53 protein-coding genes, 1 other RNA gene and 1 pseudogene (1 of these 55 only partly in view) are annotated in these 56,466 nt (G+C 65.8%); 30 read left to right on the top strand and 25 right to left on the bottom strand.

Annotated elements, in window-relative coordinates; translation table 11 throughout:
* The 3 genes in view from ACIBK2_RS34020 to ACIBK2_RS34010 are tightly spaced (at most 4 nt apart) and all read right to left on the bottom strand, a layout consistent with a single transcriptional unit that may run on beyond the window.
* Positions 1–835 carry the 5' portion of an NAD(P)-dependent alcohol dehydrogenase gene (locus tag ACIBK2_RS34020; RefSeq protein ID WP_396973602.1) on the bottom strand. 206 nt of this gene lie to the left of the window's left edge, so 835 of the gene's 1,041 nt are visible here — the first part of the coding sequence; it begins with the start codon at positions 833–835; the stop codon falls past the left edge of the window.
* A complete protein-coding gene (locus ACIBK2_RS34015) occupies positions 835–1,980 on the bottom strand; it encodes a serine hydrolase domain-containing protein (protein WP_396973360.1) in 1,146 nt (381 codons plus the stop codon). The genes ACIBK2_RS34020 and ACIBK2_RS34015 overlap by 1 nt, the downstream gene beginning before the upstream one ends.
* A gap of 4 nt (positions 1,981–1,984) precedes the next feature.
* Positions 1,985–3,352, bottom strand: coding sequence for a flavin-containing monooxygenase (locus ACIBK2_RS34010; RefSeq protein WP_396973358.1), 1,368 nt, complete (start codon positions 3,350–3,352; stop codon positions 1,985–1,987).
* A gap of 239 nt (positions 3,353–3,591) precedes the next feature.
* Here ACIBK2_RS34010 and ACIBK2_RS34005 point away from each other — a divergent pair, with 239 nt between their 5' ends.
* The gene (locus ACIBK2_RS34005; protein WP_396973356.1) at positions 3,592–4,221 is read left to right on the top strand and encodes a TetR/AcrR family transcriptional regulator; all 630 of its coding nucleotides are present in this window, start codon (positions 3,592–3,594) and stop codon (positions 4,219–4,221) included.
* A gap of 150 nt (positions 4,222–4,371) precedes the next feature.
* Positions 4,372–5,151 (top strand): DUF6319 family protein, encoded by a 780-nt coding sequence (locus tag ACIBK2_RS34000; RefSeq protein ID WP_357380535.1) that lies wholly within the window; start codon positions 4,372–4,374, stop codon positions 5,149–5,151.
* 4 nt (positions 5,152–5,155) lie between these two features.
* On the opposite strand, the gene ACIBK2_RS33995 is transcribed toward ACIBK2_RS34000, so the two are convergent.
* Entirely contained in the window at positions 5,156–6,733 is a 1,578-nt protein-coding gene (locus ACIBK2_RS33995; protein WP_396973353.1) for a diguanylate cyclase domain-containing protein, read from the bottom strand.
* A 397-nt stretch (positions 6,734–7,130) separates the two neighbouring features.
* Here ACIBK2_RS33995 and galK point away from each other — a divergent pair, with 397 nt between their 5' ends.
* The 4 genes from galK to ACIBK2_RS33975 all read left to right on the top strand — a co-directional run bounded on the left by galK (position 7,131) and on the right by ACIBK2_RS33975 (position 11,180).
* Positions 7,131–8,264, top strand: coding sequence for a galactokinase (gene galK, locus ACIBK2_RS33990; RefSeq protein ID WP_396973351.1), 1,134 nt, complete (start codon positions 7,131–7,133; stop codon positions 8,262–8,264).
* A 218-nt stretch (positions 8,265–8,482) separates the two neighbouring features.
* On the top strand, positions 8,483–10,210 hold the full coding sequence (locus tag ACIBK2_RS33985; protein ID WP_396973600.1) for a sodium:solute symporter family protein: 1,728 nt from the start codon (positions 8,483–8,485) through the stop codon (positions 10,208–10,210).
* A gap of 9 nt (positions 10,211–10,219) precedes the next feature.
* Complete coding sequence (locus ACIBK2_RS33980; protein WP_396973349.1) at positions 10,220–10,474, top strand: hypothetical protein; 255 nt, start codon at positions 10,220–10,222, stop codon at positions 10,472–10,474.
* 214 nt (positions 10,475–10,688) lie between these two features.
* Positions 10,689–11,180 (top strand): FBP domain-containing protein, encoded by a 492-nt coding sequence (locus ACIBK2_RS33975; protein WP_379285381.1) that lies wholly within the window; start codon positions 10,689–10,691, stop codon positions 11,178–11,180.
* A gap of 217 nt (positions 11,181–11,397) precedes the next feature.
* Here the strand turns inward: ACIBK2_RS33975 and ACIBK2_RS33970 are convergent, their stop codons facing one another.
* The 6 genes from ACIBK2_RS33970 to ACIBK2_RS33945 all read right to left on the bottom strand — a co-directional run bounded on the left by ACIBK2_RS33970 (position 11,398) and on the right by ACIBK2_RS33945 (position 19,078).
* Positions 11,398–12,894 carry a PepSY-associated TM helix domain-containing protein gene (locus ACIBK2_RS33970; protein ID WP_396973347.1) on the bottom strand — a complete coding sequence of 499 codons (1,497 nt, stop codon included), beginning with the start codon at positions 12,892–12,894 and terminating at the stop codon, positions 11,398–11,400.
* Between the two features lie 396 nt (positions 12,895–13,290).
* Positions 13,291–13,854 carry a hypothetical protein gene (locus tag ACIBK2_RS33965; protein ID WP_396973345.1) on the bottom strand — a complete coding sequence of 188 codons (564 nt, stop codon included), beginning with the start codon at positions 13,852–13,854 and terminating at the stop codon, positions 13,291–13,293.
* Between the two features lie 163 nt (positions 13,855–14,017).
* Positions 14,018–15,676, bottom strand: a complete 1,659-nt coding sequence (locus ACIBK2_RS33960) for an acyl-CoA synthetase (RefSeq protein ID WP_396973343.1) — start codon at positions 15,674–15,676, stop codon at positions 14,018–14,020.
* 170 nt (positions 15,677–15,846) lie between these two features.
* Positions 15,847–17,472, bottom strand: a complete 1,626-nt coding sequence (locus tag ACIBK2_RS33955) for an acyl-CoA synthetase (RefSeq protein WP_396973341.1) — start codon at positions 17,470–17,472, stop codon at positions 15,847–15,849.
* Between the two features lie 358 nt (positions 17,473–17,830).
* Positions 17,831–18,334, bottom strand: a complete 504-nt coding sequence (locus tag ACIBK2_RS33950) for an ArsR/SmtB family transcription factor (RefSeq protein ID WP_396973339.1) — start codon at positions 18,332–18,334, stop codon at positions 17,831–17,833.
* Positions 18,335–18,445: 111 nt separating this feature from the next.
* Complete coding sequence (locus tag ACIBK2_RS33945) at positions 18,446–19,078, bottom strand: hypothetical protein (RefSeq protein ID WP_396973337.1); 633 nt, start codon at positions 19,076–19,078, stop codon at positions 18,446–18,448.
* Positions 19,079–20,330: 1,252 nt separating this feature from the next.
* Here ACIBK2_RS33945 and ACIBK2_RS33940 point away from each other — a divergent pair.
* From ACIBK2_RS33940 to ACIBK2_RS33930, 3 genes are read left to right on the top strand one after another with little or no spacing between them, the layout of a single operon-like run.
* On the top strand, positions 20,331–20,510 hold the full coding sequence (locus tag ACIBK2_RS33940; RefSeq protein ID WP_396973335.1) for a CopG family transcriptional regulator: 180 nt from the start codon (positions 20,331–20,333) through the stop codon (positions 20,508–20,510).
* Positions 20,510–20,848, top strand: coding sequence for a VOC family protein (locus ACIBK2_RS33935; protein WP_396973333.1), 339 nt, complete (start codon positions 20,510–20,512; stop codon positions 20,846–20,848). The genes ACIBK2_RS33940 and ACIBK2_RS33935 overlap by 1 nt, the downstream gene beginning before the upstream one ends.
* Positions 20,849–20,865: 17 nt before the next feature.
* A complete protein-coding gene (locus ACIBK2_RS33930; RefSeq protein WP_396973331.1) occupies positions 20,866–21,711 on the top strand; it encodes a class I SAM-dependent methyltransferase in 846 nt (281 codons plus the stop codon).
* A gap of 59 nt (positions 21,712–21,770) precedes the next feature.
* On the opposite strand, the gene ACIBK2_RS33925 is transcribed toward ACIBK2_RS33930, so the two are convergent.
* Both ACIBK2_RS33925 and ACIBK2_RS33920 read right to left on the bottom strand, forming a co-directional pair.
* Positions 21,771–23,000: an acyl-CoA dehydrogenase family protein gene (locus tag ACIBK2_RS33925; protein WP_396973329.1), complete on the bottom strand. Its 1,230-nt coding sequence runs from the start codon at positions 22,998–23,000 to the stop codon at positions 21,771–21,773.
* 33 nt (positions 23,001–23,033) lie between these two features.
* Positions 23,034–24,428 carry an acyl-CoA dehydrogenase family protein gene (locus ACIBK2_RS33920; RefSeq protein WP_396973327.1) on the bottom strand — a complete coding sequence of 465 codons (1,395 nt, stop codon included), beginning with the start codon at positions 24,426–24,428 and terminating at the stop codon, positions 23,034–23,036.
* A gap of 130 nt (positions 24,429–24,558) precedes the next feature.
* Here ACIBK2_RS33920 and ACIBK2_RS33915 point away from each other — a divergent pair, with 130 nt between their 5' ends.
* Entirely contained in the window at positions 24,559–26,052 is a 1,494-nt protein-coding gene (locus ACIBK2_RS33915; RefSeq protein ID WP_396973325.1) for a hypothetical protein, read from the top strand.
* An 85-nt stretch (positions 26,053–26,137) separates the two neighbouring features.
* Here ACIBK2_RS33915 and ACIBK2_RS33910 read toward each other — a convergent pair whose 3' ends face one another.
* Positions 26,138–26,899 carry an alpha/beta fold hydrolase gene (locus tag ACIBK2_RS33910; protein ID WP_396973323.1) on the bottom strand — a complete coding sequence of 254 codons (762 nt, stop codon included), beginning with the start codon at positions 26,897–26,899 and terminating at the stop codon, positions 26,138–26,140.
* A 59-nt stretch (positions 26,900–26,958) separates the two neighbouring features.
* On the opposite strand from ACIBK2_RS33910, the gene ACIBK2_RS33905 reads away from it, so the two are divergent.
* Positions 26,959–27,327, top strand: a complete 369-nt coding sequence (locus tag ACIBK2_RS33905; protein ID WP_396973321.1) for a MerR family transcriptional regulator — start codon at positions 26,959–26,961, stop codon at positions 27,325–27,327.
* A 133-nt stretch (positions 27,328–27,460) separates the two neighbouring features.
* Here ACIBK2_RS33905 and ftsX read toward each other — a convergent pair whose 3' ends face one another.
* Positions 27,461–28,366: a permease-like cell division protein FtsX gene (gene ftsX, locus ACIBK2_RS33900; protein WP_379285357.1), complete on the bottom strand. Its 906-nt coding sequence runs from the start codon at positions 28,364–28,366 to the stop codon at positions 27,461–27,463.
* Positions 28,366–29,055, bottom strand: coding sequence for a cell division ATP-binding protein FtsE (ftsE, locus tag ACIBK2_RS33895; RefSeq protein WP_150402602.1), 690 nt, complete (start codon positions 29,053–29,055; stop codon positions 28,366–28,368). The genes ftsX and ftsE overlap by 1 nt, the downstream gene beginning before the upstream one ends.
* 529 nt (positions 29,056–29,584) lie before the next feature.
* Here ftsE and ACIBK2_RS33890 point away from each other — a divergent pair.
* Positions 29,585–30,064 (top strand): hypothetical protein, encoded by a 480-nt coding sequence (locus ACIBK2_RS33890; RefSeq protein ID WP_396973318.1) that lies wholly within the window; start codon positions 29,585–29,587, stop codon positions 30,062–30,064.
* A 161-nt stretch (positions 30,065–30,225) separates the two neighbouring features.
* On the opposite strand, the gene ACIBK2_RS33885 is transcribed toward ACIBK2_RS33890, so the two are convergent.
* Positions 30,226–31,518: a GAF domain-containing protein gene (locus ACIBK2_RS33885; protein ID WP_396973316.1), complete on the bottom strand. Its 1,293-nt coding sequence runs from the start codon at positions 31,516–31,518 to the stop codon at positions 30,226–30,228.
* A 748-nt stretch (positions 31,519–32,266) separates the two neighbouring features.
* Here ACIBK2_RS33885 and ACIBK2_RS33880 point away from each other — a divergent pair.
* Positions 32,267–33,220 carry an NAD(P)-dependent alcohol dehydrogenase gene (locus ACIBK2_RS33880; RefSeq protein ID WP_396973314.1) on the top strand — a complete coding sequence of 318 codons (954 nt, stop codon included), beginning with the start codon at positions 32,267–32,269 and terminating at the stop codon, positions 33,218–33,220.
* A 781-nt stretch (positions 33,221–34,001) separates the two neighbouring features.
* Here ACIBK2_RS33880 and ACIBK2_RS33875 read toward each other — a convergent pair.
* The 3 genes from ACIBK2_RS33875 to ACIBK2_RS33865 form a co-directional block, all read right to left on the bottom strand.
* On the bottom strand, positions 34,002–34,847 hold the full coding sequence (locus ACIBK2_RS33875) for a mechanosensitive ion channel family protein (protein ID WP_396973312.1): 846 nt from the start codon (positions 34,845–34,847) through the stop codon (positions 34,002–34,004).
* Positions 34,848–34,954: 107 nt separating this feature from the next.
* A complete protein-coding gene (gene prfB / locus ACIBK2_RS33870; protein ID WP_396973310.1) occupies positions 34,955–36,070 on the bottom strand; it encodes a peptide chain release factor 2 in 1,116 nt (371 codons plus the stop codon).
* A gap of 84 nt (positions 36,071–36,154) precedes the next feature.
* A complete protein-coding gene (locus ACIBK2_RS33865) occupies positions 36,155–37,003 on the bottom strand; it encodes a helix-turn-helix transcriptional regulator (protein WP_396973308.1) in 849 nt (282 codons plus the stop codon).
* Positions 37,004–37,144: 141 nt separating this feature from the next.
* On the opposite strand from ACIBK2_RS33865, the gene ACIBK2_RS33860 reads away from it, so the two are divergent.
* On the top strand, positions 37,145–37,735 hold the full coding sequence (locus tag ACIBK2_RS33860; RefSeq protein ID WP_396973307.1) for an NADPH-dependent FMN reductase: 591 nt from the start codon (positions 37,145–37,147) through the stop codon (positions 37,733–37,735).
* 177 nt (positions 37,736–37,912) lie between these two features.
* On the top strand, positions 37,913–38,698 hold the full coding sequence (gene hisN / locus ACIBK2_RS33855; protein WP_396973305.1) for a histidinol-phosphatase: 786 nt from the start codon (positions 37,913–37,915) through the stop codon (positions 38,696–38,698).
* A gap of 127 nt (positions 38,699–38,825) precedes the next feature.
* On the opposite strand, the gene ACIBK2_RS33850 is transcribed toward hisN, so the two are convergent.
* The 3 genes from ACIBK2_RS33850 to ACIBK2_RS33840 form a co-directional block, all read right to left on the bottom strand.
* A complete protein-coding gene (locus ACIBK2_RS33850) occupies positions 38,826–39,449 on the bottom strand; it encodes a histidine phosphatase family protein (RefSeq protein WP_396973304.1) in 624 nt (207 codons plus the stop codon).
* On the bottom strand, positions 39,449–39,961 hold the full coding sequence (locus tag ACIBK2_RS33845; RefSeq protein WP_396973302.1) for a GNAT family N-acetyltransferase: 513 nt from the start codon (positions 39,959–39,961) through the stop codon (positions 39,449–39,451). Before ACIBK2_RS33845 ends, ACIBK2_RS33850 begins: the two co-directional genes overlap by 1 nt.
* Positions 39,962–40,025: 64 nt before the next feature.
* On the bottom strand, positions 40,026–40,958 hold the full coding sequence (locus ACIBK2_RS33840; RefSeq protein WP_396973300.1) for an SMP-30/gluconolactonase/LRE family protein: 933 nt from the start codon (positions 40,956–40,958) through the stop codon (positions 40,026–40,028).
* A 262-nt stretch (positions 40,959–41,220) separates the two neighbouring features.
* On the opposite strand from ACIBK2_RS33840, the gene recQ reads away from it, so the two are divergent.
* The 7 genes from recQ to ssrA all read left to right on the top strand — a co-directional run bounded on the left by recQ (position 41,221) and on the right by ssrA (position 48,143).
* Positions 41,221–43,098, top strand: coding sequence for a DNA helicase RecQ (gene recQ, locus ACIBK2_RS33835; protein WP_396973298.1), 1,878 nt, complete (start codon positions 41,221–41,223; stop codon positions 43,096–43,098).
* 232 nt (positions 43,099–43,330) lie between these two features.
* Positions 43,331–44,821: an alkaline phosphatase gene (gene phoA / locus ACIBK2_RS33830; protein ID WP_396973296.1), complete on the top strand. Its 1,491-nt coding sequence runs from the start codon at positions 43,331–43,333 to the stop codon at positions 44,819–44,821.
* A 100-nt stretch (positions 44,822–44,921) separates the two neighbouring features.
* Complete coding sequence (locus ACIBK2_RS33825; RefSeq protein WP_396973294.1) at positions 44,922–45,989, top strand: metallophosphoesterase; 1,068 nt, start codon at positions 44,922–44,924, stop codon at positions 45,987–45,989.
* 67 nt (positions 45,990–46,056) lie between these two features.
* The gene (locus tag ACIBK2_RS33820; protein ID WP_379285331.1) at positions 46,057–46,293 is read left to right on the top strand and encodes a hypothetical protein; all 237 of its coding nucleotides are present in this window, start codon (positions 46,057–46,059) and stop codon (positions 46,291–46,293) included.
* Positions 46,294–46,358: 65 nt separating this feature from the next.
* Positions 46,359–46,832, top strand: coding sequence for an SsrA-binding protein SmpB (gene smpB, locus ACIBK2_RS33815; RefSeq protein WP_379285330.1), 474 nt, complete (start codon positions 46,359–46,361; stop codon positions 46,830–46,832).
* Positions 46,829–47,692 (top strand): EamA family transporter, encoded by an 864-nt coding sequence (locus ACIBK2_RS33810; protein ID WP_396973598.1) that lies wholly within the window; start codon positions 46,829–46,831, stop codon positions 47,690–47,692. Before smpB ends, ACIBK2_RS33810 begins: the two co-directional genes overlap by 4 nt.
* Before the next feature lie 79 nt (positions 47,693–47,771).
* Positions 47,772–48,143: a transfer-messenger RNA gene (ssrA, locus tag ACIBK2_RS33805) on the top strand.
* A 38-nt stretch (positions 48,144–48,181) separates the two neighbouring features.
* Here ssrA and ACIBK2_RS33800 read toward each other — a convergent pair.
* On the bottom strand, positions 48,182–49,387 hold the full coding sequence (locus ACIBK2_RS33800; protein ID WP_396973291.1) for a tyrosine-type recombinase/integrase: 1,206 nt from the start codon (positions 49,385–49,387) through the stop codon (positions 48,182–48,184).
* Positions 49,388–49,391: 4 nt separating this feature from the next.
* A complete protein-coding gene (locus ACIBK2_RS33795) occupies positions 49,392–49,940 on the bottom strand; it encodes a helix-turn-helix domain-containing protein (protein ID WP_396973289.1) in 549 nt (182 codons plus the stop codon).
* 141 nt (positions 49,941–50,081) lie between these two features.
* Between ACIBK2_RS33795 and ACIBK2_RS33790 the strand changes: the two genes are divergently transcribed.
* From ACIBK2_RS33790 to ACIBK2_RS33770, 5 genes are all read left to right on the top strand, one after another.
* Entirely contained in the window at positions 50,082–50,300 is a 219-nt protein-coding gene (locus tag ACIBK2_RS33790) for a helix-turn-helix transcriptional regulator (RefSeq protein WP_396973287.1), read from the top strand.
* A gap of 328 nt (positions 50,301–50,628) precedes the next feature.
* On the top strand, positions 50,629–51,774 hold the full coding sequence (locus ACIBK2_RS33785; RefSeq protein WP_396973286.1) for an AAA family ATPase: 1,146 nt from the start codon (positions 50,629–50,631) through the stop codon (positions 51,772–51,774).
* A gap of 214 nt (positions 51,775–51,988) precedes the next feature.
* Positions 51,989–52,390, top strand: a complete 402-nt coding sequence (locus ACIBK2_RS33780; protein ID WP_396973284.1) for a hypothetical protein — start codon at positions 51,989–51,991, stop codon at positions 52,388–52,390.
* The gene (locus ACIBK2_RS33775; protein WP_396973282.1) at positions 52,357–53,007 is read left to right on the top strand and encodes a hypothetical protein; all 651 of its coding nucleotides are present in this window, start codon (positions 52,357–52,359) and stop codon (positions 53,005–53,007) included. The genes ACIBK2_RS33780 and ACIBK2_RS33775 overlap by 34 nt, the downstream gene beginning before the upstream one ends.
* A 4-nt stretch (positions 53,008–53,011) precedes the next feature.
* On the top strand, positions 53,012–53,203 hold the full coding sequence (locus ACIBK2_RS33770) for a hypothetical protein (protein ID WP_396973280.1): 192 nt from the start codon (positions 53,012–53,014) through the stop codon (positions 53,201–53,203).
* Positions 53,204–53,370: 167 nt separating this feature from the next.
* On the opposite strand, the gene ACIBK2_RS33765 is transcribed toward ACIBK2_RS33770, so the two are convergent.
* Entirely contained in the window at positions 53,371–53,706 is a 336-nt protein-coding gene (locus tag ACIBK2_RS33765; protein ID WP_396973278.1) for a hypothetical protein, read from the bottom strand.
* A gap of 343 nt (positions 53,707–54,049) precedes the next feature.
* Here ACIBK2_RS33765 and ACIBK2_RS33760 point away from each other — a divergent pair, with 343 nt between their 5' ends.
* The 3 genes and pseudogenes from ACIBK2_RS33760 to ACIBK2_RS33750 all read left to right on the top strand — a co-directional run.
* A complete protein-coding gene (locus tag ACIBK2_RS33760) occupies positions 54,050–54,850 on the top strand; it encodes a hypothetical protein (RefSeq protein WP_396973276.1) in 801 nt (266 codons plus the stop codon).
* Positions 54,851–54,865: 15 nt separating this feature from the next.
* Positions 54,866–55,543, top strand: a complete 678-nt coding sequence (locus ACIBK2_RS33755; protein ID WP_396973274.1) for a hypothetical protein — start codon at positions 54,866–54,868, stop codon at positions 55,541–55,543.
* 529 nt (positions 55,544–56,072) lie between these two features.
* A pseudogene (locus ACIBK2_RS33750) lies at positions 56,073–56,267 on the top strand (HNH endonuclease); the annotation flags it as partial.
* Positions 56,268–56,466: the final 199 nt, after the last annotated feature.

Here is a 56,466-nt window from a genome sequence, read left to right as displayed (position 1 = left end):
GGCTCGCCGTGATCTCCGGTGCGCCGCCGCCGAGGCCGATCATCCGGTAGGCGCCGTTGGGCGCCACCGATGCCACGGCGAGCGCTGCGGTCTGGTCGACGCCGACGAAGTCGAAGACCGCGTCGGCCCCGCGACCGTCGGTGCGGTCGAGAATGTCGCGCGCGGTATCGGCACCGGCGAGCAGGCCTTCGGCCGCGCCGCAGCGCACCGCCAAGTCGAGCTTGTCCGCGCCGACGTCTACGGCGATCACCCGGGCCGCGCTGGTCGCGGCGAGAATCTGCACCGCGACATGTCCGAGCCCGCCGATGCCGATCACCACCGCGACCGAGCCGGGCCGAAGGTGTTCGCGGGCACCACGAATCGCGTGATAGCTGGACAATGCCGCGTCCGCGATCGGGGCCGCCTGCACGAAATCGAGGTCACCGATCGGCACGAAAGAGCGTGCCGGAATACGGATGTACTCGGCCATGCCGCCGTCCGGCCCGAGCCCAGGACACGGTGGCATCGCGGTGCGGCCCGCCGCAAGGCAGACATTCTCGTTGCCGCGCACGCACTCCCGGCACACGCCGCACGACCAGCACAGGTAGACGATGCCGCGTTCGCCCGCGGTGCGGCCGTCGACCTCGCTGCCGACCGCCTCGATGGTGCCCGCGACCTCGTGTCCGAGGGTCAGTGGCTCCTCGCGCATGCGGAACGGAATGTGCAGCACATGCAGATCGGAATGGCAGATCCCGGCCGCGCCGACCCGGAGTAGCAGGTCGGTGGGGCCGATCGCGGGGATCGGTACCTTGCGCAGTTCCAGCACGCCCGGCTCGGTCAGCTGCAGCGCCCGCATCATGGGCGGACTCCGACGGCAGTGAAGACCGAGCGCAGGTAGGCGTCGGCGCGCGGGGACCCGATCAGTCCCGGCGCCATCTTGTTCATGGTGTAGGCGAAGGTGATTCGATGATCCAGGTCGTTGACGACGATGGCGCCGCCGAGCCCGGCCCACCAGCAGACCCGGCCGTCGGGCACCTGCGGCGCGGTCTGTGGCTGGGGGAGTCCGTACCCGATGCCGAAGCGCAGCGGCACCAGCAGCGCCACATCGACGCCGTCCGACTGTTGTTCGAAGATCAGGTCGATCGTCTTCTCCGACAACATCCTTCGCCCGTCCAGCACGCCGCCACCGGAGACCAGCGACTGGATCCGCGCCACCGAACGGGCATTGCCGTGGCCGTTCACCGCGCCGATCTCGGCCTGCCGCCATGCGGCGCTGTTGGCCTCCTGGAGATCGAGCAGTGGACTGGTGAGCGTCTTGACCAGAATGCTCGTCTGGTCGAGCGAGGCCATATCGAACTGCAGCATCGGCGGCGGCACCAGCGGCGCGATCCGGTGGTGATGTTCGGGGCCGGTGCCGATATGGAAGTCCGCGCCCAGCGGACCGGCGAGTTCCTCGGCGAAGAACTGCCCGAGGCCGCGGCCGGTGATGCGGCGAATCACCTCGCCGACCAGATGCCCGTAATTCAGCGCGTGATAGCCCGACGCGGTGCCCGGCTCCCACCATGGCGGCTGGGCCGCCAGCCGGGCGCTGGCCGCCTCGGTGTCGTAGATATCGGCAAGCTCGATCGGTCGCTCCCAGCCGGAGACGCCGGAGGTGTGGCCGAGCAGGTGCCGAATCTCGATGTCGCCCTTGCCATTCGCCGCGAACTCCGGCCAGTAGTTGGCGACCCGCCGCCGCACGTCCAACTCGCCGCGATCGACCAGCAGCAGTGCGGACAGCGCGGTCATCGTCTTGCTGACCGAGAAGACGTTGACCAGAGTGTCCCCGGTCCACGGCACGGTGCGCTCGATATCGCGGTACCCGCCCCAGAGGTCGACGACGGGTTCGCCGTCGACCGTCACGCAGATGGCCGCGCCGAGCTCTTCACCCGAGGCGAGCTGATTCGCCAATTCGTCTCGTACACCGGCGAATTGGTCGGTACAGAAGCCGGAAATCGTCATCGTCTCACGCGTTCTCGAGCACCCTGGCGGGCACGGGTAGCGCGTAGCCGTTCGCGGCGGCGCGCTTTGCCCCCCTCGCCATTTCCTTGTTCATATCGCGCACATACGGCTCGAACTCGATCTGGATGGTGTGCCGCGGCGAGTTGTAGTAGCGCCCACTCCTGCGCTCCTCGGCCGCGCGGATCGCCTCGTGCATCTCCGGCTCCGACGGCGGCAGGTACTTGCCGGTCAGGTAGGCGGCGACCAACTTGCTCTGCTGCTCGGCGAAATTCACCAGCGTCGGCAGCGGTTGCGCCAGGCCGAGGAAGAACAGGTTGTCCACGCCCGGCTTCATCATCTGCTTGAACAGCGGGATCCGGTTCTGCTCGTCCGGCACCAGGTTCGGGTCCGAGAAGAACGGGAAGCTGATGTGATAGCCGGTGGCACAGACGATCACGTCCACCTCCTCGGTGCTGCCGTCGGCAAAGCGAACGCGCGGGCCTGCCAACGCGGTGATGGCCGGTTTGAACGCGATATCGCCGCAGCCCGCGCGGTGCAGGAATTCCTCGCTGGCCGACGGATGCGCCTCGAACGGCCGGTGATCGGGCTTGGGCAGCCCGTAGAACTCCATGTCGCCGCGGAACTTGCGGACGAAGCGCTGCTTGAGTTTCATGCTGATCTTGCGCGGAATCCACGCGGGCACACTTTGTTTGTCGCCGACGGTGCCGTGCACGTATTTCGGCAACACCCAGACACCGCGCCGGGCGGAGACGGTGAGCTTTTCCGCGACGAATCGCTGTGACAATTCCGAGGCGATGTCCAGCCCGGAATTGCCCATGCCGACCACGACGATCTTCTTGCCGCGCATATCGACCGGGTCGAACGGGTCGTTGTAGGCGTGACTGTGGATCAGCACGCCGTCGAATTCGCCGGGATAGTCGGGCGTGCGCGGATCCCAGTGGTGACCGTTGCAGACGATCAATACGTCGTAATCGCGGGTGCGACCGTCGCTAGCGGTGACCAGCCAGCGACCGTCCGCCTGCCGTTCGGCCGCAGTGACTTTGGTGTTGAACAGGATCTTGTCCCGGAAGCCGAAATGGTCGACGTAATCCTTGAAGTACTGGAACAGCTGCGAGTGGTGCGGGAAATCCGGCCAGCCTTCGGGTGCCGGATAGTCCTCGAAGGCCAGTCGGAACTTGCTGGTATCGATATGCAGCGACTGGTAGCACGCCGACATGCCGTTGGGATTCTTGAAGTACCAGTTGCCGCCGACCTCGTCGGACGCTTCGAACAGGTCGAACGGAATATCGAAGTCCCGCAGCCGTTTTGCGGTGGTGATCCCGGAGGGGCCCGCGCCGATGATGCAGACCTTGGGCAGAGTGGGTTGGGTCAATTCGCTTGTCCTCGTGCTGGGAGGGCCGGTCACCTGCCTGCGGTGGCGCGCCCGGCGCCGAAACCGTCCGTAGCCGTTGGGCTTCCGGAGTGACGTAGGCAACAACGTAACACTCGCTAGACATCGTGTCTAGTGAATGACGTATTGTCTAGTGAAGGCGGTGCGCAGTGCGGGCACCAGTAGACTTGCTCACCGAAAGTCGCACGTCAGCAGAACTTTCGACCGACAAGAGGTAGCCGTTGCGTACGAACCCGAATCCGGCGGGCAACAGCCTGCGGGACGAGCAGAAGCAGCAGACCAGGACCAGGCTGATGGCCGGTGCCAAGGAGCTGTTCAGCACGCGTGGCTACGCGGCGGTGCGGGTCGACGACATCGCCGCCGCCGTCGGCTGCAGTCGGGCCACCTTCTATCTGCACTTCACCAGCAAGCTCGAGGTGCTGCGCGCGATCGCCGAGCAGAGCACCGCCCCCAGCGCACTGCACTTCTACGAGGACCTGGATCGCGTGCTGGACACCGGCTCCCGAGCCGAGCTCGTCGCCTGGATGACCCGGGCCATCGAGTGGTTCCACGAATACCGCGACCTGCTGCCCGCCTGGGACGAGGCCACCGCGCTCGAGCCGGAGTTCCGCGAGATCGCCCGCAACGGGATCATCGCGCTGCCCAACGCGATGACCTCCTACCTCGCCCGCTGGCCCGCCGACCGCGTCGACGAGGCGCGGCTGCGGGTGGAACTGCTTGTCGCCCAACTCGAACGCTTCTTCACCCGCTGGGCGGTGCAGGGCACCATCAATGTCTCTGCCGAACGGGCCGCCGAGGTGCTCACCGATATCTGGTTCCCGGCGCTGCAGGCACCGGTCGAACAAGGCTGATTCACGCGCTCCACCGGGCGTAGCTCGATATTCGCTGGCCGCGCGGGAATCGTGTTCTGGGACTCGATTTCGAAGCGGAGTGTAAATCTGTCGGTGCGGTGCGGCATCATCTGTGCACGCAGCCATCCACGAATATTGCTCGGAGTCACCATGCCGTCGCCTAAAACCAAGCCCAAGCCATTGTCGGACAGCGAGATTCAGCGGATCGCCACGGATATCGCCGGCGGCCGCCCGCCCATGGTGTGGTTCACCGCTGCCGCGGTGGGCGTGCCGGAAGGTCGGTCGGGAAAGGTGATCTCCCTCGGCGATCCGGCCGATGGGGACTTCCTGCAGGTCCGGCCCACCGGATCGAAGGATGTACTGTCCTTTTCTCCGACAGAAGTGACGTTGACCAAGCCGCCACGAGGGGCGGCGACCGTTTCCACTGCCCAGCCGAAGTCGACAACCAGGAAGGAATCACCCGTGACCCAGCCGTCGACCTTGACGAGCACTGCGACACCAACCACCCCCAGTTCTGTCACGCCGCCACCGGTCGTCCCGAAACCCGTTGCGAGCACCCCGGAATCGGACGAACAAGACAGCGGCGCGAGCAAGCCCGCGGCCAAGCCGAGCCCCGCGGGCACCGCGGCCAAGGCGGCCAAGGCCCCCGCTCGACCGAAGGCGAAGACGCCCGAGGTCACCGTCACGTTGACCGGCACCGCCGACGGCGAATGGTCCGTCGACGTGGTCAGCGGCAAGAAGCGCGCCGTGCGTGGTCTCGCGGTGCCCAGCTCCGCCGTGGCGCAGGCCGCGAAGATTCTGCACCCCGAGGTGGCCGAAGTGGTGGCGGGCATTCTCGACGCGGCCAGGGAAGCCCAGGAGGCCAAGGTGCAGCAGCTGCAGGCCGAGCTGGAGGCGGCCCGCCGACTGCTCGACGAGCTGGTCGACTAGTAGTTCAGACCGCGGTGCTGGTGGATCTGGTGCCCGCGCGCCAGATCCGCCGCCCGGACTCGTTCGCGGTGTGCCGCGCCGGGTCGTTCGCCATGTGCCGCACGGAGTCGGGCGCGTGCCGCGCGTCGTCGTGGAACGCGTAGCCGAGCGAGTATTCCTTCGCGTGGTACATGGCCGAATCGGCGTCCCGGATCAGGTCATAGACGGTGGATTCGGTGCTGCGCGGGCCGCCGCAGGCTATCCCGATGCTCGCGGTGATCGGGATCTCGCCCGCGCTCAGCTCGAACGGCCGGACGAACGCGCCGAGCAGCCGTTCGGCCAGCGTCGCGGCCTCCTGCCGGTCCAGCGGGGACAGCACCACGAATTCGTCGCCGCCGTACCGCGCGACCACGTCATCGCGCAGCACCACCCGCCGAATTCGGGAGGCGGCGTTCGCGATCAGCTCGTCGCCGACTGCGTGGCCGTAGCTGTCGTTGACCATCTTGAAGCCGTCCAGGTCGATGAACAGCAGGCACACCGGTCGCTCGGCCCAGCGCTCGTTGTTGAGATTCAGCGTGCGGAGCAGGGCCGATCGGTTCAACAGTCCGCTGAGCATGTCGTGGTCGGCCTGATACTGCGCCCGCCGCTCGCTGCGCGAACTGCGCACGATGGCGCGCTCACTGCGCACCAGCACCCCGATGAGCAGCAGCGCGAACAACGACGAGACCACCACCCGATCGAGTGTGCCGAGCGATGAGCCGACCACCGGTACCAGCGACGCGACGATCAACACGACCGCGATGAAGCTGGCGCGCTGGCGCGAGTGGTGTGGATGGATCCGCCGCGGCGCACCGAGTCCGGTCATGGTCGGGTGCAGCGCCGCAATACCGACGATCGCGTAGGTCGCGAGCAAGGGCGCCATCAGCATCGGGCGGCCGATCGACACGGCGCCCGCCTTTTGCAGGCTGTGGCCGAGATCGCCGACCAGCACGATGATCAAACCGACGTGCAGCAGCCGCAGCGAGGATTCCTGGCGGGTCGAGGTGGCCATCGAATGCGCGACCAGCGTCAACAGCAACGCGTCCAGGACCGGGTAGATGGCTGCCACCATGGTGTTCATGGTGGTGCCGTTGGCACGCAGGATCGGTGAGATCAAGAACGTCCACGAGGCGAGCAGTGCGCCGAGTCCGATCAAGCCGGAGTCGAGCAACAGGTCGTAGTTCGAGCGGACCTGGCGCGGCCGCAACCAGATCAGCGCGGCGAGGCCGACCGTCGCATAGGCGAGCAGCGTGCAGATGTCATCGACCGGGTGCAACCCGTGGTCGGACGTATTGCGCAGCGCCGCGCCGGCCGCCGAAAACACGGCCGAGGCGGACAGCAGATACCAGGGCAGCGGGCGCGTCGGCCGATACGCCCACAGGCCGACGCCGATCATGGCCAGCGTGCCCGCGAGCACCGCGGCCATCGTGAACAGCGACAAAATTTGGGAATTGGCCGTCACGTGAATCGCGATCACGGCCGCGCTTCCCCCCGGAAGCAGTGCGTACCACCATGTTCGGAATCGATATCGCTGGTCTTTCGGCTGGTCTTCGCTGACTGTCATCAGCCCCCCTTGGTCGCTCCATCCCTGTGAACCAAGCCGCGTAGCAGACGGGTGAATCCTCCACTACGACCTCGACGTTCGCCTACTTCCCGGGCACCGCGCGCATGCTCTCGGCGAACGATACCGAGTGTTGTGGTCCGAGCAAATGTCCCAACCGAGCGCAGCGCGGTCGGCGACCAGAACCTGGACAACTGATTCGATCATGGCATGAAATGCGGGACTGTGTCGTGCACTTGGCACAACAAAGGCTGAAACCGACGCAATAGCGCGGGCGCTACCTCGGGTGATCTTGAAATAGGGCGTGAATCGCGCACCTTCGACTGCGGAAAGCGTTGTTCCCGCGGGGTGTCTCGTAACGTGTGGCAAGGCAAGTGGACATGACAGACATGGAGGGCACGTGCGGACGTGGGTAGCGCCGGGGCGGGTCAACATCATCGGTGAGCACACCGACTACAACGACGGCTTCGTATTGCCCATCGCGCTGCCGCTGGTGGTCGAATGCGCGGCGCGGGTGCGCACGGACGCGATGGTGCGGGTGGTCTCGCGGCAGCGGCCGGACGAGACGGTTCTCGTCGCGGTGGCCGAGCTCGCGGCCGAGCGTGCACGAGTGCCGGGGTGGTCACGTTATCCGCTCGGTGTGGTCGCCGAATTCGTGCGGCGCGGCCACCCGATCGACGGGGTGGACCTCGAACTGGACGGCGCGGTGCCGATCGGCGCGGGGTTGTCGTCCTCGGCGGCGCTGTCCTGCGCGGTGGCCATCGCGCTGCGAGATCTGTTCGCGCCCAGCGTCACCGATCGGGAACTGATCGAACTCGCCCGCGCCGCGGAGAACGATTATGTCGGCGCGCCGACCGGTTTGCTGGATCAGTCCGCGTCGATCCTGTGCACGGCGGGGCACGCGCTGTTCCTCGACATCCGGCGCTTTGTCGAAAACGGCCGAGCCGATACGACGAATACTGTTGCGCACGAACAGATTCCATTCGACCTCGCGCGATTCGGGCTGGAGCTGTTGGTGATCGACACCGGCCAGCCGCACGAGCACGTCGACGGCGGTTACGCCGAGCGCCGCGCCCAATGTGAGGCTGCCGCCGCAGAACTCGGCGTGCCCGCGCTGCGCGACATCGATGCCGTGGCCGCGCTCGACCGGATCGCCGACGAAGTGTTGCGCCGCCGTGCGCGACATGTGGTCACCGAGAACGCCAGAGTGTTGACAGTTGCCGAAGAATTGCGCAGCGGTGCCGATCCGCGCACGATCGGGCCGGTCCTCACCCAGGGACACGCCTCCCTGCGTGACGATTTCGAAGTGTCGACGCCCGCGCTCGACGCCGCCGTCGACGCGGCGCTCGCGGCCGGGGCGCACGGCGCGCGGATGGTCGGCGGCGGATTCGGCGGCAGCGTCATCGCGCTCGTCGATCGCGTCGACACCGACGCCGTGGTGGCCGCCGTGCGGAATCGGTTCGCCGACGCGGGCTTTGCCGAGCCGCGCACCTTCGTCGTCGGCCCGGCGGCAGGCGCGCACCGCAGCGAGTGAGCGAACGTCCAGGTTTTGTCCCCGATTGTGGCCCGCGAGTGAGGCACAATCACGCAGAGTAGGTGTCGGCCGACACCCATTCGGCCGGCGACGAGTGAGTCGCGCGCCATGCAGTAAGACCCCGTAGACGCACGATCTCGTACCCGCAAGATCTCGCTCGACGCCTGTTTCACGCCAGGAGGGACGCTGTGCCGCTTGCCGATTCACCTGTTCTGACGCTGCTAGCCGCCGATCCGCGGTCGGCCTCGACCTATTTAAACGCTTCATCGACCCTGCGGCTGGACGCGGCTCCCGTCGACTTCGCCCTGGTCGCCCTGTATTTCGTGTTCGTGCTCGGCATCGGCCTGCTGGCCAGACAGCGCGTCTCGTCCAGCATCGACTTCTTCCTGTCCGGGCGTTCGCTGCCCGCCTGGGTCACCGGTCTCGCGTTCATCTCCGCGAACCTCGGCGCCGTCGAGATCATGGGCATGTCGGCCAACGGCGCCCAGTACGGCTTCCCGACCTTCCACTACTTCTGGATCGGCGCCATCCCGGCCATGCTGTTCCTCGGCGTGGTGATGATGCCGTTCTACTACGGCTCCAAGGTGCGTTCGGTACCCGAGTTCATGCGCAGGCGCTTCGGCACCGGCGCGCACCTGGTGAACGCGCTCAGCTTCGCGATCGCCCAGGTACTGATCGCGGGCGTCAACCTGTATCTGCTCGGCAGCATCCTGAACGTGCTGCTCGGCTGGCCGCTGTGGTTGTCGGTGGTCATCGCGGCGGTGATCGTGCTCTCCTACATCACCCTCGGCGGGCTGTCGGCCGCGATCTACAACGAGGTGCTGCAGTTCTTCGTCATCGTGGCCGCGCTGCTGCCGCTCACCCTGGTCGGCCTGCACAAGGTCGGCGGCTGGGACGGGTTGCGGGACAAGGTGACCGCGTCACCGGGCGGCGCGACGCAACTGGAATCCTGGCCGGGTAACGAGCTGAGCGGATTCAGCAACAACATCCTCTCGGTGATCGGCATCGTGTTCGGGCTCGGCTTCGTGCTCTCGTTCGGCTACTGGACCACCAACTTCGTCGAGGTGCAGCGCGCGCTGGCCACCCACTCCATCTCGGCGGCGCGGCGCACCCCGATCCTCGGCGCCTATCCGAAGATGTTCATCCCGCTGATCGTGGTGATTCCCGGCATGATCAGCGCGGTGCTGGTGCCGCAGATGAGCGAGTACAAGGCGGCGAAGGTCGCGAATCCGGACTTCACCAGCGACACCACCTACAACCAGGCGTTGTTGTATCTGATGAAGGAGGTGCTGCCGAACGGCCTGCTCGGCGTCGGCATCGCCGGTCTGCTTGCCGCGTTCATGGCGGGCATGGCGGCCAACATCTCGGCGTTCAACACGGTCTTCAGCTACGACCTGTGGCAGCAGTACGTGCGCAAGGACCGCCCGGACGGGTACTACCTGACCATCGGCAGGCTGGCCACCGTCGGCGCGACCGTGGTGGCGATCTTCACCGCGTTCATCGCGTCGAGCTTCAGCAACATGATGGACTATCTGCAGACCCTGTTCAGCTTCTTCAACGCACCGCTGTTCGCGACATTCATCCTCGGCATGTTCTGGAAACGGATGACGCCGACCGCGGGCTGGATGGGTCTGGTCTGCGGAACCGGTTCCGCCGTGGTGGTTTTCATCCTGCATCAGACCAAGGTGTTCCACCTGTCCGGTCAGGGTTCGAGTTTCTTGGCGGCCGGCGTCGCGTTCGTGGTGGACATCGTGGTGAGCGTGCTCGTCACCCAGGTGACCAAGCCGAAACCCGTGGCCGAACTCGTCGGCCTGGTCTATTCGGAAACCCCGAAGGAGGCCCGCACCGATCCGGACCAGGACTCGCTGCCCTGGTATCAGCGCCCGGTGCTGCTCGCGGGCATCGCGCTGGTCCTCGTTATCGCCCTCAACATCCTCGTCGGATAAGGAGCCGCAATGCTTTTCGACATCCGCACCATCGTCGGCACCCTGCTCGGCAGTTATGGCGTCGTCCTGATCATCACCGGCTTGGTCAGCAATACCGCTGCCGACCAAGCCAAGACCGGCAACATCAACGTCAACCTCTGGGCGGGGATAGGGATGGCCGTTGTCGGCCTGCTCTTCATCGCCTGGGTGATCCTGCGTCCGATCGCGGTGCCGGAGAAATCGCCCGCCGCGGAGATCGATGATAAGCCGTCGACCACTCCGTAGCGAGAGTGCGCAAAGGCCCCGCCCGGTCCATCGGGCGGGGCTTTTCGTTGTGCGTTGCATAATGCGCAGTGCAGACCGATCGGTCGGTGATTCTGTTCACAAGTAGCTGACCAGCTGGTATTCCTGAGCGAAATGCGTTTGTTCGATGGCCGTCGCGCCCCGTAACGTCAGTTCGGTTTGTTCGGCTAATGAATCAGGAATGGAGTGAACCGCCATGAAACCAGTGACTGAGCGCGACATCAGGTCGTCGTTCATCAACTGTTCCAAGACCGAGGCCAAAAAGCTGCCGGTGCCAAAGGATCTCGACGATCGCCCCTGGGACGATCTCGACTTTCTCGGCTGGAGCGACCCGTCGCTGCCCGGCCGGTGCTATCTGGTCATCCCGAACGACGACGACGAACTGGTCGGGGTCGCGCTGCGCTACGAAACCGGTGGGTCGGGTCGAGCCCAGATGTGCTCGATCTGCCTGACCACGCACACCGGCACCGGCGTATCCCTGCTGACGGCGGCCAAGGCGGGCCCGTCCGGACGCAAGGGCAATACGGTCGGCACCTACATGTGCACCGACCTGGCCTGCTCGCTGTACGCGCGGGGCAAAAAGACTCCGGCACTGGGCAATCGGTACCGGGAGAATTTGAATCCCGAGCAGAAGGTCGAGCGGATGCTCGCCAATATGCAGGCGTTCGTTGCCAGGCTGTACACCTAGATCCAGCGGCTAGCTGAGGCACATCGCTAGCTGACGCAGTCCGCACTGTTCGAAATGGAGGTAGATGCCATGCGCCGACACTTGACACTCGGCTCGCCGAACCCGCACCCCGAGTTCCGCGATAGGGCAAGCACACTCGGGGTGCGCGAGGTTCCTCTCCGGTCGAGACGGCCTGGCTGCCGCAGCCAGACCGCCTCATCCGGAGAGGAACCATCGATCACCCGGCCTTCGCGGTACGCGTCCTTGCCGTGAGACCGATCAGCACGTCGATGGCGAGGAAGGCGAGCAGGCTCAGCCCGACCAGCGGGACGAACCAGCCGACCAGCAACGCCGCGGCCAGCACCGGCACCGCCAACCACGGCGAGGTCCGGCGCAACGCACCCCGTTTCGGCGCCCGGCCCAGTGCGGGCCGTCCCGTCCGGCGGGTCGGCCGCCTGCGCCACCACATCAGGTAACCGCGCACCAGCACGGTGATCAGCCCGATCATGACGGCGAGCAGCAGCAACTGGTTGAGCAGACCGAACAGCAAGCCCATGTGGAATTGGATTCCCCAGTTGGTGAGCTTGGCCATCAGCGGCCAGTCGGCGTAGGCGAGCCGGTCGGTGACCGTGCCGGTGGTGCCGTCGATCGCGACCGCGTCGACCGTGTAGGTGCCCGGCATCCGGCGTTCCTTCACGGTGAAGGCCTGATCCGACTTGGCCGGGAAGGTGATCTCCGCGGCCTGGGTCACGTCGTTGGCGCGGGCGGTCTCGTAGACGCGGTCCACCTGGGCGATGCGGAAGATCGGGTCGATCGTGGCGGGTGTCATCACGTGGCCTTCGTGGTGCTGGCCGCCCGAATTGTGTTCGGGTGCGGCGGATCCCGGTAGTGCCGTGGTGACGGTCGGTGTGGTCCAACTCAACTGCTGTCGCAGGTCGGTGATGTTCTCGCCCGCGTAGGTCGACCAGGTCATGCCGGTCGCGGACAGCAGCAGGATGATCGGCAGCACCCACATGCCGACCGAGCCGTGCCAGTTCACCGTGCGGCCGCGGCTGTTCTGCGAGCGGTCCGGCGCGAAGAGCCAGGCCGCCGAGTTCCGGCTCCGCCGGGTGCGCACGCGGCGCACCCACACGACCAGACCGGCCAGCGCGATGACCCAGAGCCAGGAGGCGGCCAGCTCGCTGTAGAGGCGGCCGGGCTCGCCCAGGTGCAGGTCGCGATGGAGGCGGTCGATCCAGGTGCGCAGGGGGAGTGCACCGGAGCTGCCGTAGACGACGGAGTCGCCCACCGGCTGGGCGGTGTAGGGGTTGACGAAAACGGCGCGGCGTTCGGATTCGCCGAGTGACGGGTCGGTGAAGAGCACACGGGTGGTGTCCTCGGCGCCCGGTGCGGGCGCGACCGCGGCCAGTGTGAGGTTCGGTTGGGTCGCGACGGCGGCGTTGATCTGCTCGGCCAGCGGCTTCGGTGCGCCGCCCGTCTCGACGGTCAGCAGGTCACGCGAGACGATCGACTCGAGGGTGGGCGAGATCGCGTAGAGGGCGCCGGTGACAGCGGCGACGAGAATGAACGGGGCGACGAAGATGCCCGCGTAGAAATGCAGGCGCATCGCCAACGCGTACAACCCATTTCGGGCCGTCGGTTTGGTGCGTGCGGGGGTCGGTCGCGGGTTCGCCTCGGGTGTGGGCGGTGGTAGTTCGGCTTCGGCGGTGATGGTTTCTGTTGTGCTCACGGTCATTTCGTTTCTGCGGCTCGGGAACCCGGTGGGGCGGGCGTTGTTCCCGATGTACGGTCGGGTCAGGTGCGGCGTAGCCTGCGGCATCGGTTGGGCGACAACGCATGTCGAGGGGATTGGGATCGGATCGACATGGTTCGGCGCCCCGGTACCCGCGGGTGCGGTGATGACGCCACCGATCAGCAAGGTTTGCGCGGACGTCGGTGCATCAATGCCACGAGTGGCAGCGAGTTCGACGGAATGGTCATGTCGACGAGACACGAGGGCAACCGAGGTGGCGTTCTCAGTTCGCCATTCGCCGATAAGTCGACTCGCGCATGCGAAGACTTGCCGAATGTTCGCGGGAACGATTAATGCGCACACCGGAACACGCTTCGTGGGTGGAGCGCTAGGGCGAAGTCAGCTGGCGACGGCGAGCGGTGGGCCGCGGGTTCGCCGAGATTCGGCGGCGAACAGCCGCAGGATGACGCGATCCCGGTGGCGGGTGCGCAGCGGTGCCGGGTCGGCGCGAACGGGTGCGGACCGACGCTGCCGCAGCACCCGGAAGAGCACCGAGGTCCCCGCTCGATAGGCGGCTTCCGCGCCGCGGATCACGATGGCGGCGGCAACGGCCGCGAACAGGTGTGCGCTGAGCATCGCCGGTGTCAGCTGGGCATCGCCGTGATGCAGGTGCCCGGAACTGAATCCCATGGTCAGGTGGCCGAGCAGCTGCCCGGCGACGAGCGCGGTGATCAGCCCGGCCGAGGTGTCCCGCAGCGGCGCGAGCCCGGCCACCAGCGCGCCGATGATCGCAGCGGCGGCCATCAGCAGAGCAAGCGTCGTACCGTCCGGCGCCATGCCGCCGGACGCCCAACCATGTGCCGCAACAGAAATGGTCCCCGAGATCGCCCCGGCCGAACCACCGCGCACCCGCGCGACGGCGCCGCGATACCCCGCGACAGACCGGCCGAACTCGATACTCACGCGCTGATAGTAACCGACGAATTGCGCGCAACTTCCCCAGTGACAAACGCCCGAAGAACAGCGGAAGATCGAACTTCCATGCCGATCACGCGCACATCACAGCCGCATGCCCCTGATTTGCCGCGCTCGGAATCGCAGGCGGCAAATCAGGAGACGTGTGCGGTCAGCTCGCCTCGATCTCCATCTCGATCAGCGGCTTGCGGAGCAGCTTGCCGGTGGCGTTGCGGGGGAGCTCGTCGAGGAAGATCACCTCGCGGGGCACCTTGTAGCGGGCCAGGTTCGCCTTGACGAAGTCCTTGATCTCCTGCGGGTCGCGCTGGGAGTCCGGTCCGGGAACGACGAACGCCCGCAACCGCTTGCCGAATTCGCGGTCGTCGACGCCGACCACGGCGGCCTCGAAGATGTCCTCGCGCCCGGCGATCAGGTTCTCCACCTCGAGCGGGAAGACGTTCTCGCCGCCGGAGACGATCATGTCGTCGTCGCGGCCGTCGATGTACAGCAGGCCGTCGGCATCGAAATGCCCGACGTCGCCGCTGTTCATCATGCCGTCCACCATCTCCTTGGTGCGGCCGTCGGTGTAGCCGCTGAACGCGAAACCGTTGTCGACGAAGATCGTTCCGGTGACCTCGGGCCGGGTGATCGGCTTGCGGTTCTCGTCGAGCAGCACGATCCGGATCCCGACCGGGGCCTTGCCCGCTGTGGTCGGCGCCTTGCGCAGGTCCTCGGGGGTGGCGACGGTCATGACCGCGCATTCGGTGGAGCCGTACAGGTTGTAGAGGCTGTCGCCGAAGTAGTCGAGGGTGCGGGTGACCACGTCGGGTGCGATGGCCGAACCCGCCGCGAAGATCACCTTGATGGTGCTCGGGTCGTACTTGGCCAGCACCTCGTCGTCCAGGTCGAGGATGCGCTGCAGCATGGTCGGCACCACCACCAGCGAATCGGCCTGGTACTTCACGATGTTCGCCAGCGTCTGCTCCGGGTCGAAGCGGCGCTGCTGGAAGACGACCCGGTTGCCGAGGGCGACGCCGATGGTGAACTGGGAAAGGCCGGTGCCGTGGAAGATCGGCGCCGCCATCACCATGGTGCCGTTGTGCGGCAGCGGCACCCGGTCGACGAACTGGGCCGAGGCGAACGGGCTCACCTTGTCGCGCGGCGCGCCCTTGGGCGTTCCGGTGGTGCCGCTGGTCAGGATGATCATGCCGCCGGCCTTCGCGGGGGCGGGCAGTGCGGCGGTGGATTGTCCCGCGGAGAGCGACTCGATGGTCGCGATCGACGGATCGACGTTGTCCTTCGCGTCGACCCAGGTGAGCACCCGGGGAATCTCGGCGGGGATGGCGCTCATCAGGTCGACGAACTCGCTGTCGTGCAGCACCGCCTTCACCTTCTCGCGCGCGGCGACATCGGCGAACTGCGGCTTGGCGAAACCGGTGTTCATCAGCACCGCGCGCACGCCGAGCTTGCCCGCCGCGAGCAGGCTCAGCACCATGCCGCGGTGGTCGCGAGCCAGCACCGCCACCACGTCACCCGGCTTGATGCCGTGCGCCGCGAGGCCGCGGGCAAACGCGTTCGACTGCTCGTTCAGCTCGCCGAAGGTCAGCTCGCCGCGCTCGTCGACGATGGCGCCCGCGTCCGGCCTCGTCTGCGCGGCGTGCATGGCGACGCCGGCGAACGGGCCGAACTTGACCACGTTGAACGCGGACCGCAGGGCGTGATCGAGCCGGAGCGGATTGAACAGCCGCCGCTTGACCATGACGTTCACGCCGAGGGCGAGATCGCCCGCTTTGCGGGCAGTGCCACTCAACGCGGGGAAGGAGACAACCATTCGACAACAACCTTCCGGCGGCCCCACCCGGTATGAGCCGATGGGTGGTGCGGACCGCAGCTTCGGGATCCAGTGCTATCGCTAACAGTAGCAAGCATCTGTAACCCGGTGTGTCACGTATCTCAACAGCAGCTACTGATGGGTAACCAGTTGGGGTCGCCGCGCCGAGATCAGGGGGCGACCTCGTACTCCACCAGCACCCGGCGCAGCAGCTTGCCGGTCGGGTTGCGCGGCAGATCGTCGAGGAAGACCACCTCGCGCGGCACCTTGTAGCGGGCCAGGTTGTTCTTGACGTAGGCCTTGATCTCCTCGCCGTCGGGCGTGTGGCCCGGCTCGGGAACGACGAAGGCGCGCAACCGTTTTCCGAATTCGGCGTCGTCCACGCCGACCACCGCCGCGTCGAAGATATCCGAGCGCTCCAGCAGCAGGTTCTCCACCTCCTGCGGGAAGACGTTCTCGCCGCCGGAGACGATCATGTCGTCGTCGCGGCCGTCGACCATCAAGAGGCCGTGCTCGTCGAAGTGACCGACATCACCGCTGGACATGTAGCCGTCGATGATCTGCTTGTGGCGGCCGTCGGTGTAGCCCTCGAACGGCGTGCCGCTGCGAATGAAGATGCGCGCGGTCGTATTGATCGCGCTGACCTGCTTGTCGTTGTCGTCGTAGAGCCGCACCTCGCAGGTGACCGGCGCGCGCCCGACCGTGCCGGGAGCCAGTGCGAGCTCCTCCGGATTGGCGATGCTGGCGACCGAGCATTCGGTGGAGCCGTACAGGTTGTACAGGACCGGCCCGAACACCTGGGTGGCTTTGACGGTGAGTTCCGGCGACAGCGCCGAGCCCGCGAGCAGGATGACCTTCAGCGAGGAGATGTCGTACTTGGCGCGGATCGCCGGATCCAGTTCGGTCATCCGATGCAGCATGGTCGGCACCGCGACCAGCAGTTCCGCCTTGTGATCGGCGATCAGCTGCAGCGTCGCCTCGGCATCGAATCGCCTGCGCATCACCACCTTGTTGCTCATGGCCATGCCGACGAGCCAGCTGCCGAAACCGGTGCTGTGGAAGATCGGCGACACGATCACCTGGGCGCCCCGGAACGGGAACGGGACCCGGTCGAGGAACTGCGCGGTGGCCAGCGGCGACACCTTGACGCGCGTCGCGCCCTTGGGCAGGCCGGTGGTGCCGCTGGTGAGGATGATGAAGCCGCCCGGCTTGCTCGGGTTCGGCAGCTCGGCGCTGGAGTTGCCGGTGATCAGATCGTCGAGAGTCTGTGCGCCCTCTGGCAATTCGGTGCCTTCGTCCACCCAGGTGAGGAAGCGCGGGAGGTCGGCGGGCAGCGCGTCGAGCAGGCCGAGGAACTCGCTGTCGTGCAGCATCGCCTTGACCTTCTCGCGCTGGCACACCTCGGCGAACTGCGGCTTGGCGAACCCGGTGTTCATCAGCGCGACCCGCACGCCGAGCTTGCTCGCGGCGACCATCGCCAGGATGAGACCGCGGTGATCGCGGGCCAGCACGCCGACGACGGTGCCCTCGGTGATCCCGGCCGCCTGCAAACCTCGCGCGATCGCGGTCGACTGCTTATCGATCTGGCCGTAGGTCAGTTCCCCGCGCTCATCGGCCAGGCCGGGGGAGTCCGGGGCAATGCGCGCGTTGTGCCGGATCAGGGTGGCCTGCGGGCCGAAGATCTGCGATTCCTTCAGTGTCCGAAGGGTTTCCAGCGGTTTGCGCGGATCGGAAACACCGCGGGACCGGAGCACCCCGAGCGCCTTGAGGTTCTCAAGCGCGTGCGCCACCTTCATGTCGAACACCTCCACCAGCAAACTCGCGTCGGTACTCGACCTAGCGATATACGAACGGCGTAACTGAGGTCATAACCGTAGCAGCGGCGTGTCGGGTGTCACACAGCTACGTCTCGAGTTACCGGGCATCGGTGTTTCGCGCCGACCGCGCCGACGGCTATTTGACAGCGCCGCGCGGAGCGCGTTCGATACCGGTAGGGGGTAGTCGAAGAGAGAATGGAGCTGAGTCAACGATGATCTTCACGCTTGTTCGATCGACTGCGGTACCGGCGGACTGCTCGTGCGGTCCATCCTGTCAGTGCGGGTGCCAGTCCGGCGGCTCGTGCAGTTGCGGTAGCGATAACTGCTGAGCCTGCGGTCAGCGTCGTGCGCTGGCCAATGCGATGAGTAGTGGCACCAATCGGGCCGCGGGCACCTCGAAACGCCCGCGGCCCGCGGTGTGCAGCCAGCCGACCGCCGCCAGTTGGCGCAGATGGTGATAGACCTGCCCGGACGTGCCGACGCCCTCCAGCCCGACGAGTTCGGCCGCGGTCCGTCGGCCACCCATGATCTCCCGCAGGAGCCGTAGCCTTATCGGATTGCCAAGCGCGGCAAGGCATTCCGCGGTCTCGGCCCAGTCGTCCTCGATGAGGTCACCGGTGGTGAACGTCGCCTGCCACCCGTAGTGCTCGTCGGTCGGTAGCCGTACCGAACCAGCGAAGAGGACGCCGCCGTTCGGCTCGTCGACCGCGACGAATTCTTCATGTAGCCGGACCGCTGCCCAGCGGTCGTCGGTGTTCGCCGCCACGTGTCCGTTTGCGTGCTCGTCGGTCAAATCGTCGAGCCGCCGTTCCAGTTCCGCAACCCGCTCTTCCAGACTCACGCCACCGAAGCTACGGAATTACGTAATTCCAGACAAGAGGTCAATCGCGGGTGCTCCGGTGACAGTTCGGGCCCCACGACGCGTGTCGCAGGGCCCGAAGCCTCGAATCGATCAGTTGTAGACGGCGCCGAACGACGGAACCGAGATCGTGCCCAGCTGGTACTGGAACCCGTCCGGATTCGCATCGCTCACCGGAACCGACCAGCGGTGCCACAGGCTGCCGTACACCGCGGCCACGACCATGCCGCCGCCGGGATTGAGGGGCCGCGTCCGGATCGTGGTGTCCACGGGAACATCCTGGTGGTCGTAGAGCACCTCGGTCCCGCTCTGCCCGGTGGACACGTTGATCCACAGCACTTCCAGCTTGGCGCCACCCTGATTCGGCGCGATCGTGCCCGGCCCGCCGAAGAATCCGAACCGGAACCCGTCGAGCCCGAGTGCGATGCCCGATCCATACACCCCCGGCCCGTCACCACGCCCGATATCCGACTGCGCCGGAATCTGGAACGGCTGCGCGGGCAACGCCACCTGCCCCGCCTTGCTCACCTGCCCGGAAGCCACCAGTCGATCCACCGCCTGCTCGGCCGCCGGATTCCCCGCAGCCGCGGCTCGCAACTGCTGCACCGCCCCGGCCCAATCAACCGTCGCCGGTTCGGCACCGGCATTCCCCGCAAAAACACTCGCTACCACCGCGGTGGCGGCAAAAACGCTAGCGAGTCGACGCGTCACACTCAGTCGTTCCATATCCAGTTGCTCCTCGAGGTCTCTGGTACAGCTCGAAAGAAATTCGTCCGCTGAATTCGTCGATCAAGAAACGCAGGCCGTTACGTTGCCAGCGATTCCCTATCCGAGTCCACTATCCGCCCGCACGTGTCGCTTTCCCGCTAGGGACACGTTGGGGGAGCGCGTGTCCCGAACGGCGGCTGCGCTGAAACGACTGACCGTGCTAGATCCGGCCTGTCGGTGGAGCATGTCCCGTCGGGAACGCTCCTACTGAGCCACAAATGCCGTAATTCGTTCGCCGCCAAAAGGTTTGCGTACAAGATGGTGTGCCGTCGAGCGCGAAATGTGAAACGGATGCGTTCGCACTGATTTGCGAATCGGGCCGAAAGTTGTTGGTAGGCCCAGGTATTGTGGTGCCACTTCCTTCCGAGGGGCGATGGACACGGTCCAAACATCGCGCCCAGGGAGGAGGTGGTGGGTATGGCGAAACATCGCCGGAAAAAGAGCAAGGCCCCGGTCGATTACGGCATCGTCTTCGCAGTTGCTGCCGTGATCGCCGGGGCGCTCGTTGCGGTCCGCCGAGTGCGGGCGCATAGGTAAATACCCACCAGGTAGGGCCGCTGTTAGCAGCAGCGGTCCTACCGCTCGGCATCACCCGCAGGTGACACATAGACTTTACCTCGAACTGGCGCCTGTCTGCCAGACGACTGCTAGATCCGGCCTGACGGTGGAGGATGTCCCGTCGGGAACGTTCCTATCTGGCCAAAATGCTGTAATTCGTTCGCCGCCAAAAGGTTTGCGCACAAGATGGTGCGCCGTCGAGCGCGAAATGTGAAACGGATGCGTTCGCACTGATTTGCGAATCGGGCCGAAAGTTGTTGGTAGGCCCAGGTATTGTGGTGCCACTTCCTTCCGAGGGGCGATGGACACGGTCCAAACATCGCGCCCAGGGAGGAGGTGGTGGGGAATGGCGAAACATCGCCGGGTAAAGAGCAAGGCCCCGGCCGATTACGGCATCACGTTTGCATCTGCTGTCGTAATCGCCGGGGCGCTCATCCTGGTCCGCCGAGTTTGGCAGGCTAGGTAACCCAGCCCATCAGGTGGGGCCGTCGTTAACGGCGGCGGTCCCACCGCTCGGCATCACTCTCGTGATGACTCGATCTTACCAAGTCCTCCCGCATGTGTGCAGGTAGTTCGAGGCGTCCTGCTGCGGTGTCGTTCTCGGCGAAAGCGGGCCGTAGCGCTTAGCTTTCTAGGATGCTAGCATTCTAGTGTGGGCGATGAGGAGATCAAGCAGTTCAACGTGTACCTGCCGGTCGGGCTGATCAAGCAGGTCAAACACCACTCCATCGAGTCGGGCCTCTCGTTGTCGGCGTTGGTTGCCGCAGCGCTGCGGGCTTACCTCGATGACGCCGACGGAGAACGACGGAACTCGACTGAGAAGGAATCCTGATGACTACCAATGGCATTGAGGCTGTGTTCCTGGAGACGCACAACTGGGGGAAGGCGGCGAAGTTCTTTCAGGCGCTGGGCTATGAACTCGAGTTCGCGACCGACCATGACTCCGGTCAGCTCCGAAACGGTGACGGCCCTTACGTATTCATTGCCGAGGTGCCCAAGAACAAGACTCCCGGGATGCAGCTCGTGCTGAAAGCGACCGATTCGGCGGCGATCGCGGCCGATTCGGCCGTCGAGGTCGTCACGCCGCTCGAGGAAACCCACTATGGGACAAAGGAAATGACCGTCCGCGACCCGGACGGGCGGCTCTGGACCCTGCAGGCCGAGAAGTAACCATAAGGAGAACCCTCATGGCAGAGGTGCCGGACAACACGGCGGTACGAACCGCAATGTGGCGAGCGATGCACGTCCAGGTCGACCCGCCACCACATGTACTAGAGGACGAGATCGGCCTGCGACTCGTCGCCCCCGACTCGGACTGGCGCAGCCGCCCGGACATGGATCCCGTTGGCACCAGCGGATTCCGGGCATCGATGGTGGCCCGCGCGCGATTCATCGAGGACCTGGTGTCCGAACAAGCCGATCAAGGTGTCGACCAGTACGTCTTGCTGGGCGCGGGTTTGGACACCTTCGCCCAGCGCAAACCCGAGATAGCCTCTCGCTTAACAGTTTTCGAGATCGACCAGCCTGCCACCCAAGCCTGGAAACGGCAACGCCTGACCGACCTCGACCTCGCCATCCCCACCTGGCTGCGACTGGTCCCGGTCGATTTCGAGGCAACCGAATCCTGGTGGGACCACCTGCTTGCCGCCGGTTTCGACCCGGCCCGCCCCGCAGTCATCGCCTCCACCGGCGTGAGCATGTACCTGACCAAGGAAACCACCGCAGCCACCCTGCGACAGCTATCCGAGCTGGCCCCGGGTTCAACCCTCGCGATGACCTTCCTCTTGCCCACCGAACTACTCGCCGACCCCGACCGCTCCGGACTCCAAGCCTCCGAAAAAGGCGCCCGCGCCGCCGGAACCCCATTCATCAGCTTCTATACCCCAGCGGAAATGCAGGAACTAGCCGAACAAGCCGGTTTCAAAGCCACACAACATGTTTCGGGCACCGAACTAGCCGACCGCTACTTCGCGGACCGCACCGACGGCCTCCGCCCATCGACCGGCGAAGACTTCCTGATCGCCACCACCTGACACAGCAAACCGGCGCCGGTCCACAGTGGACCGACGCCGGTTTTGCGTTGTGCGACTTACTACTTCAGCTCGGCGCTGGTCTTGCCGAGTACCCGGCGAGCCACAATGAGCTGCTGGATCTGCTGGGTGCCTTCGAAGATGTCGAGGATCTTGGAGTCGCGGCCCCACTTCTCCAGCAGGGTGCGCTGGGAGTAGCCGATGGCGCCGGCCAGCTCGACGGCCTTGAGCGAGACGTCGGTGCCGGTGCGGCCGGCCTTGGCCTTGGACATCGAGGCCTCGAGCGAGTTCGGCTTCTTGTTGTCGGCCATCCAGGCGGCGCGCAGCGACAGCAGGTAGGCGGACTCGTAATCGGCTTCCATGCGCAGGAATTCGGCGGCCGCGGCGTGCTGGTTGTTCGGCGGGGTGTCGTAGGAGATCTCGACACCGGCGTCGGTCAGGATGGCACGCAGCTCCTCGAGGGCGGCGCGGGCCACGCCGACCGCCATCGCGGCCACCAGCGGACGGGTGTTGTCGAAGGTCTGCATGACCCCGGCAAAACCCTTCTCCACGTTGACTTCCGGGCTACCGAGGATGTTGTCCTTCGGAATCCGGCAGTCCTGCAGCAGCAGCACGGCGGTGTCGGAGGCCTTGATGCCGAGCTTGTGCTCGAGCCGGGCCACCGAGAGACCGGGAGCGTCGCGCGGCACGACGAACGACTTGATCGCCGCGCGGCCGAGGCTCTTGTCGACCGACGCCCACACCACGATGTGGGTGGACCGCTGGCCGGCGGTCACGAAGATCTTCTCGCCGTTGAGCACCCACTCGTCGCCGTCGAGCACGGCGGTGGTGGTGACGGCGGCGGAGTCGGAACCGAACGACGGCTCGGTGATCGCCATCGAGGCCCACACCTTGCCGAAACGCTTCAGCTGCTCGTCGGTGGCGACGGCCGCGATGGCCGCGTTGCCGAGACCCTGGTAGGGGATCGAGAGCATCAGGCCGACGTCGCCCCAGGACGTCTCCAGGGCGTTCAGCAGCGCGGACATGTTGCCGCCGTTGCTGTTTCCGAGCAGCTCGGTGGCGTGCCCGTCCGACTCGCTGTCGTCCTCGCGGCCGCCTGCCGCGCCGCCGATCTTCTGGGTGCCGGAGTCGGCGAGGCCTTCGACCATGGCGGCCATGGTGTCTAGCTCGACCGGGTACTCGTGCTCGGCGAGGTCGTACTTGCGCGAGATCGGCCGGAAGATCTCGGTCGCGACCTGGTGGGCCTGGTTGGCGCTGGCCCGCAGCTTCTTGGGGAGTTCGAGGTTGATCATGGGAGGTCTCCTGGAAGGTAAGGAACGGGCCGGTTAGATGAGCACGACACCTTCGGCGACGCCGATGCCCCGCAGATCGCGGTACCAGCGCTCGACCGGGTGTTCCTTGGTGAAGCCGTGGCCGCCGAGCAGCTGCACGCCGTCCAGGCCGATCTGCATTCCCTTGTCCGTGGCCAGCTTTCGGGCCAGCGAGGCCTCGCGGGCGAAGGACAGACCCTGCTCAGCGCGCGAGGCGCCGCGCAGGGTGACCAGCCGCAGGCCGTCGAGTTCGATCGCGATGTTGGCGACCATGAAGGCGACCGCCTGACGGTGCGAAATCGGCTCGCCGAACGCTTCGCGCTCGTTCACGTACGGGATCACGTAGTCCAGCACGGCCTGTCCGGTGCCGACCGCGAGCGAGGCCCAACCGAGGCGGGCCAGTCGAACGGCGTCGGCGTACTCCTCGGCGCGCTGCTTGGCATCACCGTCGCCGAGGATGGCTTCGGTGCCGACCGCGACATTGTCGAGCAGCAGGCGACCCAGACCGGCGGCGCGCAGACCCATACTCGGGTCGGCCTCGACCACCAGGCCGGGGGTGTCCGACGGAACGATGAAAAGCGAAGGGCGACCGTCGAGTTCGGCGGCGATAACGAACAGCTCGGCATCCGCGGCGGCGGGCACCAGGCTCTTCACCCCGGAGATCCGGTAGCCGCTCGGCGAACGAACGGCCTTGGTCTGCAAGGCGAACGGGTCGAACAGTGCGCGCGGCTCGCTGATCACCACGGAGGCCTGCGGCACGTTCTCACCGGTGAAGGCGGGCAGGTAGGTCTTCTGCTGCGCGTCGGTGCCCCACTGGGACAGCGCGACCGCGACGCCGCTGGGCGCGAGGATCGGCAGCGCCAGGCCCATGTCGCCGTGCGCAAGCGCCTCGGCCACAAGGGAATTGGTGACCGCACCGCGCTCGGACGCCGCGCCCTCCAGCTCCTCGGGGACGTTGATCAGCGTGATGCCGAGCTGGGCGGCGCGCTCGAGCAGGTCGCGCGGGGCCTTCGCGGCGGCATCGGCGTCGTAGGCGGCCGGGCGCAGGATCTCTGCGGAGAATTCCCGCACCGTCTCGACGATCATCTGCTGCTCGTCGCTCGGGGTGAGGTCGAAGAAGTCCTTCGTCTTCGCCTCGTTGGGCGCGAGCCGCTTCGGCGCACCGTTGCCGGTGACCTTGGCGAAGGCGCGGGTGGCGGCGCCGAGCGTGCGGAAACCGGTCTTGGTGCCTTCGTAGGTGACTCGCTCGATCGGCTTGCGCAGGTTGTACTTCTCGGCGAGCTCCGACCCGGTAATGGTCGTCATCACCCGCATGGCCGCGCCCATCCAGTCCCGCTTGGGGTGGCTGAGGCCGACTGCGGACGTGTCTGGACTTCGCTTCGTTGCGCTGTCTCGAGTGCTCATCATCACCTGTTTTCTCGGGTGGGTGGGGTGAGGTCTTGGCCCCGGCTATCTTACTCCTGAGTAAGACTATCTTACTCCAGAGTAAGAACCGCGTCGAGGTGCAGCATACGCCCCATATCTATGCCAGGCTGGCCGGGTGCCTATAGTCGCGGTGCTCTTCGCCGCTGTCCTGATCGCCTGTGCCCCACGCTATGGATATCACCGGGACGAGTTGTACTTTCTGGCGGCAGGTCGCCACCCTTCGTGGGGGTACCCGGATCAGCCGCCACTAACTCCGCTTATTGCCAAGGCGATGGCGGTGATCGATCCCGATTCGTTATTGCTGCTGCGGCTGCCCGCAGTGCTCGCGGCCACCCTGGTGGTGGTGTGCGCGGGGCTGATGGCGCGGGAGTTCGGCGGCGGGCGGGGCGCGCAGGCGCTGGCCGCCGCCACGGTGGCGAGTGCGGCGGTGGTCATGGCGACCGGGCACTTGTTGAGCACCGCGGTGTTCGATCTGGCCGCGTGGTCGGTGGTGTCGCTGGTGGTGCTGGTACTGATTCGGGAGATCGGTGGACCCGGCGAGGTTGATCCGCCAGCGGGGCCTCTCCGCCGTAATGTGTTGTGGCTCAAGGGTCCGCGGTGGTGGTTGGTGATCGGCCTGGTGGTCGGTCTCGGGTTGCAGAACAAGTTGCTGCTGATCTTCCCGGTACTCGCGTTGCTGGTGTCGCTGCTGGTATTCGGACCACGAAAGCTGTTCGCCACCAAGTTCTTTCCGATGTCGATCGGCCTCGCGGTGCTGCTCTGGCTGCCCTATCTGGTGTGGCAGGCAGGCAACGGGTGGCCGCAGTGGGAGATGAGCCGGGCGATCGCGGGCGGTTCTTCGGGGACGTCGGATTCGCCGATCATGTTCGTGCTCTTGCAGTTCGGGCTGATCGGACCGCTGTTGGTGCCATTGTGGGTGTTCGGCTTGTGGCGGCTGGCTCGCGACGCCCGATATCGCGCCTTCGCGGTCGCTTACGGCCTGCTCTTCGTGTTGTTCTTGGCGACCGGCGGGAAGGCGTACTACCTGGGCGGGATGTATCCGATCCTGCTCGCGGCCGGCGCGGTCCCCTTCGCCGCATGGTTGGGTCAGCGGAGAATTCGTTGGGCGACAGTGAGTTTCGTGGTCGTGCTGAACGCGATCTCCTCGGCGGTGCTGTTCTTGCCGGTACTGCCGATCTCGATGTTGAAGGACTCACCGGTCCTCGCGATCAACTACGACGCGGGCGAAACGATCGGCTGGCCCGAGTTCACCCGTCAAGTAGGGGAGGTGCGTGCGCGACTCGGCAGCGACGTCGCCATCCTCACCGACAACTACGGCGAGGCCGGTGCCATCGAACGGTTCGGCGCACCCTACAACCTGCCGAAACCCCACTCCGGTCATAACTCCTACTGGTGGTGGGGGCCACCGAGCGACACCGCCACCGAGGTGCTCGCAGTCGGCATCGATCGAGACGAGTTGGCGCGTGCCTTTGCTGACGTCGAACCCGCAGGCCGCATCGACAACACCCGTGACATCGACAACGACGAACAGGGCGCACCCCTGTTCATCTGCCGAAACCTCCGCGCCCCCTGGTCCGAGCTATGGCCACACGCCAAACACTTGGGCTGACCTCGCCGCGGCATCGGGCGTCGAACGGGACATGACGCCGCGCCCACTCGGCGGATGCCGCCGCCATGGCCCGTTCGGCGACCGGCTACAGGTGGTGATGAGTGAGGAAGTCTTCGACGGTTTTGCGCCACTGATCGGGTTGTTCGGCCATGAGCACATGTCCCGCCGCGATCTCGGCGTATTCCGCGCCGGGGATGGTCTCGGCTAGAAAGCGGGAATTCACCGGATCGACCAAGAGATCCTCGGTGGCATCGACGACCAGCGTCGGCACAGTGATGCGCCCCAAATCGCCAGTGGTGTTGACGATTTCGACCAGCTTGGCTTGCTGGTTCGTGCCACCTGGAATGGTTGTCGCGCCGACCCGCACGAGTTCGTCGACCTGGTCGGCAGGCAGGCCGTTGAAGAATGCGGCACTGAAGGCCTGCGCGAGGGCGAAGCGGGCGAACGTGGTGGTGTCACCGCGGTCGAGCAGGTCCTGCCAGATCCGCACGGCGAGGCGAGCGCGGTTGTCTGCCTTGGCAAATCCCGCGGCGAGGATCAGTCCGCGCACCCGGTCCGGATGGCGCACCGCCGCACGCACGGCAACCGCGCTGCCGAGGGAGTAGCCCACGATGGTGAACGTCTCGACGCCGGCATCGACCGCGGCCGCGACGAGCGCGTCGGCGAGACCGTCGAGGGTGAGCGGGATATCGCTGTCCGGATAGTCGGAGGCGACCACGGTATGCGTCGCGGCCAGGGCCGGGATCAGCGCGCCGAAGTTGGTCTCGATGGTGCCGCCCGCCCCGTGTGCGAGGACGAGGCCCGGTCCGGTGCCGTGCACCGTGGTCCGCAGGGGAATTGCTGTCATGCCAGCCAAGTTAGGAATTCACATGAGTGTGAAGGCAAGCCGAGGGTGAGGCAGGTCATATGTTGATCGGAGAACTGGCGCGTCGCACCTCCGTGAGTACCCGCCTGCTCAGGTACTACGAGGAGCAGGGCCTGCTGCGACCGCAGCGCGACGCCCTCGGTTACCGCTCTTACGCCGAGGACGCGCCGGAAGAGGTAGCTCACATCAGGGACATGTTGGCCGCGGGTCTGTCGACCGAGGACATCCGCAGCTTGCTGCCTTGCGCGATCGACCACGTCACCAAGGAGATTCAAGCCTGCGACAGGTCCCTGGACGTTGTCGAGAGCCGCCACAGCGACCTGGACGACAAGATCGCCGCACTCGAGCGACAGCGGGGGCTGCTCGCCGTGAAGCGCGCTTCGATCAGGGACGCGATGCCGGTGCGCTGACCGGTCTTGCGGGACATTCTTCGGTGCCACGCGCCTGAATCTCGCTCTGCGGCACGGAAAGTGTCCACTCAGGCCGACACCCAACGAGAGCCGGCCCAGAAACTCTGGACCGGCCCTCACTAGTGGCTCAACGCTATTCGCGCACGTAGTACCGCAACGTGCCATACGCGGTCAGCGCGGCGAACACGATGCCGACGGGCGCGATCACCAACGCGACCATCGCGATGTCGTCCCCGGTGATCCGCGGAAAGACCTTGCTGGCGAACAGATCTCCGAGCGCCCGATCGATCACCAACGGCCGCGCGAGCAACAGCCCGACCACCGCGACGAGCGAACCGGCCAACGCGGCGACCACCGCCTCCAACAGGAACGGCAGCTGCGTATACCAACGCGTCGCACCCACCAACCGCATGATGCCGACCTCGGTCCGCCGGGTGAACGCGGCGATCTGCACCATGTTCGCGATCAACAGCAGCGCGGCCAAGGCTTGCAGTACGGCTAGCCCGAATGCGGCATTACGCAACCCGTCGAACAAACTGACCAACCGGTCCACGATGTCCTTGTCGTTGCGCACCATGCCGACGCCTGGCCGCTGATAGAACTTCTCGTAGATCTGCGGATACAGCTCCGCGTTCTTCATCTTCACCCGCAGCGACGCGGGCAACGGTGTCTCGCTGACGTACTTGGCCAGCTCCGGCTGGTCCTTGAACGTCTTCTCCTTGGCCTCGCGAACGGCGTCGTCGCGGCTCAGGTACTGGACCGATTCGACGTCCTTGGTCGCCTTCAGGTCCGCCATCAGCGTCTTACACGGATCGCGAGAACAGTCCGGGTCGTTGGCGGAGACGTCCTCGGTGAGATACAGCCGCACCTCCAGCCGATCCAGGAAGTACTGCTCGGTCTTGTCCGCGATCCGCACCGCCAGCAGGCCGCCACCGAGCATGGTGAGCGAGACCGCGACGGTCAGGATCATCGCGATCGTCATCGTGACATTGCGTCGCAGACCGGCGAAGACCTCGCTGAACAGAAAACTCGCGCGCATCAGCGATCCACCCCGTAGACACCCGTCGCCTCGTCGCGAACCAGGCGGCCGCGATCGAGTTCGATCACTCGCCTGCGCATCGCGTCGACGATGTGGTTGTCATGGGTGGCCATCAGCACCGTGGTGCCGATCCGGTTGATCCGCTCCAGCAGCATCATGATGTCGCCGCTGGTATCCGGATCCAGGTTGCCGGTCGGTTCGTCGGCCAGCAACACCAGTGGCCGGTTCACAAACGCACGGGCGATCGCGACCCGCTGCTGCTCGCCACCGGAAAGCTCGGACGGTAGTCGATCGGATTTGCCGCCGAGCCCGACCATGTCGAGCACCTCGGGGACGGTGCGGTCGATGAACTGGCGTCGCTTGCCGATCACCTCCAGCGCGAACGCGACGTTGTCGTGCACCGACTTCTGCTGCAACAACCGGAAATCCTGGAACACGCACCCCATCCGCTGGCGCAGCTTCGGCACCTTGCGGCCGGGCAGCTTGTCCACTCGGAAGTCGGCGACCTGGATCTGCCCGGCGGTGGGGCTCTCCTCTTTCAACAGCAGTCGCATGAAGGTGGACTTGCCCGAGCCGGACGGTCCGATGATGAAGACGAACTCGCCCTTGTCGACATCGACGGTGATGTTGTCCAGCGCGGGTCTCGTCGAGGTCTTGTACGACTTGGTGACGTTCCGCATGGTGATCACATCAGCCCCCTGGCCGGGCGTCGCAGACCCGCACGTCCAGGCGTCTGATCCCTTGTCTTGCAGGGCATTTCGCTCCAATCGTGGCACTGCTCTACATCGGTGTACATCGGCACAAATCGGGCTCAATTCGTGCTACAAATCGTGCTACCAGCCGACGGTCCAGCTAATCCGGGGGTAACCCGCGCCAGCGATCCTAGCCCTTAGCGAAACACGTCCACGGGAGCATGGACCGGCCAGCCGTCGCTATCTCACCCTACGAGGGTGACGTACTCGGCGAGCAGCGAGCCACTGCGCGGGGCTGGCACGTTGCGCGCCGATGATCGAACTACCGTCTGGTTCGGCGACGTGCGTGCAATGACCAGACGAGAGACGCGACGCAGGAAGGGTCGGGCAGTGAGTGAAGACGGCGCCGGCCGCGGGTTGGACATTGGTCGTGTTCACGCCCGGCGCGACACTCCCATCCGGAATCGTCTCTGGTCCGAATACGTGGGGATACGGTGAACCGGATCGGCTGGTCCACCTTCGACGGATGGGAACCGGTATGCGTCTTGATCGTGTTCGAAGTTCCGCTTTGCTCGCCGCGATCGTCTTGACCGCCGGATGCTGGGTCATCTCAGCGCCGACGGCCCAAGCCGACCCTGTTGGGTTCTGTGTCAAGGCGTCGAAGACGTATGGAGACTTCAAGAAGTGCTACGAAGACTGCGAGCAAAGCAGTGTCGGCCAGTCAGGCGGCGCGAACAATCAGGGCACTGGGGCGAACAACCAGGGGACCAACCAAGTGGGCAGCCAGGCAGGTAGCTCGGGAAACCAAGATGGTCAGACGACCAACCAAGCGGGCAGCCAGACAGGTAACTCGGGAAACCAAAGTGGTCAGACGACCAACCAAAAGGGTAACGGGGGCAACCAGGCGGGCGCCGGGGCTAACCAGCAGGGTGACGATGGGGCCAACCAACAGAACAGCCCGCAGGCGCCGAACACGGCGAACTCGAGCACCCAGCAATGTGCGTAACCGGATAGGCCGAGGGTCAGCTGCGACGGTGCGGACGGACCGGGCTGACTGGAACCGATGATCCCGCGCGTGACGGGCGTCGTCCGCTTACCGCGCACCCAGCGGCATTCAGTTCAGCACGGCGGCAGAGCCTCGGTGTGCCCTGTCCTGATCGAGCGAGGTCAACGGTTGAGGTAGGCCGCGAGTCCGCCGAGTTCTTCGCTGGCGATGAACACCGACCGCACGGTGAGGATGGCTTCCTCGACGTGGGTAGTGCAGCCCCATGCCGAGTCGCCCCACGAATCGGCGACCTTGAGTTCAGCCGATGCGGTGCACCCGTCGGGACCGCCGAGCTGGCAATGCTCGGGGTGCGGGGCTGCGGCCTGCGCGGCTGCGGCGGTGCGCATCCGGGCGGCGAGTTCTGCGGCGGCTTCGGCGCGCTGCTCGGCCTCGGCGCGCAGCTTGTTCTCCGCGCGTAGCGCGTTGGTCAGCTCGGCGCGGGCGGCTTCGGCACGTGCTTCGGCAGCTGCCTTCGCCTGTTCGATGTGGTGGCGTTCGATGGCCAGGGACGCGGTGTCGGCGAAGACCCGGGCGAGGGCGAGGTCGCTGTCCTGCGGAACGCGCGGACTGCGGTGATACATCGCGAAGGTGCCCAGCAGGCTACCGTCGCGGGCCAGGATCGGCGTCGACCAGCATGCGGCCAGCCCCGCCCGCCCGGCCAGCTCCCGGAAGTCGTCCCAGAATGGATCGGTGCCGATGTCGGTGACGATGACCGGTTCGCGCCGATGCGCGGCAGTGCCACAGGAGCCGACACCCTCACCGGTGGCGATCCCGTCGATGGCCTGGTTGTAGAAGTCGGGCAGGCTCGGTGCGGCGCCGTGACGCAGGTGCCGGCCGTCACGATCAGCGAGGAGCACGGAGACGAGCACCTGCTCGGGTGCGAGGTTTTCGATACAGCGCGCCATCCCGTCCAGTACCTCGGCCAGGGGTGCCTGGCGGGCGATCTGTTCGACCAGGGCACGCTGTTCGGTCATCAGTCGCTGGGCATGCTTGACCTGGGTGGTCTCCACACCGATCAATTGGATCCCGGTCACGGTGCCTGCACCGTCTCGGCGCGGCTCGTAGGTGAAGTCGAAGAATGCCTCGCGTGCGTGCGCACCGGCGCCCAGCACGAGCGGGACATCACGTCCGGTGCAGGGCTCACCTGTGCGATAGACCTGGTCCAGCACAGCGATGACGCCCTGACCGGCCAGCTCGGGCGCAAGCTCGGCGAGTGCGAGCCCGGTCCGCGCGCGTTCTTGACCGATCGCGGCGAAGAACGCCGGATTCGCGGTCTCCACCAGATGCGCCGGCCCCGCGAACGAGGCGAAAACGGTGAGGGACTGCCCGAACAATGCCCGCAGATCCTGCGCCGCTACGGACTCGGCATCGGCCGGTTCCTCGCCGATCGGTCGCTGGCCGGATACCGCCGTCATGTTCTGGGTGCCTCTCCTGTGCGGATACGTGGATCGATCACCCCGACATCGACGGGGAACGAAACCCAGGCAAAGGCTACCGGGTCAACGCCTCTCAACGCGTTCGGGCAGCCGCCAATAGCATGAAATTTGCATGAGCGCGCGGTGGGATGTGGTGTCAGTCAACCAGTTTGGGCGGATGACCAACCCGCGGTATGTGGCATGTCAGGGCATTCGGCCCATTCACCACTGGATTCTTGATCTGGCGTTGGCTACGCCCGGTGTGAGCGGAGCAGCTGCTCGCTAATGGTTGGGCCGCTGCGGGTTTGGTGGACGGTGCCGGTTACGGGTTCGTACTCTTCGTGAATGGTGCGTACGACTCCGCCGAGGCCGGTCGATCTGGAGGCGTTGTTTCCCGAACTTGTTGCGTTTAGGCGAGAGGCGGTGCGGTTGCATCCCCGTCCGGGTCGACCAGGTCTGCGGGACAGTTCGTTGGGTGGGCCGCTGTTGTGGCCGCGGCAGATGCGGACGTTCGACGGACCGCCGGTTGGTGGATGTCGAGATAGCCTCGGCCCGTTAATCTTTGGGGTATTTCGCGTGGCCCATCGGACCCGCGCGTCACGCGGTAGTACAGGACGTTGCTGGTTTGCGGAGAGGGTTCGGTGAGTCACGCCGAATGCCGACGCACAGTTCGCCGGTCGCGGGGCGGCCCGCCGACTAGAGTTCGTCATGTGTCAGGCTGTCGCTCGATCCTCGGTGCTGGAATCGCATGAGGGCCGTCGTGTACGACCGCTACGGCGGCCCCGAGGTGCTGTCGATCGCGGAGGTCCCAGTGCCTTCCCCAGGGCCGAAACAGGTGCTCGTCCAGGTGCACGCGACGTCGGTCAACCTCTCCGACTGGGAGACACTGCGGGGGACGCCGCTGTATTCACGCATCGGCGGGCTCTGGGCACCTAGGCGCCCGGTTCTCGGATCCGATATCGCCGGACGGGTCGAAGTCGTCGGCTCCGAGGTCACACTGTTCGCACCGGGTGACAAGGTCTACGGCGACAATCTCATGCTCAAGGGTGGGTTCGCGGAATATGCCGTGGTTCCTGAATCGGCGCTGGCTCACAAACCGGCGTCGCTGAGCTTCGCCGAGGTGTCGACGCTGCCACAGGCGGGGGCGATAGCACTGCAGGGCACGGCCGGCATCACAGCCGGTATGTCGGTGTTGATCAACGGAGCGGGCGGCGGGTCCGGAGCGTTTGCGATCCAGTTGGCCAAGAGTGCCGGGGCTCATGTGACCGGGGTGGACAACGCCGCCAAACTGGCGTTCATGCGCACGCTCGGCGCTGACGACGTCATCGACTATCGCGCTGAGGACTTCACCCGAACCGGACCGTACGACCGGGTGCTCGACCTCGTTGCCCACCGGTCGGTCTTCGCCTATCGCAGGTCGGTCGCGCGTGGCGGCCGGTACCGCGGCGTCGGCGGCACCACGCTCGCGTTGCTGCGGTTGACGACGGTCGGAGTGGTCGCCGGAATGGTGACCGGCCGCGGGCTCGGGGTCCTCGCGGTGAAGGAAGGGCCTGCGCACTTCACGCCCCTCGCGGAGTCGTGTGTCGCGGGACGGATCGGTATCCACATCGACCGCAGTTTTCCCCTCGACGAGACCGCGAACGCGCTGGCCTACGTCGGTGCGGGACGCGCCCTGGGCAAAGTGGTGGTCGAGATCCGCTGATCGGCACCACCGGATGTTGTGAGCCGCAACCGGTCTGGTCCGCCAGCTACCACGACGTGGCCGCTTCGCTCGGCGCGGTAGGCGACAGTGGCGGATGTCTCGGTTGGGCGTGCGGAGTGAGCGAATCAGCTGATGACGCGCAGTCTGTTCCATGATCACGCCGTTGGCGAAACTCGACCGGTAATCGGCTACCGCGCGTTCTGCGGTCTCGCCCATCCCGCGTGACGCGCTCGTCAGTGACGGTAGATCTGGCCCGATATCAGCTGATCTCAGCTTCGTCGTCCGACGTCAGAACTCGCGGATGAGCGATGTCGGAGTTCGCCGCCGTAGCCAAGCGCTGTAGGAAACGACCGTGCGCTGGTGGACGTCAACGACGCGCTCCACGACTGAATTCGTGCCATAAACGTGCTATGGGGGCCGAATATCAGTATTAGTGCAGCTCAGAGCGCCCGGCAGTGATTCCGCATCGTGATCACGGGGAGCCAGCGTAACCAGCAAATCTGTGTCCGCCGTGTTGCCGATCACCGACGCCCGGCGAGTCCGCCGAGCTCAGCGTGGCGTTTGTCCAGTTCAGCGTGGCGCGACCGCTGGATTCACCGCTGCTGGAACGGTGTTCAGGCTAGGTTCGGAGCCGGGCGCGAAAGGTTGATCGGGCTTGACGAACAGGTAAAGCACCAACGTGGCGACCCAAGTGGCCATCAGGATCGCGGTGGAGCGACGTGGTCTCGATTCCTTCAGCAGCGCGGTGGGTCGCACCGCTTCCTTCAAGAGCGAGATGGTTCTACGTGGTCTCACTGATTCCCTCCCGGCGCAATGCCGCGGCTACTCGCACCCGCAGTTCGCGTCCGACTTCGAACTGTTTGCCCGGCAAGGTGCGGGCAACCATTCGGATGTTCATCTGGTCAACGGTCAAGTCCTCGACACCCATCACCGTGGGCTCGTCGAGTAGCAGTGGTTTGAGTCGAGGATCTTCGTACGCCTTTGTACCGACCTCGTGCAGGATCTCGTTGACCCTGGTGATGTCCGCGCTCGCGGCCACCGGAACGTCGATCGCGGCGCGTGCCCAATCCTTCGACAGATTCGTCACTTTCACGATCTGGCCGTTGGGCACGGTGATCACTTCACCGTCGGAATTGCGCAGTGTGGTGATCCGCAACGTGACGTCCTCGACCGTACCCTCTGCCATCTCCGATGCTCCAGTCACCGCGATGCGAACTACGTCACCAAAGCCGTATTGCCGTTCGGTGATCAGGAAGAACCCGGCCAGGATGTCCTGCACGATGCGCTGCGCGCCGAAACCGAGCGCGGCACCGAGCACCGCGGCGGGGGCGACCAGGCCGGTGACCGCGAAGCCGAGCCGCTGCAGCACCTCCATGCCGATCAGCACGTAGGCGATGGTCAGCACCACCCAGGTGACCACCTGGGCCAGCGCGTGCCGGTGTTTGGCCGCCTCGGTGCGCACCAGCGCGTCGCCGCCGCGGAACTCGGCGTCGATTTTGCGGGTGATCCGATCCCGGAGGAACGTGGCGAACCGGCTGAACAGCACGGCACCGAGGATCAACAGCACGATCTCGAGTCCGTTGGAACGTAGCCAGTTCGTGGTTTCCGAGGTCGTTGCGAGTGACATGGTCAACACCTCGACTGAACTCCCAACTGGACGCACGCCAGACAGGTTACCGCCGTACGTCCTACGATTCCGCGCAAGCCTGCGCCGATTGCGCTACCCGCAACGAACTAGCTCGGCTGCTCGCGCATGCGCCAGCGGATGCCCGACTCGATGAAGCCGTCGATATCGCCGTCGAGCACAGCCGACGGGTTGTTGACCTCGTAGTTCGTCCGCAGATCCTTGACCATCTGGTACGGGTGCAGCACGTAGGAGCGCATCTGGTTGCCCCAGGACGCGCCCTCGTTGGTCTTGAGCGCGTCCATCTCGGCGCGTTCTTCCTGCCGCTTGCGTTCCAGCAGCTTGGCCTGCAGCACGCGCATGGCCGAAATCTTGTTCTGCAGCTGGGACTTCTCGTTCTGACAGGTGACCACGATGCCGGTCGGGATGTGCGTCAGGCGCACCGCCGAGTCGGTGGTGTTGACGCTCTGTCCACCGGGGCCGGAGGAGCGGTAGACGTCGACGCGGATATCGCCCTCGGGGATCTCGATGTGATCGGTGGTCTCGACCACCGGCAGCACCTCGACCTCGGCGAAGGAGGTCTGACGGCGGCCCTGGTTGTCGAACGGGCTGATCCGCACCAGCCGGTGCGTGCCCATCTCCACCGACAGCGTGCCGTAGGCGTAGGGCGACTTCACCGCGAATGTGGCGCTCTTGATGCCCGCCTCTTCGGCGTAGGAGGTGTCGTAGACCTCGACGGAGTACTTGTGCCGGTCGGCCCAGCGGATGTACATGCGCATCAGCATCTCGGCCCAGTCGGCGGCGTCCACGCCACCCGCGCCGGAGCGGATGTTGACCAGCGCGTCGCGCTTGTCGTATTCGCCCGACAGCAGGGTGCGGACCTCGAGGGCCTCCACGTCACCGTGCAGTGCGGCGCGTTCGGCGTCGGCGTCGGCCAGTGCGGTCACCGCGGACTCGCCCTCTTCGCCCTCGGCAAGTTCGTACAGAACCGGCAGGTCGTCGAGGCGCTGCCGCAATTCCTCCACGCGGCGCAGTTCGCCCTGCGCGTGCGACAGCTCGCTGGTCACCTGCTGAGCGTGGTCCTGGTCGTTCCACAGATCGGGATCTGCGGCTTGGTGCTCGAGCTCGTCGATGCGTCGGCGCAGCTCCTCGATGTCGAGGACCGATTCGACCGTCTTGAGGGTGGCGTCGAGTTCGGCGAGATCAGCAGAAACGTCAGGATGCACGATGGTCAAGCCTACTGGTATGGCGCAGCTACTAAATCAGCAGTGCGGCTCGAATGGGTTGCGTTCGGTTGCCTGTGCTCGGAGCTAGACCGCGTGCAGGGCGCCGGGGCGGCGGCCCGCGAGCTTGTCGAGGGCGGCGGCGGTCGACTCGTCGGCGGGGAGGTGGACGATCAGGTGCTGGTCGTCGTCGGCGGAGAGGCCGAGGATTTCGTAGGCCAGGCGCAGCTGGCCCGCGTCGGGATGAGCGAATCGGGTGATGCCGGTGGCGGTGGGGAGACTGGGCACGGTCTCGACGCGGTCGGTGAATTCCGGGCCGACGGTGACGGTGAGTTCGTCGGCGAGCGCGGCGAGGTGTGGATCCTTGCGGAAGGGACCGTGTTTGAGGGTGGCGACCGTCTGGTCGGCGAGGTGGTGCCAGTCCGGGTAGGCGGTGCGGGCGCGCGGGTCGGTGAAGACGAAGCGGGCCAGGTTCGCCGGGGTGGTGTCGAACAGGCCGAACGGTGCCATCAGGCGGTGGTAGCCGTCGGTGTGGGCGAGGACCTCGGTGAGTCTGTTCACGACCACCGCGGGCGCGGGTTCGAGGCGGTCGAGGATGGCGCGGACTGCGGGGCGCACCTCGCGTGGTGGTTGGGCGCCGCCCATGCAGTTGAAGCCCGCGTCGGCGGATTTGGTGAGGACGTGCAGGTGCACGCGTTCGCTCGCGCTGAGGCGAAGGGCGTCGGCGAGCGCGGAAAGCACCTGCGGTGAGGGGCGGCGATCGCGGCCTTGCTCGAGCCGGGTGATGTATTCGACGCTTACCCCGGCAAGGGTAGCGAGTTCGGAGCGGCGCAGGCCGGGGGTGCGGCGGCGTGGTCCGGTGGCCAGGCCGACCTGGGCGGGAGTGACCGCCTCGCGCCGGGTGCGCAGGAATAGGCCCAGCTCGTTGTCGCTCACTCTTCGAACGTAACAAGTAGTGGCGGTTGGAGGGTGTCCCTGTCACTACCACTCTTACGGCGGTCTTCCTGGGTGTGGCAATGACCAGCAGATTGGGAGCTGCGGCCGAGCACGGTCGCCGAATCTGTGGGAGGAAGTCAGATGTCGGCATTGAAACTCGCGGTGATCATCGGCAGCGTCCGGGAGGGACGCTTCGGACCGGTGGTGGCCGAATGGTTCACCGAGCACGCCAGGGATCACGGCGCGTTCGAGGTGGATGTCATCGACCTGGCGGAGGCGCACTTGCCGTTGGCGTTGCCCGCCGTGTCACCGGCGCTCGAGCCGAATCCCGAGCGGCCGGACGGCATGCTCGATCTGACCGAGCGGCTCGCGGCGGCGGACGCGTTCGTGATCGTCACGCCCGATTACAACCGCAGCATTCCGGCCGCGTTGAAGGCTGCGATCGACTGGCATTTCACGCAATGGGATGCCAAGGCAATAGGTTTCGTCGGGTACAGCGGTGCGAGTGGTGGGCTGCTTGCCATTGAACATCTGCGGCAGATCTTCAATGAGCTGAACGCGCACACTGTGCGTAACTACGTTTCGTTTCCGCGGTACTACCTGCTCTTCGATGCCGAAGGTCGGCTTCGGGAACCGGACGAGCCTGCCGCGGCGGCGTTGGCGATGCTCGATCAGTTGCAGTGGTGGGCTGATGCTTTGGCGGCGGCGCGCATGGTTGCTGCGGTGGGGTGATGGGCGGGCGCTGGAAAGACGGTCGAGCGGCCTGACAGTCCGTGACGCCGGACTCCGACGCCACGGTCCGATGGCGTCGCGATCCGGCAATCCAGATCTTCCGCCTGCTCACAGCTGTCTGCGCGCGGAGTCGTGCCGCTCGGATCGCCTGGTGAGGTGACCGGATAGGGTTCGGGCGTGGCTGTGGACTCTTCTGACCTCGAACTCGCGCTGCGGTTGGCCGATGCGGCCGACGGCATTACCAGGGCCCGGTTCGGGGCGCTCGATTTGAAGGTGGACGCGAAGCCGGACCTGACGCCGGTGTCGGATGCCGATCTCGCGGTGGAAAAGGCGATCCGGCAGATGCTTTCCGAGCAGCGGCCGGACGATTCGGTGCTGGGGGAGGAGTTCGGCGGCGACGCCGAGTTCACCGGGCGGCAGTGGGTGATCGATCCGATCGACGGCACGAAGAACTTCGTGCGTGGGGTGCCGATCTGGGCGACGTTGATCTCGCTGCTGGAAGACGGTGTGCCGGTGGTCGGCGTGGTGAGTGCGCCCGCGTTGTCCCGGCGCTGGTGGGCGGCGGCGGGGTCCGGTGCCTGGGCCAGCTTCGATGCCGAAGCGCCGAAGGCGATTTCAGTGTCCGCCGTTGGTGAGCTCAGCTCGGCGAGTCTTGGTTTCGCCAGTCTGTCCGGCTGGCGGGAGCGCGGGTTGCGGGAGAACTTCCTCGCGCTCACCGACGACGTGTGGCGGGTGCGTGGCTACGGCGACTTCTTCACCTATTGCCTGCTCGCGGAGGGGGCGCTCGATATCGCGACCGAACCCGAAGTGTCCCTGTGGGATCTGGCCGCGCTCGACATTCTGGTCCGTGAGGCGGGTGGGCGCTTCACCTCCCTTGCCGGTCAACCGGGGCCGCACGGTGGCGACGCGGTGGCGACGAACGGCCTGTTGCACGACGAGACGTTGCGTCGTTTGCGGCCCTGAGTCGCGGGCGGGCGATTGTCCGGCCGAGTTCGCAGGCGGCTCGGGTCGTAGCGCGCCGAGACCGTGCCTGTCGTGTCACGCATTCGGTGCGGTCGAGGCCATTCGGTGTGGTCGAGGCACGGCCTGCTCAGATGTGGAGTTCCGGCGGAAAGCCGGTCCAGCGCAGGTCCGGTGGTAGATGGCCGGTGTCGTTGAAGAGCAGCACGGAGTCGGGTCTGCCTGGCGCATAACGGATTACGGTGAGCGCGGCGTTGGCGGGACTGAACCCCATCCAGCGCCACTTCGGCGCGTCGAGCGCGGCCCGCACCAGCCAGCCGATGAGGAAGGCGTGCGTGACGACCAGCTCGTGGCGCGGTGCGTCGCCCGCCACCGGGCCGGTGAACTGCTCGACGGCCTGCTGCGCCAGCCGTGGTCCGTGGTCGCGCTGCTCGGCGGGAAACTGGGCGAGGAAGCCGAGTAGGGCGTCCGCGGACTCCGCGGGGAGTTCGTCCTTCCGCGGCAGGTAGGGCAGGTAGTCGCCCGCGGCTGCCGCAGCGTGCAGGGGCACCCCGGCCAAGCGGTCGACGATCAGCTGCGCCGTCTCCGTCACCCTGGGCAGCGGACCGTGGTGGACCTGTGCCAGCGGGCTGTGCCGCAGCCGCTCACCGAGCAGCCAGGCCTGGCTGCGACCTCGCTCGCTCAGGGTGCTCTCGTCCGGTGTCGCCTCGCCGTGCCTGGCGAGGTAGAGGTACCGAGTGGCCGTTCCGGTCATCAGGCCAGCATCTTCTCCATCAGTACGACGGTGGTCGTGCCGCGGAACTGGGGCGGTAGCGGTGCCTCACGGAGCTCGGTGAAACCCTGTGCGGTGTAGTACTTCCGGAGTACCGGATTGTTGGCGGCGGTATCGAGGCGTTGCCGGGTGATGCCGTTGGCGAGGGTGTAGTCGGTGCAGAACTGGATGATCCGCCCGCCGAGGTCGTGTCCGCGCCATTCCGGGGCGACCATCAATCCGTGGATGTAGCCTGCCTCGGCATCGTCGGCGCCCCAGAACTCCGGGTCGCGCCAGACCACGCGCACCACCGCGATCAGCGAGCGGGTCTCGTCGCGCCAGACGAACCATTCGCCGCGCGTCACTTCCTCGGCGACGACCGAGGCCGGGTACTCGCCGGGCGTCCACTGGTTGATGCCGTTGTCGACCATCCACCGCGCGAGCCGATCGCGCAGCTTGGCGATGTCCTCGGCATCGTCGGCCGTGGCCACGATCATGGGAGCCGCCTCCGGCATGCTTGGTTCCTTTCCACGAACTCCGCCCGATCCGCGCTCGGAATGCGGGCGGGCTCCTTCGTTTCTACCGGGTGGGCGTGGCCGGGGTGAGGTCGATGCCCGCCGGTGGCCGTAGTCGGCGCAGGGTTCCGTCCATCCCGGTGATGTACAAAGCCCAGCTGTCGCCGTCGCGGGCGATGCGGACCGAGGTGGTTCCGTCCGGTGGGTTGCGCGTCGGGCCGGGCTTGATCAGGCCGGTGATGATCGCGCAGGACGCGCCGGTCGCGGTGTTCACCTTGTTGATCGAGCCGAACGCGTGGTCGGCGACGTACAAGGTGTCCGCGCGGGTCGCCTCCATGTCGTCGGGTAGCGAGATCAGGTTCGGGATGCCCGCGACGACCACCTGTTTGTCGGGGGCATCCAGCGGGATGCGGAAGATCCGCATGGTCAGATTGTCGGCGTAGATGGACTCTCCGTCGGGCGCCAACGCGATGCCGTTGGATAGTGGCACGTCGGACCAGGTGGGCGTGTACTCGCCGGTGGACGGCCGGTAGCGAGAGATCCCGGTCGGCGGGCCGTTGGCGCCGATGGTGGTGAACAGCAGATCACCGTCGGGCAGTAGCAGCAGGCCGTTCGGACCGTTCAGACCAGTGAGTAGGACTGTCACCGCGCCGGTCGTTACCTCGTACCGCTGCAGAGTGCCAGGTGCTTCCGTCATCCCGTCCCCGGTGACGAAGTAGACGTACGGGCCGGCTACCCGCACGCCCGCCGGATGATCGAGCCCCGTCAACACCTTCTCGAATCGACCGGCGCTGTCGACATGGGCGAGGAAGCCGTCGAGCAGGCCGGTGACATAGAAGCCGCCGTTGCCGTCGGCGTCGAGGTTCTCCAGGTTGCCCACCCCTTCGACCAGGGTCGTCGCCACCCAGCCGTCCGCACACATGGGCGGCAAGGTGTCGGCCGTCGCGGTCGGTGCCGCTGCGACGATCCCCGCCACGACCGCCGTGGTGAGCAACACCGCCCGAAGTCGAGTGCTCCCCGTCCTGATCGCGATAGTTCGATCACTCCCCGTCCCTATTGCCATGTGCGCCAACCTAACAGCAGCTTCGGACCTGAGCAGGTCGGTGAAATTCGGCCAACCGGCAGGAGTCCCAGGTCAGTGCCTCTGGGGCACCCGGCCCGTGCTGGTTTGTCCACATGTGGACCACTCGAGACCCGAGCTGGGAATTTCGGGCGACGTACCGGTAGCGCCGCGAGCGCGCGCTCGTAGGATGGGCCGGGTGACTCCCACCGATGCATTCGCGGCCACGGCGACCGACACCGATCCCGGTGTTGGCGCCGAATCCGGTGCGGCGCAAGAGGTTCTACGCCGGGTCTTCGGCTACGACAGCTTCCGCGGCGATCAGCGCGAGATCGTGGAGCATGTGGTCGCGGGTGGTGACGCGCTGGTGCTCATGCCGACCGGCGGCGGCAAGTCGCTCTGTTACCAGGTGCCCGCGCTGGTGCGGCCCGGTGTCGGGGTGGTGATCTCGCCGCTGATCGCACTGATGCAGAACCAGGTGGACGCGCTCAGCGCGCTCGGCGTTCGTGCGGGCTTCCTGAATTCGACCCAGTTCCCGGACGAGCGTCGCGCCGTGGAGGCGCAGTTCGTCGCGGGGGAGTTGGATCTGCTGTACCTGGCGCCGGAGCGGCTGCGGTTGGAAACGACGGCGCAGTTGTTCGATCGCGGCAAGGTGGGGCTGTTCGCGATCGATGAGGCGCACTGTGTCTCGCAGTGGGGCCACGACTTCCGGCCCGACTATCTGGCGCTGTCCATGCTGCACGAGCGCTGGCCGGAGGTGCCGCGCATCGCGCTGACCGCGACCGCGACCGCGAAAACCAGCGACGAGATCGTGCAGCGCCTCGACCTCGGCGCGGCCCGCCGCTTCGTCGCGAGCTTCGACCGGCCGAATATCCAGTACCGGATCGAGCCGAAGAACAAGCCCGATCGCCAGCTGCTGGAATTCATCCGCACCGAGCACGCGGGTGACGCGGGCATCGTCTACTGCCTGTCGCGCAACTCGGTGGAGAAGACCGCGGCGTTCCTCACCGAGAACGGCGTCAGCGCGGTGCCGTACCACGCGGGCCTGGACAACCGCACTCGCGCGGAGAACCAGACCAGGTTCCTGCGCGAGGACGGTCTGGTGGTGGTCGCGACCATCGCCTTCGGCATGGGCATCGACAAGCCGGACGTGCGCTTCGTCGCGCATCTCGATCTGCCGAAGTCGGTGGAGGGCTACTACCAGGAGACCGGCCGGGCGGGCCGCGACGGCCAACCCTCCACGGCGTGGATGGTGTACGGCCTCAACGACGTTGTGCAGCAACGCAAGATGATCGACTCCTCGGAGGGTGACGCCGCCCATCGCAGGCAATTGCAGCTGCATCTGGACGCCATGCTGGCGCTGTGCGAGACGGTGACCTGTCGGCGCGTGCAGTTGCTCAACTACTTCGGTCAGCACGACCAGCAGCCGTGCGGCAACTGCGACACCTGCCTCACCCCGGCCGAATCCTGGGACGGCACCGTCCCGGCGCAGAAGCTGCTGTCCACGGTGCTGCGGCTCAAACGCGAACGCGGCCAGAGCTTCGGGGCCGGCCACATCGTCGACATCCTGCTCGGCAAGAAGAACCCCAAGGTGCTCCAGCACGATCATCACGAGCTGAAGGTCTTCGGCATCGGCACCGATCTGCGCGATATCGAATGGCGCGGCGTGGTGCGGCAATTGCTCGCGGGCGGGCTGCTCGCGGTGCACGGCGACTACGGCGTGCTGACGCTCACCGACGCGAGCAACGAGGTGTTGTTCGACGGACGTCAGGTGCTGCTGCGCCGCGAACGCGAACGGCCGACCAAACCGGCGCGCGTGGCCAAGGCGGGCAAGACCCCGGCCGCCGACATGGCACCGGCGGATCTGCCCGTGTTCGAGCGGCTGCGCGAATGGCGGGCCGCGACCTCAAAGGAACAGGGCGTTCCCGCCTACGTCGTCTTCCATGACGCCACGCTGCGCGAGATCGTGGCGCGCAAGCCGACCAGCCTGGCCGAGCTCGGCACGGTCACCGGCGTCGGCGAGAACAAGCTGGCCAAGTACGGCGAGCAGGTGCTGGAGGTCCTAGCAGGAGAGTGACATTCTGCACCTTCTGGTCAAATGGCCAGAAAGCGGGTTCGGTACCGCATTTTGTGTGAAAGTTGCTGTGCGGCAGTAGCGTTCGCGTGTCGCACAGCTGGCTGACCCATGCGGACATGCTAATGGGAAATCGTCCGGTAACCGCCTGGTTGCCCGCTATGCCCTTTTTGTTCAGAAGCGATCGCAAGGCTCCAACCAACCGACGTATCTACGAACAATGGAGTTTTCGCTCATGCCCCCTGTCTCGTCGCGTTCCATGCCCCGCCGGTTCCGTGCGGGCGCCATCCTGGGCGCCGCCGTTCTCGTCGGGACCCTGGCCGCCTGCGGTTCGTCCGATTCCACGAAGCAGGGCAACGGCGATCTCCTCAGCCCCAACGCCAAAGGCACGGTGACCGAGAACGGTGGCGCCCGCCGCACCACCGGCGACCGGACCGACGCCCTGCGCGCCTCGCTCAACGGCAACCAGGCCAAGAACGTCATCCTGCTGATCGGTGACGGCATGGGCGACTCCGAAATCACCGTGGCGCGCAACGTCGCCGAGGGCGCGGGCGGCTATTTCAAGGGCATCGACGCGCTGCCGCTCACCGGCTCGTACACCCACTACGCGCTGGACAAGAACACCGGAAAGCCGGACTACGTCACCGATTCCGCGGCCAGCGGCAGCGCGTGGTCCACCGGAACCAAGACCTACAACGGCGCCATCGGCGTCGACCTCAAGGGCGCCCCGCAGACCAACCTGCTGGAGATCGCCAAGGCCAACGGCAAGGCCACCGGCAATGTGACCACCGCCGAAATCCAGGACGCCACCCCGGCCGTGCTCGCCGCACACGTCACCGACCGCAAGTGTTACGGCCCGGAGGAGACGGCACTGAAGTGCCCGACCAACGCGCTGGAGAAGGGCGGCCTCGGCTCCATCAGCGAGCAGCTGCTCAACACGCGCGCCGACGTCACCCTCGGCGGCGGCTCGAAGAGCTTCGACCAGAAGGCGGCCGGCGGCCAGTGGCAGGGCCAGGCCCTGCGCGATCAGGCCAAGACGCGCGGCTACAACCTGGTCGCCGACAAGGCCGGCCTCGACGGCGTCACCAAGGCCGACCAGGACGCGCCGGTGCTCGGCCTGTTCAGCCCCGGCAACATGCCGGTCCGCTGGACCGGTGACAACGCCGTGCAGAACGGCCTGAACCTGCCCGCGCAGACCTGCAAGCCCAACCCCGAGCGCGCCGCCACCCTGCCCGACCTGGCGACCATGACGCGCAAGGCGATCGACCTGCTCAAGCCGCGCAAGGATGGCTTCTTCCTGCAGGTCGAGGGCGCCTCGATCGACAAGCAGGACCACAACGCCAACCCGTGTGGTCAGGTCGGTGAGACCGTCGACCTCGACGAGGCCGTGCAGGCCGCGCTCGAATTCGCCAAGAACGACGGCAACACCCTGGTGATCGTCACCGCCGACCACGCGCACAGCAGCCAGATCGTGCCGCTGGAGACCAAGTCGCTCTCGCTGACCAGCAAGGTCGTCACCAAGGACGGCGCCGAGATGGGCGTCTCCTACGGCAACGCCGAAGCGGGCGGTTCGCAGGAGCACACCGGCACCCAGCTGCGCGTCGCCGCGTACGGCCCGCGTGCCGCCAACGTGGTCGGCCTGACCGACCAGACCGACCTGTTCTTCACCATGTCCGACGCGCTCGGCCTGGACCGGAACAAGAAGCCGGTCGCCGCCGCGAAGTAGTTCTCCCCAGTTCATCCGGTGCCCCGCCCGGCATCGCCATTGCTCGCCCGATGGGCGAAGATGGTCGCCGGGCGGGGCACCGGACTGCGGAGGACATCGCATGCCTGACAACAGTTTTGGCCGTCGAGGCTTCCTGGCGGGCGCGGCGGGCGTCGCGTCGCTGGTCGGCCTCTCGCCCGCACAGGCGGTGCCGGTCGCGGCCGGTGTCACCAAGTTCCCCTTCCCGACCGGGCGCAAGCTCCGGGTGCTGGTGACCGGCGACGCGGGCACCGGGACGCGCACCCAGTGGGCGGTCGCCAATGCCATGCGCGAGTTCCATCGCCGCGAACCCGTCGACCTCGCGCTCGGCCTCGGCGACAACATCTACGAACTCGGCCCGAACAGCGGCACCGACCGCCAATTCGCCGACAAGTTCGAAACCCCCAATGCCGGACTGGATTTCCCGTGGTTGATGGTGCTCGGCAACCACGACACCAGTTCCGTCTTCCCCGGTGACGGCGCCTGGCTGGCGCGCGGCAACCACGAGGTCGAGTACCACGCGAACTCGCCGCGCTGGTGGATGCCGAGCCGGTACTACTCGGTCCGAGTGCCGGAGCAGAGCCCCGTTGTCGAGTTCTTCGTCCTCGACGTCAACCCGCTCGCCGCCTATATCCCGCCGATCCTTTCGCCGTACTGGTCGGTGGACGGGCAGTTCATGAACGAGCAGCGCGCCTGGCTCGACCAGGCCATCGCCGGATCCGCCGCCACCTGGAAGATCGCCTGCACCCACCAGCCGTACCTCAACAACGGTCCGCACGGCGACGCGGGCCACTACGAGAACCTGCCCATCGATCCGATCAACGGCATCCACGTGAAGCACCTCATCGAGGACCACATCGCGGGCGCCTGCCAGTTCCTGCTTTCCGGGCACGACCATTCGCTGCAGGTGCTGGAGCCGACCGTCGAATCCAAGGGCACCCGCCAGATCGTGTCCGGCGCCGCCGCCAAGACCGTTTCCGCCGAACCAGCGGTCACCCCGCGCGGCAAGCACCCCGCACTGTTCGAGAACTATCACGAGCTCGGTTTCATGGTGTTGGATTTCACCCCGACCACCGTCGACCTGCGCGTGTTCACCGTCGACGTCGCGACCGCCACCGCAACCCAGGCCTTCGCCCGACGTCTCGCCTGAGTACCAACTATGTTGCGGCACGCGGGAATTGCGGCGTGTCGCGGCGGCTCGGGCTACCGTGCTCGCTATGGCTCACGGTGACGGCCCGGACGACGGGGGCGACTCGTCGGGCAATTCCCCAAGCACCGATGTTCCGGACGCGCCGCCGAACACCCGCAGGGGGATCGACCCGACCGTCGAGAGTGTGTGGCTGCGGCATCGCCCACCCCCACGCCCCGGCAGACCCCGATTCTCCACGGTATTGCTCGTAGCCGCCTTCATCGCACTGCTCACACTCTGGGTCACCCTGCGTCCAGGTGGCTAGTACCGCGGGTGCCGCGCCACGACCTGGGAATAATCCGGTTGCCGCGTCACTTAAGGTTGATCGTTATGAAGGAACAGGGGCGCAAGGTCATCGCGACCAACCGCCGGGCGCGGCACAACTACACGATCCTGGACGTCTACGAGGCCGGGATCGCGCTGGTCGGCACCGAGGTCAAGAGCCTGCGTGAAGGCAAGGCCTCGCTCGTCGACGCGTTCGCGACGGTCGACAACGGCGAGGTGTGGCTGCGTGGGCTGCACATCCCGGAGTTCAGCCACGGCACCTGGACCAACCATTCGCCGCGCCGGATCCGGAAGCTGTTGCTGCACAAGCGCGAGATCGACCGCCTGGTCGGCAAGTCCCGCGAGGGCAACCAGACGCTGGTCCCGCTGTCCATGTACTTCTCCGACGGCAAGGTCAAGGTCGAACTGGCGCTCGCCAAGGGCAAGCAGGACTACGACAAGCGGCAAGATCTGGCAAAGCGTGACGCCGAGCGCGAGGTCACTCGTGAGCTAGGGCGGAAGATCAAAGGCATGCGCTGACCGCGGTCCTCCTCGCTCTACTAGCCGCCCTCGGCTACGGCGTGAGCGACTTCTACGGCGGTGTCGCGGCCCGAAAGGTGACCGCGCTGCGGGTCGTCATCTACTCGTATCCGTTCTCGGTTCTGCTGGTGCTGCTGCTCCTGCCGTTCGTCGACGGGACCCCGGACGCCGCATCGATCGGCTGGGGCCTGGCCGCAGGCGTCGCCAGCGGTGTCGCGGTCTGGTGGTTCTATGCCGCGCTCGCCAGCGGTCCGATGGCGGTCGTCTCGCCGCTGACCGCGGTGCTGGTGGCCGGCGTTCCGGTGTTGGTCGGGCTGGTGATCGGGGAGCGACCCGGGCTGCTCGCCTTCATCGGTATCGCGTTCGCGTTGGTCGCCGTCCTGCTGGTCAGCCGGGAATCGCCGGACGCTGTCACCGAGGAGATCACCGGCGGGCGCGAGTTACGGTTCACCAAGAAGGTCGCCCTGCTGACCGTCGGATCCGGTCTTGCCTTCGGTTTCATGTTCGTCTTCCTGCATCAGACCGCCGCGTCATCCGGGCTGTGGCCACTGCTCGCGCAGCGCTCCGCCGCCACGGGCGTGGTGTGGGTGACCGCGTTGTCGGCCAGACAGTTCAAGCGGTTGCGGGGTGAGCCGTTGCGCCTGGCCTGCTACATCGGCGTGCTCGACGTGATCGCCAACATCGCCCTGCTGCACGCGTTCCACGGCTCACTGCTCTCCCTGGTCAGCGTGATCGGCTCGCTCTACCCCGCCGCCACCGTCCTGCTCGCCATGGTGCTGCTCGGCGAACGCGTCGGCAGGCAGCAGCAGGCCGGCATGGTGCTCGCCCTCGTCGCCGTCGGGCTCATCGCCGCAGCGTGAGGACACCCGCCGGATAATGGGAAGAACCGGTCTGTGGCCGGTGTTAACATGAACAGCCCGGCAAGGTGCCGGGACGTACGGGGCTGAACGGTTTCGACTTTGTACGTAGATTCAGGGGAAGCGTGTCGGTGCAGGCGAGAGACCACCGTAAGCGTCATCGCAACCAATTAAGCGCCGATTCCAATCAGCGCGACTTCGCTCTCGCTGCCTAAGTAGCAGAGCAAGTCTGTCAGTCCGGGTTCGTCCCTCGACCCGGGTACTGGCATCAGCTAGAGGGAATTACCGTCCTGGCCGGTCGCGGACCAGAATGGGACATCAAACAGCGACTGGGATCGTCATCTGAGCTTGTTCGCGAGACCCAGAGATCCAAGTAGAGACACAGCGAACTGCACACGGAGAAGCCCTGGAGACGCGGCAGAGGACCCGGGTTCGATTCCCGGCAGCTCCACTGTTAGGCCCTTCACCTGCACCACAGGTGAGGGGCCTTTTTCATGCCCCGACTACCCGAAGATTGGGCTGTGCGGGCACATTTTGGGCACACCTTGCAGCGGCGGCGCGGAATCCGACACCCATTCGATCGGCCACGCCGTCGAGATCGTCATCGAACAAGTGCCCGTAGTTGTCGAGCGTCATGGTCGCCGACTTGTGGCCGAGCTGGCGTTGGATCGTCTTCACGTGTGCGCCACTCGCGATCATCAGCGACGCGGCGGTGTGGCGCAGTTGATGCGCTGTCACGCGCGGGAACGTCGGCGGCCCGTCCGGCTCGCCGTCTTCGTCGAGCGGGACCGACGCCGAGATGCGCCGCCCTACTGCTTTGGTGAACCAATGGGTTGTGGTCGGTGGACGGATCGGAGTTCCGTCCGGCCGCGACCACAGCAGACCCACGGGGTCGCGCTGCGCCGTGACGACCGGTGCCAGGAGTTCGGCCACTTCGGCGGGAATCGCGACCGATCGCAGTTCCCACGTCTTCGGAGTGCCGATTACGGTCCGGGAATTCACCTTGGACGCCGACCGCACGATGTGGATTCGTCGTCGCCGGAGGTTCACGTCGCGCGGACGTAGTGCGGCCATCTCACCCCAACGCAGACCGGAATACGCGAGCAGCATGACGATTTCGCTGTGCTTGCTCACCTCTGCGGCGAGGTCGGCCACCTGGTCGTGCGTGAGATAGACGTGATCGACCGGCACCCGGCGCGGGAGCGGGACGCCCGCGGCTGGGTTCGCCGGTATCCGGCGTTCGTCTACTGCCTCGCTGAGGATGGACGACAGAACGCCGTGGATGTCGGCAACGGTGGACGGCGCGCGGTCGATACCTGCAATCCAATCTCGAATCTCCGGCCGCGTTATGGAAGCGAGTTGCCTTGTGCCCCAGTGTGGTTCGATGTGTACACGCCATATGGACTCGACGCGCTCGGACCACGATTCTTTGGTGTGGACCTGGCGCGGTAGCCACGCATTGCCCATCTCGGCGACCGTCAAACGGCCCATCGACGGCGCGATGTACTCGCCGGTCATCTTGCTGACCTCGACCGTGGCCGCGAAGTTCTCGGCGTCGATCTTGCGGCGGAATCCACGCTTTTTAGTCTGCTTGCCGTCGGGTTTGCGATAGCGGACCATGTGGCGCTGGTGCTCTCGCTTCGTGCAGTCGTCGCGACACGTCGGCTTGCATAGCTTGTACGGCTCAATCGTTGCCATGTGGCTAGCTCTTCCGCTCGTCTTGGGTAAGGTATCCGGCCTCGACAGCCCTTGCGGCCCAACGCTTTGCAGTAGCCCGGGAGATGCCGAATTCCTCAGCGATCACCGTTGTTGGCTTGCCGCTTTGGAGTCGAACCCAGCGGTAGAACGCAGCGATCCTGGCCAATTCGTCATCGGTGATGCGCCCAGCGCGGATACGTTGGTCCGTGTCATGGTCGAACCACGATGCAACGGGTTGCATCGTGTCGGGGCCTGTTACACGCGCCGTCTCGTATGCGGCCGTGTACACGAATGGGTCGACCGAAATCTTGGCCAGTTCGCCACGACGCAGCGGAACACCGCCGGGTCGTTGGGAGACAACCATTTTGGTCACGACGTAGCGACCGTCCTGGGGCTCGACTGTGGCTGTGATGTCGTAGGGGTACCCGTCCTCGTCCGTGCTCGATACCTCGAGCCACTCATAGCCCAAGAGGTCGGGTGCAATGTCATAGTTCGGCTGTCGTCGCTCTCGTCCGAACTCCGGATGTTCTGGTCGGCGCGTTATCTCGGGCAATCCAAAGCCTTCCTACTTGGGATCTCGGTCACGATGAATTGAACGCTATCTGAGCCCCTCTTGCAAGCGCGGCTCGGTGAGGTGTATCCATGAGTGAGCCGCATTCGCAAGTGTGGCGCATGGACCTGGAGGGAGATCGGAATGACAGACGGAGCAGGAGGCCGGAAGCTCGCGACCGATGCTGAGTTCTGCGAGTACGCCGGATTGACGCGCGGACAGAGCGCGCAGTTGCGATACACGGGCAGGGGGCCGACGTTCATCAAGGTCACCGGTCGGCAGGTGCGCTACCGCTGGGAAGACATCGAGGCGTGGGTGCAGTCGCGCAGTAAGCAGCGCACGGACGACCGACTGGGAGCGTAGTTGTGACCGAGAGATTCACGCGCCCCGGCGCTTTGGCGGCCGGGGCGGCGAGCGGTCGGGCGGACCGAGTTGAGAATAGCGCGTTGCGTCGACGGGCCGAGGCCGCGCGCCGGTTGCCGGGTGGTGATCCATGGGTACGAGGATTGGGCGATAGCGGTTCCGGGCCGACTGCTCGAATGCTTGAGGCGTGGTGTCAGGCTGCGAATCATGTTGCAGCGGATGGGCTTACGCCCATCCTTCCGGCGGAGATCGCGCGCCTGTTGTGGCGGTGCGGTGGCGCGGACCGGGAGTTGGTTGAGCGTGTCCATCGGGCGGGCGGTGTGGCAGCGTGACCTCGATCATCCAGGACGCGGCCGAGGCGGCGGTGGTTGTGGCGAAATATCGCACCGACGACGATCCGCCGACCGGGCCCGAGCCCGGCGGACCGGATAACGACCATGCGCCGCCGGGTCGGCGCACACCCTTGGGTGAGCGACTGTTGTCGTTGGCCGACTTGGCCGATCTTCCTGCCGCCGAACCGTTGGTCGACGGCCTGCTCTACCGCAACACCCTCGCCCAGCTAGCCGGGCCGCCTGGCTCCTACAAATCGTTTGTGACAGTGGGGATTTCATGCGCATTGGCGGCGGGGCAGAACTGGGAGACCCATCACGTACCGGCACGAGAGAAAGTCGTCTACGTCGCGGCCGAGGGTGCTTCGGGGCTGAGGGCGCGCATCCACGCGTGGTGCGAACTGACACGGGTCGAACCGAGCGAACTCGAAGGCTGGCTGTATGTGCTGCCGTGTCCGGTGCAGCTGGGCAAGACCGTCGACGTGATCGAGGCCACCGAATTGGCGGCCAAGATCGGTGCCGGGCTGCTCGTGCTCGATACCCGTGCGCGCTGCACGCTCGGCCTCGAGGAGAACTCAGCGACCGAGCAGGGAACGGCGATCGAGGCGGCCGAGCGTATCCGGGAGACATCCGGTTGCACGGTGCTTGCGGTGCACCACTCCAACAAAGCGGGCACCTCTCCGCGCGGTTCGACAGCGTGGGATGGTGCGGTGTGGTCGGACCTGCGGCTCACATCCGAGCACCTCAGCGTGTCGATACACGTCGAGAAACACAAGGACGCACCGAGCGGGATTGACTTCGACTATCGGCTCGTACCGCACACGGTGTCGCAGTCGCTCATGCCCGGCGTTGTCGAGGACGGCCGAAAGTCCCTGGTAATCGTCCCGGTCGCGCGCGGGACGATCGCCTCCGATGAGCCGGTCTCGCTGCGGAAGGTGTGGGGCATCGCCGGGACGACTTGCGGCACAGCCGGATTGACGGCCGCACAGCTACGAGACCTCGCCATGGACAACGGTGTCAGCCGCACCCGCGCCTACGGAGCAATCAACGTGCTGGTAGAACGTGGAATCCTGCGCAACGTCGGCACCGAGAACCGGGCACGCTACGTGTGCACCCGGTTGCCGCCCGAAAGCGGTGGGCAATGAGAACGTCCCGCCGTCCCGCGTCCGTCCCGCTGTCGTCCCGTTCTATGCCGTTCGTCCCGTCCCGCTCTCCTCTCTTAGAGAGCGGGACAACGGGACGCGGGACGAACGCAACAGGGGGTAGGGGGTGTCCACCTCATGGATGCCCATGCCGGACCACGTCTCGGTATCGCAAGGTTGCTGCGCTCAACTCGACGCGTACGGGGGTGTCGGCCTGATGAGTGGCTATCCGAGCGCCAGCGCGCCGGGCGTTGATCTGAGGCTTGCGTATTGGCTGGCCGCCTCGGAGATCACACGCCGCAAACGCCACGGTCTGCCTGTGCCGCAGCGACTTCGGGCACACATTCGCGCCCTCGGCCTGCTGTTGCCATCCGCGAACGGACCAGCCGATACCGCCATCCCGGCAGCATCAGAGGCAGCCCGACCCGACCGGTGGCTCTCCACAGCCGAGGCTGCCGCCGCGCTGGCGTGCAGTACCCGACACATCCGGCGACTCGGTCACCGGATCGGCGGGCACCAGGTCGGACACCGATGGCTGTTCGACCTCGACGCCATCACCGAACACAAGGACGGAAGGAACACCGAATGCGATACACACCCGGACGTGGACGACAGGTAACTGGTACCGCCGCAAGCCAATTGGATCCCCTCACACGTCCACCGCTGGAACTGTTACCCGACACGCTGGTCGAACTGCTCGTCGAATGCGACACCTTGCGCGACCGATGCAGCACCGCCGAGGCCCGCCGCAACGAACTGTTCGATGACGTTCGCGACACCGAAGCTCAGCAGGCCGACGACGCTGCTGCCGCGCTCGCGGCCCGCGCCGGTAAACCCATACCTAAACCGAAAGCCGTACCGGCCCTGGCCGAAGCACGCGCCAGTGCCGAGCGTGCCCTCACCGCCCAGCGCACCGCCCTGGCCGAGGCCACCCAAGAATGCCTCAAGGAGCAATGGCGGGTCCGTCACGACGCCATGGACCCGCGACCAGATCTCCTCGCCGAACTCATCCCGGCCGCTGAGCGACTCGCCGCCGACCTCGAGCACGCGGTTGCCGAAGTCGCCGCCCTGGACTGGCTCAACGGGTGCGGCTACTTCACCGCGGCTCAGGTCTGGCCCGTCGCCATCGACACCGACCTACGGCGCCAGGGCCTGTCCGTCGACAACACCAACCCATTCCCGGCCCGCGACCTCATCATCGGCGCGGTCACCCAAGCACTCACCACGGAGGAATAACCCCATGAGCAACACCCGAATCCAGGACACCGCCAACCCGCACCACCGCCGCGACATCCTCGCCAGCATCACCGCCAAACAGCGCGCCCAAGGCGTCCGTGTGGACCACGACGGCCACCCCGTCGCGCCGCCGAAACCACGGCGCTACGACCAGTTCGGCAACTTGCTCGGCCTGACCGAGCAGCAGGACAACTAGCGATGTGGTCACCGTGGCCCGAACTGGTCTGGATACTCAACAAGCACCCAGGCCACCGGGCCACGATCAAGCTCGTACAGCTAACTGACCCGCGCCGCACCCAGTACCTCACCGAATGCGAATGCGGCTGGACGCAATGGAACATCGCCGAAAACCTCGCGGTGCTCTTAGCGGCGCGCCACCAGCACAACGCCACGGAGCAGAATCAGACCTAGACCAGCGAGGCCGTATGCGCCCTTGATGAGGACCTCGCCCTCACCCCGTACATCGGCGGCCCGGCTCTGGTCGAGCTGGCGCGCCAGCACCGCGGCGAGGACGACCGCGACCCCGGCACACTGCCACTTACCGCGCCGAGCCAGCTCGAACAGGCCGCGGTATGGCTTTCCGGGCACCGCCACGAGATCCGCGCGCACGAGGCCGCGCACGAGCTGCTCGTCGACGTGGCCCGCGCCGTCGCGCAACTGCGGTACGTGATCGACCGACCGATCGAGCTGCGCTACCAAGGCCCGTGCCTGCTCGACGACGGGGTCGAATGCCGGTGGGAGCTACGGGCGCAACTCCGCGCGAGCTGGGTCCGGTGCTGCCGGTGCCGCACACAGCACGAAGTCGCTGAGATCCTCGACGCCGTGCGCGCAGCGGCGGAGGACATGCTCTACTGCCTCGCCGACCTAGTCCGAACCACGCGGTTGGCAGCACCGCGACGAGCGCGGCGCACTCCGCATTACAGTCCACCCCATCGCAGAGTCCAACGTACATGTCTGCCGGCTCGGAAGCGTCCTAGCACTCGCAGCCCGACACGGTGTGGACGGATCATGACCAGTCGGCACCAGCGCTACGATTCATCAGGTGAGCACGTCTGAGGTTCTCGAGTTCGTCAGGGTAGCGGAATGGCCAGCCTTCGTACTGGGGCTAGCTGTAATCTTTCGCACCCCGATCTCGGGACTAATCGATCGTATCCGCATCTTCCGCGCTAAATTCGGAGAGAAGTCGATCGAGATCGTGACAGCTGAGACGACCGCATTTATTGATGCTACGGAAGTCGAGCTACTGCCCGTGACTATTGCCGCTACTGAATTGCAGGCGCAGGTCACCATTACCGCAGAGGCGGAAGTTCGTGGCCTCGACGGGGCTATCCGTAAAGACGCACACGACGAATTCTATGTCACCGACTCGGCGGAAGTATTCAAGTACAATCCTGTCCCCGGTGTGCAGGTGGCTGTAACGCTCGATACGCAAGAACGCCAACGTATCCGGACACAATTGGTCGAGCTGGGTCACTTTGCTCACGCGTCATTGGATTTCGAGGACTACCTCGAACATTCGAGAGACGTTGTCGAAAGGCGTGGTACGCAGCTCGCTGTCATAATTCGGAGCCTATCGCCCGCAGCCTCAGGCGCCCAGGGGCTGTGGATTGATACCCCCCGCAGGATTGCGCGCGGATATACAAAGCTTGAACAGCTGTATATCACTGCTCTTTCGGAGCAGAATAATGTTACGCCAACGATCGCATTTGAATATGACCGAGCCGCGAAAACGTGGTCTACACAATACGTGGCCTTCATTGAAAATGCTCTGCAAGTAGAAGCGCAGCTACCGCAAGGGGTACGGGCCGCAATTTTACATGACGCGGACAAGGGTTCAAACTAGCTGGAGACGGTGTCGATGTCCATGTCGAAAGATGCCTACGATGATGTGATTCAGATGTTTGTCGACGCCTGGGTCGAGCGAGAGGGAATGACCCGGATTGACATCGAACAGATGTCGTTGCCTGAGTTGCGCGAGGCGTATTCTAGCGTCGCCTTCGGGCAGGCTGTGAATCAGGCTGCGAAGGTGGCAGAAAAATTAAGCCGGGATCCTGCGGTGCAGAACGAAATTGGCGATCGGCTATCTCGGCGGTTGACTGTATATCGGAGAATGGTTGGAGATCGGATCGAAGCACTGTCTCAGCAGGAACAGGTTGAGGAGTTCAAAGGGGCGGTCGAGGCCAAAGTTCAAGATCCGCAGCTACGGCAAGAACTCATAGATCTCATCTCTGAATTCGCAAAAGAGCAGCAGAAACTCGCCATTGAGAGTCACGCAGAAGACTCTACTACCGAGATGCAGCAGGCGCTGCGCAGCGCTGAACTCCGAGAACGCAAATGGCGTTTGTGGAAGTCGATGCTTACCCGCGAGCCTGTCGCAGTGCTCGTTGGTGCCGTGCTCCTGGGACTAATGACGCTTGCGATGATCGTCGCAATGTTCATTCACACAACAACCCCGGAGATCTTCTCAAGTGCGCTTCTGCTCGTCCTAGGATTCTTTTTCGGCCAGGCCGCCGGAGGTAGCAACACTAGCAACTAGCTGGCATCGTGCGCCGTACATGCAAGCGGTCCAATGACTACAGGTAGTTCTCGACCACCTAGGCGGCAGAGTGCGCGAGACGCTGCTCGATGACACCTCGCGCTCACGAAGGCGAGAATCTGGCGCGACTATCCGGACTTCAGCTGCCTGCTCTCGAACTTTGTTCGACTTGAGATGCGGGCGGCGCCTATCCGACCGGCCCGGTGTAGAACGAGACGCGGAGGTCAATGCCGAACCCCACTGTGAACAGATAGCAACGGTCTGCATGGTCGAGGCGGACCGCGTCGTTCTGGCCCGAGGCGTACGCCACCTGGTGAGCTGCCCACAGCCGACGAACGTCGTCGTCGGGTAGACCAATTTCTCTGGATCCGAACCAAACCTGAGCAATCATGCCTGTGCTGTAGCAACTCGCCGAACGATCGTTACGCCGTGAACTAGGAAAGTTCCCCCCCCGGCCCCCTGACTTCGCGTCGGCAGTCAGGACGTTTCTCTCTAACTGCGGCGGTGCGGAATCACGCGAGGGTGTGCGATGGCCTGGTCGCGCGAACCTGACCGATACCGCGGTGTCCCGCAACCACAGGCCGAGCGGATCCGATATCGGGACGACTGGACCTGCCGGAAATGCGGGAACCCCGGTTACGAGGTCGACCACATCGAGAACGTTGCCGCCGGGGGCAGCGACGACGAGGCGAATCTGTGGGTGCTGTGCACCGAATGCCACCAGATCAAGACCGCCGACGAGGCGGCGGCGGGCCGGCGGCGGGCCGGGCTCGGTACAGCCGGAAGCGGGCAACCAAGCCGCACCCAGGGCTCAGACAGGCCGGGCGGTAGCCCCCTCCCCCCGGTCGGGGTTCTGGCGGTTGGCATAGGGCCTGTCAGTTCGTACGGGTTCCGAAGTTCTGTCCGAGGCCACCCGAGCGCGT

It is taken from the genome of Nocardia sp. NPDC050175, assembly GCF_044459885.1.
GTDB lineage: Bacteria > Actinomycetota > Actinomycetes > Mycobacteriales > Mycobacteriaceae > Nocardia.
The sequence above is the reverse complement of the archived record's forward strand: the minus strand, read 5'-3'. Positions and strand labels throughout refer to the sequence as shown.

What these genes read in the sequence shown, in the direction of transcription:
- ACIBK2_RS33995 (WP_396973353.1), bottom strand. Translation starts at nt 6,733, where the DNA reads ATGACAGTCAGCGAAGACCAGCCGAAAGACCAGCGATATCGATTCCGA.
- ACIBK2_RS33800 (WP_396973291.1), bottom strand. Translation starts at nt 49,387, where the DNA reads ATGGCAACGATTGAGCCGTACAAGCTATGCAAGCCGACGTGTCGCGAC.
- ACIBK2_RS33945 (WP_396973337.1), bottom strand. Translation starts at nt 19,078, where the DNA reads ATGGAACGACTGAGTGTGACGCGTCGACTCGCTAGCGTTTTTGCCGCC.
- ACIBK2_RS33955 (WP_396973341.1), bottom strand. Translation starts at nt 17,472, where the DNA reads ATGAAGGTGGCGCACGCGCTTGAGAACCTCAAGGCGCTCGGGGTGCTC.
- ACIBK2_RS33820 (WP_379285331.1), top strand. Translation starts at nt 46,057, where the DNA reads ATGGCTCACGGTGACGGCCCGGACGACGGGGGCGACTCGTCGGGCAAT.
- ACIBK2_RS33910 (WP_396973323.1), bottom strand. Translation starts at nt 26,899, where the DNA reads ATGACAGCAATTCCCCTGCGGACCACGGTGCACGGCACCGGACCGGGC.
- ACIBK2_RS33790 (WP_396973287.1), top strand. Translation starts at nt 50,082, where the DNA reads ATGACAGACGGAGCAGGAGGCCGGAAGCTCGCGACCGATGCTGAGTTC.
- ACIBK2_RS33890 (WP_396973318.1), top strand. Translation starts at nt 29,585, where the DNA reads ATGGGAACCGGTATGCGTCTTGATCGTGTTCGAAGTTCCGCTTTGCTC.
- ACIBK2_RS33975 (WP_379285381.1), top strand. Translation starts at nt 10,689, where the DNA reads ATGAAACCAGTGACTGAGCGCGACATCAGGTCGTCGTTCATCAACTGT.
- ftsX (WP_379285357.1), bottom strand. Translation starts at nt 28,366, where the DNA reads ATGCGCGCGAGTTTTCTGTTCAGCGAGGTCTTCGCCGGTCTGCGACGC.
- ACIBK2_RS33875 (WP_396973312.1), bottom strand. Translation starts at nt 34,847, where the DNA reads ATGTCACTCGCAACGACCTCGGAAACCACGAACTGGCTACGTTCCAAC.
- ACIBK2_RS33930 (WP_396973331.1), top strand. Translation starts at nt 20,866, where the DNA reads ATGGCAGAGGTGCCGGACAACACGGCGGTACGAACCGCAATGTGGCGA.
- ACIBK2_RS33845 (WP_396973302.1), bottom strand. Translation starts at nt 39,961, where the DNA reads ATGCCGGAGGCGGCTCCCATGATCGTGGCCACGGCCGACGATGCCGAG.
- ACIBK2_RS33860 (WP_396973307.1), top strand. Translation starts at nt 37,145, where the DNA reads ATGTCGGCATTGAAACTCGCGGTGATCATCGGCAGCGTCCGGGAGGGA.
- smpB (WP_379285330.1), top strand. Translation starts at nt 46,359, where the DNA reads ATGAAGGAACAGGGGCGCAAGGTCATCGCGACCAACCGCCGGGCGCGG.
- ACIBK2_RS33880 (WP_396973314.1), top strand. Translation starts at nt 32,267, where the DNA reads ATGAGGGCCGTCGTGTACGACCGCTACGGCGGCCCCGAGGTGCTGTCG.
- ACIBK2_RS33780 (WP_396973284.1), top strand. Translation starts at nt 51,989, where the DNA reads ATGAGTGGCTATCCGAGCGCCAGCGCGCCGGGCGTTGATCTGAGGCTT.
- ACIBK2_RS33825 (WP_396973294.1), top strand. Translation starts at nt 44,922, where the DNA reads ATGCCTGACAACAGTTTTGGCCGTCGAGGCTTCCTGGCGGGCGCGGCG.
- ACIBK2_RS33755 (WP_396973274.1), top strand. Translation starts at nt 54,866, where the DNA reads ATGTCCATGTCGAAAGATGCCTACGATGATGTGATTCAGATGTTTGTC.
- ACIBK2_RS33935 (WP_396973333.1), top strand. Translation starts at nt 20,510, where the DNA reads ATGACTACCAATGGCATTGAGGCTGTGTTCCTGGAGACGCACAACTGG.
- ACIBK2_RS33850 (WP_396973304.1), bottom strand. Translation starts at nt 39,449, where the DNA reads ATGACCGGAACGGCCACTCGGTACCTCTACCTCGCCAGGCACGGCGAG.
- phoA (WP_396973296.1), top strand. Translation starts at nt 43,331, where the DNA reads ATGCCCCCTGTCTCGTCGCGTTCCATGCCCCGCCGGTTCCGTGCGGGC.
- ACIBK2_RS33925 (WP_396973329.1), bottom strand. Translation starts at nt 23,000, where the DNA reads ATGATCAACCTCGAACTCCCCAAGAAGCTGCGGGCCAGCGCCAACCAG.
- ACIBK2_RS33980 (WP_396973349.1), top strand. Translation starts at nt 10,220, where the DNA reads ATGCTTTTCGACATCCGCACCATCGTCGGCACCCTGCTCGGCAGTTAT.
- ACIBK2_RS33960 (WP_396973343.1), bottom strand. Translation starts at nt 15,676, where the DNA reads ATGGTTGTCTCCTTCCCCGCGTTGAGTGGCACTGCCCGCAAAGCGGGC.
- ACIBK2_RS34015 (WP_396973360.1), bottom strand. Translation starts at nt 1,980, where the DNA reads ATGACGATTTCCGGCTTCTGTACCGACCAATTCGCCGGTGTACGAGAC.
- ACIBK2_RS33970 (WP_396973347.1), bottom strand. Translation starts at nt 12,894, where the DNA reads ATGACCGTGAGCACAACAGAAACCATCACCGCCGAAGCCGAACTACCA.
- ACIBK2_RS34000 (WP_357380535.1), top strand. Translation starts at nt 4,372, where the DNA reads ATGCCGTCGCCTAAAACCAAGCCCAAGCCATTGTCGGACAGCGAGATT.
- ACIBK2_RS33770 (WP_396973280.1), top strand. Translation starts at nt 53,012, where the DNA reads ATGAGCAACACCCGAATCCAGGACACCGCCAACCCGCACCACCGCCGC.
- ACIBK2_RS33905 (WP_396973321.1), top strand. Translation starts at nt 26,959, where the DNA reads ATGTTGATCGGAGAACTGGCGCGTCGCACCTCCGTGAGTACCCGCCTG.
- ACIBK2_RS33775 (WP_396973282.1), top strand. Translation starts at nt 52,357, where the DNA reads ATGCGATACACACCCGGACGTGGACGACAGGTAACTGGTACCGCCGCA.
- ACIBK2_RS33885 (WP_396973316.1), bottom strand. Translation starts at nt 31,518, where the DNA reads ATGACGGCGGTATCCGGCCAGCGACCGATCGGCGAGGAACCGGCCGAT.